This window comes from Halococcus sediminicola, assembly GCF_000755245.1.
GTDB lineage: Archaea > Halobacteriota > Halobacteria > Halobacteriales > Halococcaceae > Halococcus > Halococcus sediminicola.
Window position 1 is genome coordinate 224,780 of the sequence record NZ_BBMP01000006.1, and the last position, 50,820, is coordinate 275,599.

The 50,820-nt window shown below is 65.6% G+C and carries 42 protein-coding genes (1 of these 42 running past the window's edge); 24 read left to right on the top strand and 18 right to left on the bottom strand.

What is annotated here, in order from left to right:
• On the bottom strand, positions 1-310 hold the start of the coding sequence (locus ACP97_RS04030; protein ID WP_049996547.1) for an LEA type 2 family protein. Its footprint begins 677 nt before the window's first position; only the first 310 of its 987 coding nucleotides appear in the window; it begins with the start codon at positions 308-310; the stop codon falls past the left edge of the window.
• An 89-nt stretch (positions 311-399) separates the two neighbouring features.
• Here ACP97_RS04030 and ACP97_RS04035 point away from each other — a divergent pair, with 89 nt between their 5' ends.
• From ACP97_RS04035 to ACP97_RS04055, 5 genes are all read left to right on the top strand, one after another.
• Positions 400-588, top strand: coding sequence for a DUF7525 family protein (locus ACP97_RS04035; RefSeq protein WP_049996548.1), 189 nt, complete (start codon positions 400-402; stop codon positions 586-588).
• A gap of 49 nt (positions 589-637) precedes the next feature.
• A complete protein-coding gene (locus ACP97_RS04040; protein ID WP_049996549.1) occupies positions 638-862 on the top strand; it encodes a DUF7123 family protein in 225 nt (74 codons plus the stop codon).
• A gap of 48 nt (positions 863-910) precedes the next feature.
• A complete protein-coding gene (locus tag ACP97_RS04045) occupies positions 911-1,339 on the top strand; it encodes a CoxG family protein (RefSeq protein WP_049996550.1) in 429 nt (142 codons plus the stop codon).
• The gene (locus ACP97_RS04050) at positions 1,340-2,143 is read left to right on the top strand and encodes a carbon-nitrogen family hydrolase (RefSeq protein ID WP_049996551.1); all 804 of its coding nucleotides are present in this window, start codon (positions 1,340-1,342) and stop codon (positions 2,141-2,143) included.
• A 288-nt stretch (positions 2,144-2,431) separates the two neighbouring features.
• Positions 2,432-3,445 carry a lipid II:glycine glycyltransferase FemX gene (locus ACP97_RS04055; protein ID WP_049996552.1) on the top strand — a complete coding sequence of 338 codons (1,014 nt, stop codon included), beginning with the start codon at positions 2,432-2,434 and terminating at the stop codon, positions 3,443-3,445.
• Here ACP97_RS04055 and ACP97_RS04060 read toward each other — a convergent pair.
• Entirely contained in the window at positions 3,442-4,548 is a 1,107-nt protein-coding gene (locus tag ACP97_RS04060) for a DUF354 domain-containing protein (protein WP_049996553.1), read from the bottom strand. The two genes, ACP97_RS04055 and ACP97_RS04060, sit on opposite strands and share 4 nt — an antisense overlap.
• Before the next feature lie 240 nt (positions 4,549-4,788).
• Here ACP97_RS04060 and ACP97_RS04065 point away from each other — a divergent pair, with 240 nt between their 5' ends.
• The 11 genes from ACP97_RS04065 (at position 4,789) to ACP97_RS04115 (ending at position 19,039) form a co-directional block, all read left to right on the top strand.
• Positions 4,789-6,234, top strand: coding sequence for a PGF-CTERM sorting domain-containing protein (locus ACP97_RS04065; RefSeq protein ID WP_336884751.1), 1,446 nt, complete (start codon positions 4,789-4,791; stop codon positions 6,232-6,234).
• Positions 6,235-6,496: 262 nt separating this feature from the next.
• Complete coding sequence (locus tag ACP97_RS04070) at positions 6,497-7,870, top strand: PGF-CTERM sorting domain-containing protein (protein WP_049996601.1); 1,374 nt, start codon at positions 6,497-6,499, stop codon at positions 7,868-7,870.
• A 58-nt stretch (positions 7,871-7,928) separates the two neighbouring features.
• Entirely contained in the window at positions 7,929-9,131 is a 1,203-nt protein-coding gene (locus tag ACP97_RS04075) for a prenyltransferase/squalene oxidase repeat-containing protein (protein ID WP_049996555.1), read from the top strand.
• A gap of 222 nt (positions 9,132-9,353) precedes the next feature.
• On the top strand, positions 9,354-10,472 hold the full coding sequence (wecB, locus tag ACP97_RS04080) for a non-hydrolyzing UDP-N-acetylglucosamine 2-epimerase (protein WP_049996556.1): 1,119 nt from the start codon (positions 9,354-9,356) through the stop codon (positions 10,470-10,472).
• Positions 10,469-11,740: a nucleotide sugar dehydrogenase gene (locus tag ACP97_RS04085; protein WP_049996557.1), complete on the top strand. Its 1,272-nt coding sequence runs from the start codon at positions 10,469-10,471 to the stop codon at positions 11,738-11,740. The genes wecB and ACP97_RS04085 overlap by 4 nt, the downstream gene beginning before the upstream one ends.
• A complete protein-coding gene (locus tag ACP97_RS04090; protein ID WP_049996558.1) occupies positions 11,737-12,834 on the top strand; it encodes a DUF354 domain-containing protein in 1,098 nt (365 codons plus the stop codon). The genes ACP97_RS04085 and ACP97_RS04090 overlap by 4 nt, the downstream gene beginning before the upstream one ends.
• Positions 12,831-14,024, top strand: a complete 1,194-nt coding sequence (locus tag ACP97_RS04095; RefSeq protein ID WP_049996559.1) for a prenyltransferase/squalene oxidase repeat-containing protein — start codon at positions 12,831-12,833, stop codon at positions 14,022-14,024. The genes ACP97_RS04090 and ACP97_RS04095 overlap by 4 nt, the downstream gene beginning before the upstream one ends.
• Positions 14,025-14,075: 51 nt before the next feature.
• Complete coding sequence (locus tag ACP97_RS04100) at positions 14,076-15,851, top strand: asparagine synthase-related protein (RefSeq protein ID WP_049996560.1); 1,776 nt, start codon at positions 14,076-14,078, stop codon at positions 15,849-15,851.
• Between the two features lie 52 nt (positions 15,852-15,903).
• Positions 15,904-16,974 (top strand): glycosyltransferase family 4 protein, encoded by a 1,071-nt coding sequence (locus ACP97_RS04105; RefSeq protein WP_049996561.1) that lies wholly within the window; start codon positions 15,904-15,906, stop codon positions 16,972-16,974.
• 38 nt (positions 16,975-17,012) lie between these two features.
• A complete protein-coding gene (locus ACP97_RS04110; RefSeq protein ID WP_049996562.1) occupies positions 17,013-18,164 on the top strand; it encodes a WD40/YVTN/BNR-like repeat-containing protein in 1,152 nt (383 codons plus the stop codon).
• Positions 18,161-19,039 (top strand): methionyl-tRNA formyltransferase-like protein, encoded by an 879-nt coding sequence (locus ACP97_RS04115; RefSeq protein ID WP_049996563.1) that lies wholly within the window; start codon positions 18,161-18,163, stop codon positions 19,037-19,039. The genes ACP97_RS04110 and ACP97_RS04115 overlap by 4 nt, the downstream gene beginning before the upstream one ends.
• A gap of 46 nt (positions 19,040-19,085) precedes the next feature.
• On the opposite strand, the gene ACP97_RS04120 is transcribed toward ACP97_RS04115, so the two are convergent.
• From ACP97_RS04120 to ACP97_RS04135, 4 genes are all read right to left on the bottom strand, one after another.
• On the bottom strand, positions 19,086-20,027 hold the full coding sequence (locus tag ACP97_RS04120) for an alkaline phosphatase family protein (protein ID WP_049996564.1): 942 nt from the start codon (positions 20,025-20,027) through the stop codon (positions 19,086-19,088).
• Between the two features lie 54 nt (positions 20,028-20,081).
• On the bottom strand, positions 20,082-21,248 hold the full coding sequence (locus tag ACP97_RS04125; protein ID WP_049996565.1) for a sugar-transfer associated ATP-grasp domain-containing protein: 1,167 nt from the start codon (positions 21,246-21,248) through the stop codon (positions 20,082-20,084).
• A 40-nt stretch (positions 21,249-21,288) separates the two neighbouring features.
• A complete protein-coding gene (locus ACP97_RS04130; RefSeq protein ID WP_049996566.1) occupies positions 21,289-22,833 on the bottom strand; it encodes an oligosaccharide flippase family protein in 1,545 nt (514 codons plus the stop codon).
• A 126-nt stretch (positions 22,834-22,959) separates the two neighbouring features.
• Positions 22,960-24,099, bottom strand: coding sequence for a sugar-transfer associated ATP-grasp domain-containing protein (locus tag ACP97_RS04135; RefSeq protein WP_049996567.1), 1,140 nt, complete (start codon positions 24,097-24,099; stop codon positions 22,960-22,962).
• A 105-nt stretch (positions 24,100-24,204) separates the two neighbouring features.
• On the opposite strand from ACP97_RS04135, the gene ACP97_RS04140 reads away from it, so the two are divergent.
• Positions 24,205-25,362: a sugar-transfer associated ATP-grasp domain-containing protein gene (locus ACP97_RS04140; protein ID WP_049996568.1), complete on the top strand. Its 1,158-nt coding sequence runs from the start codon at positions 24,205-24,207 to the stop codon at positions 25,360-25,362.
• A 6-nt stretch (positions 25,363-25,368) separates the two neighbouring features.
• Here ACP97_RS04140 and ACP97_RS04145 read toward each other — a convergent pair whose 3' ends face one another.
• A complete protein-coding gene (locus tag ACP97_RS04145; RefSeq protein WP_049996569.1) occupies positions 25,369-26,778 on the bottom strand; it encodes a sulfatase in 1,410 nt (469 codons plus the stop codon).
• 182 nt (positions 26,779-26,960) lie between these two features.
• Here ACP97_RS04145 and ACP97_RS04150 point away from each other — a divergent pair, with 182 nt between their 5' ends.
• The 4 genes from ACP97_RS04150 to ACP97_RS04165 all read left to right on the top strand — a co-directional run bounded on the left by ACP97_RS04150 (position 26,961) and on the right by ACP97_RS04165 (position 33,144).
• Entirely contained in the window at positions 26,961-29,042 is a 2,082-nt protein-coding gene (locus tag ACP97_RS04150; protein WP_049996602.1) for a hypothetical protein, read from the top strand.
• Positions 29,043-29,139: 97 nt separating this feature from the next.
• A complete protein-coding gene (locus ACP97_RS04155; RefSeq protein ID WP_049996570.1) occupies positions 29,140-30,729 on the top strand; it encodes an alkaline phosphatase family protein in 1,590 nt (529 codons plus the stop codon).
• Entirely contained in the window at positions 30,729-31,796 is a 1,068-nt protein-coding gene (locus ACP97_RS04160; protein ID WP_049996571.1) for a glycosyltransferase family 4 protein, read from the top strand. The genes ACP97_RS04155 and ACP97_RS04160 overlap by 1 nt, the downstream gene beginning before the upstream one ends.
• A gap of 64 nt (positions 31,797-31,860) precedes the next feature.
• Positions 31,861-33,144, top strand: coding sequence for a glycosyltransferase (locus tag ACP97_RS04165; protein ID WP_237561086.1), 1,284 nt, complete (start codon positions 31,861-31,863; stop codon positions 33,142-33,144).
• Here the strand turns inward: ACP97_RS04165 and ACP97_RS04170 are convergent.
• Complete coding sequence (locus ACP97_RS04170; RefSeq protein ID WP_049996573.1) at positions 33,119-34,921, bottom strand: class I SAM-dependent methyltransferase; 1,803 nt, start codon at positions 34,919-34,921, stop codon at positions 33,119-33,121. The two genes, ACP97_RS04165 and ACP97_RS04170, sit on opposite strands and share 26 nt — an antisense overlap.
• 27 nt (positions 34,922-34,948) lie before the next feature.
• Here ACP97_RS04170 and ACP97_RS04175 point away from each other — a divergent pair, with 27 nt between their 5' ends.
• Entirely contained in the window at positions 34,949-35,839 is an 891-nt protein-coding gene (locus ACP97_RS04175) for a glycosyltransferase family 2 protein (protein WP_049996574.1), read from the top strand.
• Between the two features lie 3 nt (positions 35,840-35,842).
• Here the strand turns inward: ACP97_RS04175 and ACP97_RS04180 are convergent, their stop codons facing one another.
• On the bottom strand, positions 35,843-36,772 hold the full coding sequence (locus ACP97_RS04180) for a glycosyltransferase family 2 protein (RefSeq protein WP_049996575.1): 930 nt from the start codon (positions 36,770-36,772) through the stop codon (positions 35,843-35,845).
• Positions 36,773-36,886: 114 nt separating this feature from the next.
• Between ACP97_RS04180 and ACP97_RS04185 the strand changes: the two genes are divergently transcribed.
• Positions 36,887-38,128, top strand: a complete 1,242-nt coding sequence (locus ACP97_RS04185; protein ID WP_049996576.1) for a glycosyltransferase family 4 protein — start codon at positions 36,887-36,889, stop codon at positions 38,126-38,128.
• Positions 38,129-38,168: 40 nt separating this feature from the next.
• The gene (gfo6, locus tag ACP97_RS04190; RefSeq protein WP_049996577.1) at positions 38,169-39,248 is read left to right on the top strand and encodes a D-xylose 1-dehydrogenase Gfo6; all 1,080 of its coding nucleotides are present in this window, start codon (positions 38,169-38,171) and stop codon (positions 39,246-39,248) included.
• A 27-nt stretch (positions 39,249-39,275) separates the two neighbouring features.
• Here the strand turns inward: gfo6 and dgoD are convergent, their stop codons facing one another.
• The 9 genes from dgoD to ACP97_RS04235 all read right to left on the bottom strand — a co-directional run bounded on the left by dgoD (position 39,276) and on the right by ACP97_RS04235 (position 50,266).
• Complete coding sequence (gene dgoD / locus ACP97_RS04195; RefSeq protein ID WP_049996578.1) at positions 39,276-40,427, bottom strand: galactonate dehydratase; 1,152 nt, start codon at positions 40,425-40,427, stop codon at positions 39,276-39,278.
• Between the two features lie 41 nt (positions 40,428-40,468).
• Positions 40,469-41,632, bottom strand: coding sequence for an ABC transporter ATP-binding protein (locus tag ACP97_RS04200; RefSeq protein ID WP_049996579.1), 1,164 nt, complete (start codon positions 41,630-41,632; stop codon positions 40,469-40,471).
• A 44-nt stretch (positions 41,633-41,676) separates the two neighbouring features.
• Positions 41,677-42,621, bottom strand: a complete 945-nt coding sequence (locus ACP97_RS04205; RefSeq protein ID WP_049996580.1) for a carbohydrate ABC transporter permease — start codon at positions 42,619-42,621, stop codon at positions 41,677-41,679.
• The gene (locus ACP97_RS04210) at positions 42,618-43,661 is read right to left on the bottom strand and encodes a carbohydrate ABC transporter permease (RefSeq protein WP_202593553.1); all 1,044 of its coding nucleotides are present in this window, start codon (positions 43,659-43,661) and stop codon (positions 42,618-42,620) included. Before ACP97_RS04210 ends, ACP97_RS04205 begins: the two co-directional genes overlap by 4 nt.
• Positions 43,639-45,006, bottom strand: coding sequence for an ABC transporter substrate-binding protein (locus tag ACP97_RS04215; RefSeq protein ID WP_049996582.1), 1,368 nt, complete (start codon positions 45,004-45,006; stop codon positions 43,639-43,641). Before ACP97_RS04215 ends, ACP97_RS04210 begins: the two co-directional genes overlap by 23 nt.
• A 237-nt stretch (positions 45,007-45,243) precedes the next feature.
• A complete protein-coding gene (locus ACP97_RS04220) occupies positions 45,244-46,482 on the bottom strand; it encodes a mandelate racemase/muconate lactonizing enzyme family protein (protein WP_049996583.1) in 1,239 nt (412 codons plus the stop codon).
• Between the two features lie 65 nt (positions 46,483-46,547).
• Positions 46,548-47,936: a GntP family permease gene (locus tag ACP97_RS04225; RefSeq protein WP_049996584.1), complete on the bottom strand. Its 1,389-nt coding sequence runs from the start codon at positions 47,934-47,936 to the stop codon at positions 46,548-46,550.
• A 132-nt stretch (positions 47,937-48,068) separates the two neighbouring features.
• A complete protein-coding gene (locus ACP97_RS04230) occupies positions 48,069-49,304 on the bottom strand; it encodes an HAD family hydrolase (RefSeq protein WP_049996585.1) in 1,236 nt (411 codons plus the stop codon).
• 53 nt (positions 49,305-49,357) lie between these two features.
• Positions 49,358-50,266 (bottom strand): dihydrodipicolinate synthase family protein, encoded by a 909-nt coding sequence (locus tag ACP97_RS04235; protein WP_049996586.1) that lies wholly within the window; start codon positions 50,264-50,266, stop codon positions 49,358-49,360.
• Between the last annotated feature and the right edge of the window lie 554 nt (positions 50,267-50,820).

Consider the following 50,820-nt stretch of genomic DNA (forward strand, 5'->3'; position numbering starts at 1 on the left):
TGTCGATGGCGGTCGTGAAGTTCACGGATGTCTCGCCGGCGGCGATACGAAACCCCTCCCGGCTTCCGTTCCCCATCACGATGCCGTTCATCCGCACCGAGTGATCGACCGTCGCGTTCCCGAGGCTGACCCCGACCGGGTTCGGGTTCGCCACGGCGAGTTCGGTCGTGACGAGCGTCGTCGAGTCGTTCACGCCGGAAAACCGGCTTTCGGTCCCCTCGACCGTCGGGCGCTCGACGGCGAGGACGGCCACACCGCCGACCGCTGCGAGGACGACGAGAGCGAGCACGGCGGCACGCGTGCGATTCATTGGCTGCACTGTTCGTCGAGAGGAGAAATAGGCTGTCGGTTGCTCGCCGTGATGGAACGAACTAAGTCCCCGCCGGTGATAGCGCCGCTATGTCCACATCCGTCGGGACCGACCGCGGCGTCGGCTTCGCCGTGCTGTTCGTGATGCTCGCGCTCGCCGGCGCGCTCGTCGCGCTCGTCGCCGGATTGCTCGAAACCCAACTCACCGCCGCGTGGGGCTTCGCCGCGGCGTCGCTCGCCGGTGCGATCGCCATCGCCGCGATCCATCTGTCGGGCTGACCTCGGCCCGCCACAAAGCGTTAAGAACGTCACGACCGTAGTCTTCGTAATGACCGACTTCACCGACGAGGACCGGCGGATTCTCGCGTACCTCCACGACAGCGTTTCCCGTGGGGAGCGCTACTTCCGCTCGAAGAACATCGCCGACCAGCTCGGGCTGACCGCCAAACAGGTCGGCGTCCGGCTGCCACGGCTGGCCGAACAGTCCGAGGACATCGACATCGAGAAGTGGAGCCGCGCGAAGTCGACCACGTGGCGCATCACGCCCGGCTGAAAGCGAGCGCTTCGGCGGATTTTTACCGACTGACTTCCTAACCGAGTCATGACTGTCCGGGTCGAACGCACCTTCGAACTCGACGCCTCGCCCGACGAAGTCTGGGAGTTCATCGCCGACCCGGGCAAGCGCGCCCAGCCCATCAGCGTCGTCGAATCGTTCGACATTCACGACGAAACCCACGCCACGTGGCACATTTCACTCCCCATTCCGTTCGTCAACCGCACCATCGCCGTCGAGACCGAGGACACCGAACGCGACCCACCGACCCACATCGAGTTCGTCGGGCGCTCGCGGGTACTCCGGGTCGTCGGCGAACACGACCTCGAAGCCGTCGACGGCGGGACGCGCCTGCGAAACCGCTTCACCGTCGAGGGGAAGATGCCCGGCGTCGAGCAGTTCTTCAAACGCAACCTCGACGACGAACTCGACAACCTCGAAACCGCCATCCGCGAGGACGCGGCGATCGAGAACTGAATGCGCCTCGCCTGCTGTCAACACGCCGTTGACGCCACGCCCGACGAGAACGTCGAGTGCGCGCTCGCGGCTATCGCCGAGGCTGCCGACGCGGGTGCGGACCTCGTTTGCCTGCCCGAGATCTTCAACGTGGGGTATTTCGCGTTCGATGCCTACGAGCAAGAAGCCGAGTCGCTCGCCGGGCCGACGCTCGCACGAGTCGCCGACGCGGCGCGCGAACACGACGTTGGCGTGCTCGCCGGCTCCATCGTCGAGGACCTCGCGGCGAGCGCGCGCGACGGGTTCGACACCCCGAGCGAGGCGGGACTGGCGAACACGTCGGTGTTCTTCGACCGCGCGGGCGAGCGCCGGGCGGTCTATCGCAAACACCACCTCTTCGGCTACGAATCGAAAGAGGCCGAGTTGCTCGTGCCGGGCGAGTCGCTCGGACTGACCGAGTTCGAGGGCTTCACCGTGGGGATGACGACCTGCTACGACCTGCGCTTTCCCGAACTCTACCGGGAACTCGTGGACGCGGGTGCGACCCTGATTCTCGTCCCGAGTGCGTGGCCGTACCCGCGCGTCGACCACTGGCGGCTGCTTCCCAGAGCGCGCGCCGTCGAAAATCAACTATTTGTGGCGACCTGCAACGGCTCCGGGCGCTTCGGTGAGACGGAGCTCTGTGGGCGCTCGGCGGTATACGACCCGTGGGGCGAGGTGCTCGCAGAGACCGATGAAGGGCCAGCCGTCGTCACTGCCGACGTCGACCCCGAGCGCGTGAGCGAGGTGCGCGAGGAGTTCCCGGCGTTGGGCGACCGGCGATAGTCGCGACCGAGGAGAGAAACGAGGGACTTATCAGGCGTGCGTGTCTTCGTTCATCTGCCGGTACGTGACGCTTTTCTCGTCGCAGCCGGCAACACAGCGCCCGTCGCGCCGCGCACCCCCACTCGAATCCGGATTCGCCCCTCGCGGTCCCACTCCGTCTCTCACGAGCGCCACTTCGTTAGTCGCGACTGTGTGAGGGCTCCGACGGTCGAAAGGACAACCCCTTTATCCGGCTGCCGGGGTGTGATACGTATCGATGATGAACGCCAGCGCACGCCCGCTCGACCAATGAGAGTCGAGCGGCTCGATTTCGAGACGTGGGAGGAGGGACTCCCCGAGCGTGGCTTCGAGGTCTTTCACACCTCCGAGGCGCTGTCGGTGCTCGACCGACACGCGCCCGGCGAGTGCTACCTTCTCGGGGGGTATCGCGGCGAGCAACTGGTGGCGATGGTACCGCTGTTCGTCCGGCACACGGGCGGGCTGCGCATCGTCTCCTCGCCGCCGCCCGGCATGGCCGTCCCCAACCTCGGCCCGCTCGTCATGCCGACCAGCCCGAAACAGCGCAAACGGGAGAAGGTGAACCGTGAGTTCACCGAGGAGCTTCTGGGGGTGCTCGACGCCGACGCGCCGCGGACGCTCGTTCGCCTCCTCTGTCCGCCCGACTACGCCGACCCGCGTCCCTATCGCTGGAACGGGCTGTCGGTCGAGCCAGCGTTCACCTACCGCCTCGCAGTCGACACCGACCCCGACGACCTCATGGACTCGTTCAGCCGCAGCCTCCGCCGGGAGATCCGTTCGGGGATGGATCTCGACATCGACATCGAGACGAGTGGTGTCGGGGGCGGCGAGACGGTCTTCCGTGAGACCGCCGAGCGCTACGCCGAGCAGTCGGAGGCGTTCGGCCCGACGTGGCCCTACGTTCGGGACGTCATCGAGGAGCTGGGCGAGCGCAGTCGGGTGTATGTCGCCCGCGCCGACGGCGAGTATCTGGGTGGGGTGATCGTGCTGTTCTCGAACGACGCGGCGTACTACTGGCTCGGCGGTGCGCGCGCGACCCACGAGAACGTCAGCATCAACAGCCTGCTCCACTGGCGGATCATCAACGACATCGCAGAGAACCCGCCCATCGATTCCGTGAACCAGTACGACCTCGTGGGCGCGAACACCGAACAGCTCTGTCGGTACAAATCGAAATTTGGTGGGGAGCTGACTCCGTACTACACCGTCGAATCGGGTGGAGTGGCGATGGACGCCGCGAAAGGTGCCTACGGGCTGGTCAACCGGGTCACGGAACGGCTCTAGCGCTCCGGCGTCGGCGGGTCGGGGCGTCGCGGTGGATCCTCGTGCGAGAGGCCCGCCACCGCATCGGCCCCGTCGGGGCTGGTGGCGAGTTCGACGATGACGTCGGTGAGGTTCACCTTGTCGGCCATGAACGCGTCGCGCTTTTCGGACCATTTCTCGGCGAGATCGTCGTCGGCGAGCAGCGATTCGGCGCGCTCGATAGCCTGCTCGAAGGAGGCGATGTTGAATATCAGTCCCTCGTCTTCGAGTTCGATGAAGTTGCCCATGTCCGCCTCGCCCACGAAGGAGTTCGACCGGATGGCGGGCGTCCCCAGGAGGGCGGCCTCGGTGACCATCGTCTGCGTGTCGGCCACGAGGAGGTGGGCCTCACTGAGTGCGTCGTGTAACAGTCCTGGGTGGAGGTCGAACGGGCGCGCGTCGATCCCCTCGAAATCCATACTGTGGCTCTCGTCGGAGATGAACACGGTCGCGTCGTCGGCGAGACGTTCGATGAGTTCGCGCCGCTCGGCCGGCCCGATGCCCGAGTGGCTGACGTCGTGATGCGAGCCGAAGGCGTTGAACCGACAGATGACGTATTTTTCGTCCGGCGCGACGCCGAGCTGGTCGCGGATGTCCTCGCGGGCGGTGAACACGTCGGGGTGGAGGTACGCACACTCCTTGAACCCGCGAAAGCGGTAGTGATTCGGTCCCAGATCCTTGCCGAAGGCGGCCGGCGTGAGGATGGTGTCGGCGAACGGCCGCGAGACGGCGTGGTCGAGCGACGTCGGCTCCGAGTCGAGAATCAGCGTCACCGGCGTGCGCGAGAGCGCGCCCGCGTGGGCCGCGTACGCACCCATTCCGAAGATGCGGTCGGGCGAGTACCGCCGCGTCTGCCTGAGTATCGAGAGGTAGTGGCGAGGGAGCTGATACAGGAGCGAACGTTTTTCGGTCGCTAGCCGACCGTACAACCGGTACGGGAGGTCGTGGTAGTCGAGTAGTTCTTTCGTGCAGCCGTAATCCCGAGCGAGAATCAGCACCTCGTGACCGCGCTCGTCGAGAGCTGCGACGGCGTGTTTGTAGAGGTGGACGTGCGCAGGAGTGTTCGTAAAGAACAGATAGTTCATTCCGTCGTACTGGTAGCGACGAACTCGACGCTCCTAAACACGTCGGTCCACTCACCGTATCGTGTCGTTCGTTCCGTGGCACTTGCGCCGTCCTCGTCCGACGAGCCATCCGTGAGCGGTGTGTGACGCGGATTTCGGTGCGCTCACTCGTCCGTGGTTCGCTCGGGCGAAGCCGTTAGTCATATACGACCGGCCTGCGCCACTTGAAGCGATACGCTCACACGCTGTCGAACGAAACCCATGACACGAACGATTCGAACCGCAGGGATGGTACTGGTTGTATTGCTTTCGGCGGCCGTCGGCGGCGTCGCCCTCGGCGGAACGGCGGCCGCGCTCGACGAGGGCGCGGGCGCGACGTACCCGTTGACGCCCGGCTCGAACACGCTCGGCACGTTCGTCTACGTCGCCAGACCCGGCGATGCCGTGGCCGAAAACGGCATCAAGGAGATAACGCTCGACGTGAGCGAGGGCGCAAGCGTCGCCAACGTGACCGACGACGACGTGTTCATCGCGGTGCGTGGCGGCAAGCGCATCGAGATCGCCGAGAACAACAGCGATATCGTCGAGGTCTCGAACATCAGCGTCTCCTCGAATCAAGCCGGTGACGAACTCACCATCACGCTTCCGCGGCCGGTTCGCCCACGGTTCGCCTCGGACAGCCCGAACACCGGGGCCGAAATCGCCGTCAAGGTGGGGAACTTCACGACACCGAGCCAGCCGGGCACCTACCCGATAAACGGCACGCTCACCGACCCCTCGGGAACGACCGACGGACCGGCGACGGTCACATACTCGGTGAGTTCACCGCAGATATCGATGGAAAATCAGGACCTCTCACAGTTCAGCGACCAGCAGACGCTCAACGTCTCGGCGGCGGTCCCGGGTGGCGGCTACGTCGGCGTGTTCACGAAAGCGCCGAACGGCTCACCCGGGAAACTCGTCGGTGCGACGAACGTCTCCACCACGCCGGCCGCACAGAACTACACCATCGACGTGGGCGGCAACGTCTCCGAGAGCCAGCAGCTCATGGCGGTCGCCTACACCGAGTCGTCGGGACGCTCCGCGGGCACCCGTGCGGGCGAATCATTCGACCCGAGCGCAGACCAGCCCCTCAGGGTCAACGGGACGCTCGTGAACGCGACGGCGAACGTCTCGACGCTCGACGTGGACGGAAAGGTCGAATCCGGTGGCGAGTACCCACAGGGTGCGCGGCTGTACTTCCCACAGGCCGAGTCGGGCACGAGCTATCAGGTCCGGTCGGTCGACGGAGGTGAACTCGGCTCCGCCGCGACACAGTTCCAGACGGGCGCGAACGGGACGACGGTCCTCGACACGAGCGACCTCTCGGAGGGACAGTACGCCATCACGCGTATCGACGACGACTCGCTCGTGAGCCTCGACAACGACAGCACGACCGGTCCACAGGACGACAGCATCTTCATCACCGGCCAGCAACAGACCACGCAGGCCACCACTCAGGCGAGCGGTACGGACGCCGCGACCGATGGCCAATCCGGTGGCGACGAAACGGCGGCTGGCGACGGGACGGACGCCGCAGCCGGCAACGACTCCGGGAACGGCAGCGGCTCGGACGACAGCAGTTCGTCCGGTCCCGGCTTCGGCATCGCCGTGGCCGTCGTCGCGTTGCTCGGCGCGGCGCTGCTCGCAACGCGGCGCGACCGCTGAATCGGCCGCTGTCGTCGTCACGAACGTCCGATTTTTCGCCGTTCCGACATCCGGGAACGGAGCCCGTAGTGGCTTGCGCTACCACGACACATGGATGCGAACCGATAGAAATGAGTACGATGCGGCTGACAGCTACACCTACGAGGGAGCCATCCCGTGATCCGAGCGGCCGAAATCGGCCGTTGTATCCGTCACGAGCGGCTCTCGGAGACCACACAATGAGGGATCTACAGCCATGACGACGGCACGGCGCAGCGTATTCATGATTACCGTAGTGCTCGTTTCGGCACTCGTCGGCGGCATCGCCTTCACAGGATCGGCGGCAGCGCTCAACTCTGATACCGCGGCACCGTACCCGCACTCGCCCGGAACGAACGCGGCCGAGTTTCCCGTCTCGGTCGTCGCCCAGTCGAGCGACGCCATCACGCAAAACGGCATGAAGTCGATGACGCTCGACTTCGGTGCGAGCAGCGGGTTCGACGGGAGCGTCGGCAACGTCAGCGCGAGTTCGGCCTCGGTCATCGTCGCCAGCTCGGACGGGCAGCGGACGGTCGATCCCGCGAACGTCTCGACGACGCAGAACGGACAGATCACGCTCACCTTCCAGCAGCCGGTGTCGGTCGGTGCCGGCGACCGCATCGTCGCCGACGTCCCGAACGTGACGACACCCTCGGCCGACGGGAGCTACACGATCGGCGTCTCGGCGACGACGCCCTCGGGCACGACCGACGGTCCGGTGACCGACGACTACCGGGTCGCGAGCGCGTCGCTTTCGTTCCCGAACCAGAGCGCCTCGCAGTTCAGCGCGAACCAGTCGGTGAACGTCTCGGGCGTCATTCCGAACGCAGGCTACATCGGCGTGTTCACCGTCGCCGACAACGGCTCGCGCGGGGAGCTGGTCGGCAGCACCGAGCCCATCATCGCGCTGTACAACCAGCGCAACTACACCGTCAATCTCAACGGGAACGTCGACGAGAGCCAGCAGCTGATGGCCGTCGCCTACTACGAGACCAGCGGCGATACGCAGTCCGACCGGCTGAACGGCACGTTCGATCCGAACGAGGACGCCGTCGTGACGAACAACGGCCAGCCGGCGAACACGACCGGCTTCGTCACCACCGTCGACGCCGACGGGCGCGTCGAATCCGGCAGCGAGTACGACCAGGGGGCACGGCTCTACTTCGGACAGGGCGAGCCGAGCACGGGCTATCAGCTCCAGACGGTCGAGAACGGCAGCGCCGGCCGCACCGTGACACAGTTCGAGACCGCCGCGAACGGCTCGGCCACGCTCGATACCGGCGAACTGGAGCAGGGTCAGTACGTCGTCACGCGCATCGACGACGGCTCGGTGGTCAGCCTCGACAACGACAGCACGACCAGCCCACAGGACGACAGCATCTACATCACCGGCCAGCAGTTCACCGAGGCGACCGCCACGACCGGCAGTAGCGGCGGTGGCTCGAACGCCTCCGGTGACTCGAACGCGAGCGCCGGCAACGAAAGCGGCGCTGGCGACAACGGCTCCGGAAACGGCAGCGGTTCGGGCGACAGCAGTTCGTCCGGTCCCGGCTTCGGCATCGCCGTGGCCGTCGTCGCGCTGCTCGGCGCGGCGCTGCTCGCAACGCGGCGCGAGTAATCGACCTGTCGCTTCGATTCCGACGAACGGATTTGTCTCGACCGAGTTCTTCCATCCGATGACAGCATCGCAACTCCGACCGACGGGACTCACGGGCGAACTACTCGGGAAGACGCTCGGCTACGCCCGCGAGCGCGACTACACCGGCTGGGACTACGGCGACGGGATGAGCAGCCGGCTGTTGCAGGCGCTGCCCGTCGAGAACAAGTGGGTGAACCTCGCGGTCCAGGAGACCATCAAGCGCGCGCCGGTCAACGTGCGCCCGCTCTTTCTCGTCGAGCAGCGGCGCAACTACAAGGGCACGGCTCTATTCACGATGGCGAACCTCACGGCCCACAGGCTGGGTCTCGGCGAGAAGGGCGGCGTCGACTACGAACGGGAGGCGCGCGCCCTCGCCGATTGGCTGATCGCGGAGCGCACGCCGGGCTACGCGGGCTTCTGTGGCGCACACCGCCACGAGATCCAGCATCTCGACATCAAGGGCCTGCCCTCCTACCCCGACATGGTCTCGACGTCGTACGCGGTGCGGGCGCTGCTCGCGGCCCACGACGCCGATCTCGATACTGGCGACGTCGACTACGCCGAGGTCGTGCGCTCGGTCGCCGACTTCATCGACGAGGACCTCGAATACGAGGAGATCGACGAGGGCGCGCGGATGAAGTACGTCCCGGCGTGGTCGTCGGACCACTATACCCTCAATGCGGTCGCGCTCGGCGGCGTGACGCTGCTCGAACTCGGCGCGCGTTTCGGCGAACCACACCGCGAGCGCGGCGAGAAACTCCTCGACTACGTGGTCTCGCGCCAGCGGCCGGAGGGCGGGTGGATGTACCGCGACCCGCCCTCGGCGTCGCATCTGTCGATGGACAGCCACCACAACGGGTTCGTCATCGAGTCGCTGCTGCGCCATCGCGAACTCACCGGCTCCGACAGGTACTCCGAGGTGCTCGACGACGCACTCGCGTTCTATCGGGAGGACCTCTTCGAGGACGACGGCGCGCCCAACTGGGACGAGTCCAACAGATATCCACGGGACATTCACGCGGCCGCACAGGGCATCATCGTCTTCAGCCGCGCCGGCGAGTTCGCGGCCGCCGAGCGCGTCATCGACTGGGTGCTCGGGACGCTGTACGTCGGCGACGGGAAGTTCCGCTACCGGCGCGAGCGGTTCTTCACCAAGCGGGTCACGCTGATGCGGTGGTGCGAGGCGTGGATGGCGTACGCGCTGGCGACCTATCTCGACCAGCGCGCCGCGAGCGAGTGATGCGAGTTTCCCAACCGGTGAGATAGTTTCGTCGCCGCTCACCGCGAACAGCGCCGATCGCTTTCGACAGATTTGATAAGCCTGCTGGCGAAGGTGGGGTAATGATGCCGCCGCTTTATATACGGGATCGGTTACACAGAGGGGCGGTGCTGTGAGCGACGCCTCGACGACCGACGGTTCGTCGGTCCCGGAACCCGGCGAGCCGAAACGGAGAGCGAGCCGATGACCGACGGGACGACCGTGACCATCGTGCTCGGCACGCGCCCGGAGATCATCAAGCTCGCGCCCGTCATCGACGCCTGCGAAGAACGAGGGATCGCCTACAGCGTCGTCCACACCGGCCAGCACTACTCCGAGGAGCTGGATACGGTCTTTTTCGACCAGCTCGAACTGCCGACGCCCGACCACAACCTCGGCGTCGGCTCCGGTTCCCAGAGCGAGCAGACCGGCGCGATGATCCCCGCCATTGAAGCTGTCCTGCTCGACGAGCAGCCCGAGCTCGTCCTCGTCCAGGGCGACACGAACTCCGTGCTCGCGGGGGCCATCGCCGCGAGCAAGCTCGAGTGCGAAGTGGGCCACGTCGAGGCCGGCCTGCGCAGTTTCGACAGAAGCATGCCCGAAGAAGTCAATCGCGTGCTCGCCGATCACGCCGCCGACTACCTCTTCGCGCCGACCGAACAGGCCGCAAACTATCTCCACGAGGAGGGTATCCCCGACGAGCGCGTCCATATCACTGGCAACACCATCGTCGACTCGGTGATGGGCTACCGCGACCTCGCGGCCGAGAAGAGCGCTGTCCTCGACGAACTCGGTCTCGACGCCGGCGAGTTCTGTCTCCTGACTGCCCACCGCGCCGAGAACGTCGACGACCGTGAGCGCTTCGAGAGCCTGCTCGACGGCGTGGCACGCTTCGCCCGTGAATCGGATCTCGACGTCGTCTATCCGGTCCATCCGCGCGCTGCGGAGCGCCTCGCTGCGTTCGACATCGGGATGCCAGCGGAGATCACGCCCATCGACTCGCAGGACTTCCTCGATTTCCTCCGGCTCGAAAGCACGGCCACGCTGGTCCTCACCGACTCCGGGGGTGTCCAGGAGGAGACCTGCATCCTCGGTACGCCCTGTGTCACCCTTCGGGACAACACCGAGCGGCCCGAGACGGTCGATGTCGGTGCGAACCGCGTCATCGGCATCGGTCCCGAGAGCATCGTCGCCGGGGCGCGCGAAGCGCTCGACAGCCCGAACGATTGGGAGAACCCCTTCGGCGACGGGCGGAGCGCCGAGCGGATCCTCGACATCGCGAATCTCGGGCCGACCACGTCGGTCGAGGAGGTGTGCGGATGAGTTCGGTCTGTGTTCACGGGCTGGGCTACATCGGTCTACCGACGGCGGCGATGCTCGCCAACAGTGGCCACGATGTCACCGGCTACGACGTCGATGCGGACCTGCTCGACCGGCTCGACAGCGGCGACGTTCCCGTCGACGAACCGGGTCTCGGCGAGTTCGTCACCGACGCGCTCGCGGGGAGTCTGTCGGTCTCGGACGAGGTGCCACCCGCCGACTACCACCTCGTCTGTGTGCCGACGCCGCTCGACGGCGACCGTGCAGATCTCGCCTTCGTCGAGAGCGCCGCCGAGGCGGTCGCCGAGGTGCTCCGGGCGAACGACACGGTGATCCTCGAGTCCACAGTGCCGCCGGGGACCACGGTCGAGACGGTCGCACCGATTCTCGAAACCTCGGGGCTGTCGGTCGGCGAGTTCTCGCTCGCGTATTCGCCCGAGACGGTGCTTCCGGGGAGCGTCATCGCTGAACTGCGCGCGAACGACCGCGCGGTCGGCGGCATCGACGAGCGGTCGGTCGAGCGCGCGGCGGCACTTTATGATTCCTTCGTCGAGGGCACACTCAGGAAGACGGCGAACCCGACGCTCGCGGAGTTCGTCAAACTCATCCAGAACACCTACCGCGACGTGAACATCGCGCTCGCCAACGAGCTGGCGATGATCGCCGCCGACTACGACCTCGACTCGCGCGAGGCAATCGCGCTGGCGAACCACCACCCCCGGGTAAACCTCCACCAGCCGGGACCCGGTGTGGGCGGTCACTGCATCCCCATCGACCCGCTGTTTTTGGGGCAAGACTCCCAAAAAATTGACCTCATCGAGCGCGCCCGCGCGATCAACGACGGGATGGCCGAGTACGTCACCGACCTGCTGGAGAGCCATCTCGATTCGCTCGCCGACTCCTCGGTAGCGGTCCTCGGCGTCGCCTACAAGGGCAACGTCGCCGACGCGCGCGAGAGTCCGGGCCTGCGCCTCGCGGAAGTGCTCCAGACCCGGACGCAGGTGGCGGGAGCCACCGGAACGAGCGAGGCGGGCGTCGACGTGCGCCTCACCGATCCACACGTGGCCGACCAGCGGTTCGCGCTCGCGCCCCTCGACGAGGCGCTTTCGGGGGCGGACGCGATCGTCATCGCCACCGACCACGACGAATACACCGAACTGGACCCTGTCGAAATCGCAGCGCAACTCGACGGAGATGTCGTCATCGATGCGAAAGGACTGCTCGACGCCGCCGCGTGGGAGGCGGCCGGACTGCAGGTCGTCCGGCTATGAGCGGTCACGGGGAGCACGCCGCGAGCACGCCCGCCGCACGAACGCGGCCGGTGCGGGCGTGGATCGACCTCGTGAGTCCGTCCCACCCCTTCTTTTTCGCGGCACTCGCCAAACGGCTCGACGGGGTTGCGGTGGCGACCACGGTCAGAGAGAAAACCGAGACCGTCTCGCTCGCCCGCGAGGTGGGGTTCACCCACCGCGTCGTCGGCCGGGATTTCGACAACTCGTTGGTCAGAAAGGTCGGTATTCCGCTCCGAACCGCACAGCTGGCCATCGAGGCGCCCGACTGCGACGTGTCGCTGTCTTCGCGCAACGCGATGTGCGTGCTTGCCTCCAAGGTTCGAGGGATTCCCTCGATACACTTCACGGACAACGACATCACCGCTCACATCGACGGTCTCTGGGTCGAAGAACTGTATAATCGCTTCGAGGCCGCCGCGACCCACAACGTCGTGCCGCGGGCGTTCGCGACCGAGGAACTCACGCGGTGGGGCGCGGATGCCGATTCGATACACACCTACGACGGCTACAAAGAGGACGTCTACGTCGCCAACTTCGAGCCGGATTCGACCTTTCCCGACCAGCTCCCGTTCGCGAGCGGCGAGTACATCGTCGTGCGCCCGGAGGCGCTGACGGCGGCGTACGTCGACGCCGATTCCATCGTACCCGACCTGCTCGCGGCGGCCACGGAGCGCGACATCGGCGTCGTCTATCTCCCGCGCGGGCGCGGCGACGAAACGCACGCCCACGACTACCCGGAGAGCGCGGTGTACGTTCCGGATGGGGCGGTCAACGGGTTGCAACTGGCGTGGCACGCCCGCTGTGTGCTCACCGGTTCGGGAACGATGTCTCGCGAGGCAGCCTGCATGGAGAAGCCCGCGGTATCGTTCTTCCCGAACACCCTCTTATCGGTCGATCAGGAACTCGTCGCCGACGGGCGCATCTTCCACTCGCGAGATCCCGTGAAGATAATCGAACACATCGCCGCGCTCGACGAAAGCGACGTCGCGCCTGACCGTGAGCGCGCGCGTGCGGTGCGCGACGAGGTCGTCGAACTCACGGGTGAACTGATTCGGTTGTGTGGGGAGCGATGAGCGACGACAACCCCTTCGCGCCGGCGAACGTGCTGGAGCGCGGCCTGACGTGGGCACGGGAGCGCGGCTACGCCGGCTGGGACCCTTACGACGGGTTGAACAGCCCGTACGCGAAACCGTTCAAGAAGCACTGGTTCACCCGGCTCGCGTGGATGCACGCGGTGAACCGCTCGCCGATAGAGCTACGGGAGATGCTGTCGATCCCCAAACAGCGCAACCCGAAGGGCATCGCGCTGTTCGCGCTCTCGTACCTCTATCGCTACGAGGCGACGGGCAACGAGGAGGACCTGGCCGAGGCCGAGCGGTTGCTCGCGTGGCTCCGCGAGCATCCGTCGCCGTCGTTCGACTACCCCTGCTGGGGGTACAACTTCGACTGGCAGAACGCGAGAAAGTTCTACCTGCCGGCGTACGGCCCGTCGGTGGTCGTGACGGTCTTCTGTGCGCAGGCGTTCGTCCATCACCACCGTCTCACGGGCGACGAGGACTCCCTCTCCACCGCCGAGGGGGCCTGCGAGTTCATCCGCAACGAGATCAACACCCGCGGGGTCGTGGGCTACGACGCCTACACCTACACCACCGACGACGAGTTCGTCGTCATCAACGTCAACGCACTCGCCGCGCGATTGTTCGCGCTGGTCGCCGCCGAAAACGGCGACGAGAGTTTGATGAAACGGGCCGACGGTCTCGTGGAGTTCGTCCTCACCGCACAGGAAGAGAGCGGCGCGTGGCACTACTCGATGCCGGCCGACCGCTCGCACATCAGCCACGACAACTTCCATACGGGGTTCGTGCTCGAATCACTCAGAGAGTACCTCGATGCGGGCGGCGACGTCCCGGGGACCGAGGCGGCCTATCGGCGCGGCCTCGACTTCTACCGAGAGAACCTCTTCGAGGACGACGGTGCGCCGAAGCTCGAACACGACCAGACCTACCCTCACGACGCCCACGCCGCCGCTCAGTCGATCCGCACGTTCGTCCGCGATGGGGGATCCGAAAGCCTCGAAATGGCCGAACAGATCATCGACTGGAGCATCGACGAACTGTTCGATCGAGCGGGCTACTTCTACCGTCGGCGCGGGCGATACGTCGACGACGAAACCCCCTACATCCGCTGGAGCCAGGCGTGGATGTGCTTCGCGCTCGCCTCGGCGGTGCGCCAGCGTACCGAAAGCGAGCGGAGAGCACGATAGCATCGACGACAACACAAAACCCACATATTCGACGGGCGGGTTTTCAGGACAATGACCGGTGTTCTCGGCGGGACGGTCACTGGCGAACCGTTCCGGGCGATGACGGAGGCGATACAGTTCGAGCCGTGGTACGAGACCGAGCGCTTCGAGGAGGGCGAGTCGAGTCTCGGTCTCGTTCACCACGGCGAGCGCGACCCGCTCGGCAGCGCCGCGTGGGAGGGCGAGAGTCGCGCGGGCGTCGTCCACGGCGCGCTCGTCGGCCGCGAACACACCAATACAGAAAATCTCGTCGAGCGCGTTCTCGATTCCCCCCACGAGACGCTCCGCGAAGTGGACGGCCCGTTCGCGCTTGCGTGTGTGGATTTCGACGCCGAACGGTTCGTGTTGGCGACGGATAAACTCGGCACGCGGCCGTGTTATTACACGCTCGAAAACGGACTGGCGTTCGGCTCGTCGGTGGCCGCGCTGCTCACCGGTCTCGACGACCCGCAACTGGACGAACAGGGCGTGAGCGACCTGCTCATGATGAGCGGTCTCTGGGGCGAGCGGACGCTCGTCGAGGGCGTGCGCGCGCTCGCACCCGCGTCGGTCCTCGAATACGAAGATGGTGAGGCCTCGATCGAGCGCTACTGGAAACCCGACTACGAGAGCGCGCCGACCGACGGCTACATCGACGACCTCGTCGACGTCTTCGGGGCGGCGATGGCCGATGCGGCGACCACGATGGACGGCGACGTGGGCGTGTGGCTCTCCGGTGGACTCGACAGCCGAACGCTGGCGGCCGAACTCGCCGGCCATAGCGACGAGTTCGACTCCTTTCGCGCCTACACCTACGACGCGAACCCCCGCGGCGGCGGCAACCCCGAACTCGCCGCCGACATCGCCGACCGCCTCGACATGGGCTTTTCGGAGGTCGAGATCTCACCCGACCGGTTCGTGCCGATCCTCGACGACGCCATCGACCGGACCGACGGAATGGTCGGCTGGGCAACGCTGTTGCCGCTGTCGGCGACCTACAACCTGCCCGAGGCCAACGCCGACGTGATGCTCGAAGGCGCTGGCCAAGGTGGACTGATGGGCCATCACGTCCGGCGTCGCCACATCGAGCGGTGCGATTCGGCGGTCGATTCGCTATACCGGAGCGAAGCCGGTGCGAGCCGCGAGCGCGTGCGCTCGCTCATGACGACCGATGTCGATCCGCTCGATTCGTTCCGAGAGACCGTCGCGGGGAGCGACGAGACACAGCGAAAGAAGGTGATCCTCGACGCCCACTTCGCCAACCACTACGGGCGCGGCGAGTACGCGAGCACGCGCCTCGCACAGACGAAGACCGGCGTGCGCGCGCCCATCGTCCACGGCGACCTCATCCAGCACGCCGCCCGCCTCCCCACCACCTACCGAATGGGCACAATCCCGCTGACGAACGGCTACGTCCCGCACGGGGTGACGAAACCGAAACTCGCGCTGACGCGGGCAGCGGGAAAGGGGATGGGCGACGTGCGCTACGAGCGCACCGGCGTCGCGCCCAAGCACTCCTATCCGGTCCACGTCGGCGGGTTCGTGGCGACGACCTCGCTGGGACGCCTGCGCTCGTCGACCACCTACGGTGGCCAGCGCCTGCCCGACATCTGGTATCGACGCCACGACAGCCTGCGCGATCGCCTCGACGACTTGCTCGCCGGCGCGTGCGAGCGATCCTTTCTCAATGGCGACGAGATACGACGCCTGCGGCGCGAGCACCTCGCGGGCGAGGCAAACCACATGTCGGGCGTGCTCTCGCCGGTCACGACGCTCGAATCGTGGCTTCGGCGACATCTCGACCCCTGACGAGTTCCGGTTACCAGAAGACACTTATTGGCGACACGGCTCTCTTCGAGTAGTGGCAGCGTCGTACCTCGCCATCAGTGACTTTTCGGGCGGCGTCAGCGAGACCGGACGGATGACCGAACACCTCGGTCCGCTCGGCGAGCGCGCCGAGACGACCGTCGTTTGCTTGGTTCCCGACGAGAGCGCCGAACACCTCACCTATCGGCGAGCGCCGATGACCGGGATTCGAGCGCTCGACCTGTTCTCGCTGTTCGTCGTTGCACTCCTCGAGGGAGCGTGCAACGACTACGACGGCGTCGTCTCCATCTCGCTGGTTCCCTACGGCTGCTTCGCCCTCGCCGTGGGCCGGCTCTGCGGGCTGCCGGCCCATCTCGCCATCATCGGCGCGGACCTCGACGTACACGCCCGTGCTCGCTACGGCGCACTCACCGCCGCGCTCTTTCGCCGGTTCGACGCCATCACCGTGCCGGGAACCGCCCACCGCGACCAGCTCGAACGTCTCGGCGTCCCCGGAGAGCGCATCGAGATCCTGGCCAACGGGGTCGACCCGGAGACCTACAGCCCGTCCGAGACTCCGATCGAGTACGATTACATCTGGGTGGGGCGCTTCTCGGGCGAGAAGGACCCGCTGCTGTTCGTGCGAACGATGGCCGAACTGGTCGCCCGCGGTGAGACCCCCCGTGCGGTAATGCTCGGCTCCGGCCCGCTCGACCGCGAGGTCCGAACGGCCATCGACGAGTTGGATCTCGACGGGCGCATCGAACTGCCCGGCTGGGTTGACGATCCGGTGGACTACTACCATCGTGCGCGAACGTTCGTGTTGACCTCCGAGCGTGACGCGCTGCCGCTGACGCTGCTCGAAGCGATGGCGTGCGGGCTGGTACCCGTGGTTCCCGACGTCGGCAACGTCCGCGACGCCGTGATCGACGGCGAGAGCGGCGTCGTCCTCGACGAGCGCGACCCCGAGGCGTTTGCGAGTGTGCTCCAGCGCCTCACTGACGACGAACTGTACGATCGGCTTTCGGCCGCTGCGCCGATGGTCGCCACACGCTTTTCGACCGAGCGCGCCGCCGAGGACTGGGCGGCAGTATTGCGAACGCTTCGGGCGGCCCGCGGCGTGTGAGACGTGAGATATATGCTATCGACACCGCTTTGAGGGATATGAAACTCGGCGGAGTCCGCGACGGCACGGTGTACGTCACGCGCGGACTCGACATCGGAACGTGGAGTGCGGAGGAGGGATTTCTGACCGTTGGCTCGTTGCCGAACCCGGAATCCGGCAGCGATGGACTCCGCTTCGATGCGATGAACCGATGGCTACCCAAACGACTGCTTCGGCCGATAACCGGGCTGTACACGACCGCGAACGTCTGGCCGCTCGGCGACGACTGCCTGCTGGCGACGGTCTCGCGGTGGCTGTTTCGCTCGGCGGATGGGGGGCGCTCGTGGACGCTCGTCCGCGAACTCCCCGACTCGTCGGGACCGATGGGCGTGCTCCCGACGGCGGTCCGCGAACACCGCGGCCGCGTCTATCTCGCCGAATACCCGCTCGGCGACGACCCGGCCCGCGTGCTCGTGAGTGACGACCGCGGGCGCACGTGGTCGCCGTTCGTCGAACGACCCGACGTGCGTCACTTCCACGGGCTGTTCGTCGACCCCTACACCGACCGGCTCTGGGCCACAACGGGCGACACGAACGACGAGAGTGCAATCGGCGTCCTCTCCGAGGAGGGGTTCGCGCCGATCGGGCGCGGCAGCCAGCGCTGGCGGGCCGTGGGGCTTGCCTTCGGATCGGAGGCCGTCTTCTGGGGCAAGGATTCCTCGTACACCGAACGAGCCGAAGTCCTGCGCCTATCGCGCGAATCCCTCGACGACCCCGACCCCACACCGGAGACGATCGCGACGACCGCCTGTCCCATTTATTATGCCGAAACACTCGACAGGCCCGACGAACACTGGCTCGTCGTCTCGACGACCTCCACGGGGAGAATCGACAGCACCGCTCCCGACGGACAGAAACGAAACACCTGCGATGGGGTCGCCAGAGTGCTCGCGGCCTCCTCGGCCTCGGGGTACGAGACGTGGTACGAACTCTACGCAACCGAGCGCCGTGACGCGGTCGGCGAGCGTGTCGACGCGATACCGGCCTCGAACGGCTATCTGTTTCTGGCGACCGACCCAGAGCACGGACTGCTCATCAATCCCTACAACACAACCGACGACAACGGCGACATCGTCGCGATCACACCCGCTGCATTCGACGAGGCGGACTTCGCCAGCTATACCGATTCGCGCACGGAGGTACGCCCATGAGCGAACGCATGCGCGTCGGCGTACTGGCGAACCCGATGCTCACGCGCTTCGAGGAGCAGGCACTCGAAAACGTCGCCGCGCTCGATAGAGTGAGTATCGAAGAAGTCGTCGTCGACGGCTCGGTCGCGGAGGGATCGGCGCTCGCGGCGGGAGCCGATGCCGTCAATCAGGGTACCAGTATCTCGCCGAGCGACCTCAAACTGTTCGTCGAGGTCGTCCGCGAGAGCGGGCTGAAGGCGTTCATCCACGGCGACGAGAAACTCGGCTGGCTACTCGGCGAGACCGAACAGATGGAGTGGCTCCAGTCGGGACCGGTCACCGAGGTCGACTGTCTCGACGGGGCGACGGTTCGGGAGTGCGAACCGGTGTCGGCGGGTGGGCCGTGGAACACGCTGCCCGAGGATACGACGACGGACCTCGGCGAGTCCTGTGACGTGGTGATCCGATTTGGGTTCGGTCTACTCAAAGGGCCGATTCTCGACGCGCCGGAACACGGCGTTCTCAGTGTGCATACGAGCGACATCCGCGAGTATCGCGGGATGGGTCACAAGATCTCGTTCATGAACGACGACTCATCCGTATCGATCACGCTCCAGCAGCTCTCCGAGGAGATCGACGGCGGGCGCATCGTCGCGGTCATGTCACGTGACCTGCCTTCGGAGCCGACCCTCGACGACGTGTGGGATGGGGTGTATGCGCTCCAGACCGAGATCTTCGCCGACGGCATCGAGCGGCTTCAGGATGGATTCGAGCCGTTCCAGCCCGAGGAATTGGGACCGTACTACCCACACAGCCTCCAGCAGCACAATCCGCGCTTCGTCGCCCGGCTACTGGCGAAGAACAACTGGCGACGGCTGCGAAAGCGGCTGTCGTGAACGCCAGAAAGGATGGTTACAGCGGCGTTCGCACCCACCGAAACGTTCAGCCGAGATAGCCGAGGTCTTCGAGGCGGTCGGTGACGACGCTTTCCTCGACGGCCATGTCCTGGGGCCCGGTCTCGTCGCCACGCACACAGGTCTCGGGTTCCTCGGCGACGACCTTCCGGCGCGGACCGTTGGTGTAGGTGAGCCACGGCACCGAGAGGAGTTCGTCGGTGTAGATGCCCGGCGGGTGACCGTACTCGCGGAGGGGGATGGGAAACGAGCGCTCGCCGAGCATCTGGCCGTGGTCGGCGGTGACGACCGTCTTGCCTTCGATACTTTCCATGAGGTCCCGGACGTGGGGCAACACCGCGTCGAGGTTCTCGACGAACGCCTTGCGATAGACGCTGTCGGGGAGGTCGAGGTCGTTGCTGTCGATGGCGTCCCACACCCGGAGACTGTTGAGTTCGGGGTATTCGTGGCCGGTCGGGCCGATAGCCGGGAAGTGTGGCTGGACGAAGTGGACGAGCAATCGCTTGTCGGGATACTGCTCGGCGGCCGCCTTGGCGCGTTCGACCATCGTTTCCGGGCGAACAGTGTGAAACTCGTCGTCCCAGCCCTCGTCCTGCCAGACGTTGATCTCGGCGTGGAAGGTCGCGTCGACGTCGCCGCGGTTGCGATTCCAGTAGAACATCGGGGTCGCCGTGACATAGACCGTGTCGTGCATCTCGCGGCCGTCGAAGTTCGCCTTCAGGAACTCGGCGGTCATCGACCCGCGCGAGCGCCGCCGTTCGAGGGTTCCGGGCAGGTCCGAACGCGCCGCGAAGGCGTCGTACCGGCAGGCATCCAGAATCACCAACGTGTCCCAGTCTTCGGCGACGATGTCGACGCCGTCGGGGTTGTACGCGCGCCGGTTCAGTCGGGTGTGATAGAGCCGGTTCAGCTCGCGGACGAGCAGTCGCGGTTGGTCGAGAGCGCGCCGCAACTGGCGGAGATCGTACATGGTTCGACAATCGCTCAAACGAGGCAAAAGCCCTCCGAACCCGCTCCACGTAACTCACTCGCCCGGAACGATACCGTGGCGCTCGTAAAAGCGCCTGACTCGGCGGTCGTCGAGCAGCGGGCCGTGGACCTGAAAGAACCGGATGTTCGGTGCGTTGTTCCCCTCGATGACGGTGAACTCGCCCTCCTCGGTCACCACGAGATCCCAGCCGATGTAGGGGGTATGCGAGAAGGTCGCGGCCATTTCGAGGAGTTGCTCCCGAATCGCCGGCCAGCCCGGAACTGTCGTGCCCGTGATCCGCGCGCCCGTATCGGGATGAGTCTCGTGCCAGTCGAGGCTTCCCGAGAAGGGGAACTGGAAGCCGGCGGTCAGGCGGCCGGTTTCGGGGTCGACGCCCGCTGCGAGACCGCCGTTCGTGAAGTTGTCCACCGGGGCCGACCGACGAGTGCCGATCCGATGGGCGGCCGCTGCGATAAACGGCTCGCCCCGCTGGTCGTCGTACATCGTGAGCACCCGGAGCGTGTTCGCCGCGTCGGGGAACAGCTCGGCGGCGTAGGCGGCCTGTTCGACGACTTCGGAGACGAGATAGCCGTCGAGACCGTCGACGACCGATTCGAAGTCGTCTCTGGGACGCTCCTCGCCGTCGATGCGATACTGGCCGTCGGCGTACGAACAGCGCGTGACGCCCATGCCGCCGCTGCCCCGCCACGGCTTCAGCATGAGCGCCCCCTCTTCGCGCAGGCGCTCGGTGATCCACGTGGCCGCGTCGGTGGTTCCGTGTTCGCCCGTCATCACCACGTCGCCGCCGTCCGCTTCGAGCGAGCGGAGGTCGTGAAAGCGCCCGCGTTTGAGCACCCCATAAGTTTCGACACGCTGGTCGGCGAACGGCTCCAGCATCCAGTGGAAGAACAGTTTGTTGTTGAGCGCCTCCCGCTGTTCGTCGTTGATCCAGTAGGCGCGTTCGCGCTGGAAATCCGAGAAATACTGGTGATAGTTGGTCTCGTCGACGTTGTAGAACACGTCGGCCTGACTCAGAAAGCCGTGTCGCCAGAGCCAGAGCCGCCGGCGGATGGGCATCGACAGCCACGCCTTCTCCCACGTCAGCACCTCCTTTTCGGCGAAACGCCTGTATTCGGTCAGTACCCGCCGCGCGCCGCGCCGGGTTCTATCCAACAGCCGATGCGAGCCACGGAGCAGACCGACGAGTCGCTCGGAATTCACGCTTTCAGTACGCCGGTAGCCCGATTAACGGTTGTGAATCTCACTCTTCGGGGATGTATCGGCGGATGTAGGGCACTCGAACCCCGAGCCGGCCTTCGATGAGTTCGAGAGGAATCTCGTCTTCGGGCTGGAAACAGCCTGTCGCCGCACAGACCACGAGCGTGGCGAGGCCCGCGACGATGGCGAACACCGGAATCGTGAGCAGGTTCAACGAGATGACCGACGACAGCGCGAACGCCGGCGGGAACAGCAACAGGGGCAACAGGACGTACATCTTGACGGTATAGCGCGAAAACGGCGAGATGCGGGCGACGTAATAGAGGAAGGCGAACGCGACCCAGTTGAGCGTCGCGAACGACAGCGCCGAGGCCGCCGCCGCGCCGACGATGCCGTAGGTCGGAATCAGGAGGACGTTGAGGGCGATGTTGGCGACCGCTGCGATGACGTTCACGGCGAGAATCGAGCGCGTATAGCCGAGTCCGGCCAGCGCGTTCTGACAGTAGCCCGCCATCCCGCTGACGAAGAAGCCGGTCGAGAGGAAGGCGAGCGTGATGCCGATGCCCTGACCGATGTAGTTGCCACCGAAGACCGCGCCCACGACGTCCGTCGGGAACGCCGCAAACGTCAAGAAGACCGGAAAACCGATGATGACGGTCCACTTGGCGGTGAGTTTGTGGACACGATTGAGCTCCGCGCGCCGCCCGCTCGCGTCGAACCGCGAAGTCAGCGGGAGGTAGATGAATCCGAACGACGAAAAGATGACGCCGAGTCCGAGCGCGAGCGGGTAGGCGACGTTGTAGATGCCGACGCTCGCGTTGGAGAGATAGGCACCGAGCATGACCGTATCGATCTGTGAGAGCAGTTTCGTCACCGCCGCCGAGAACAACAGTGGCAGCGAGAACCACAGCAGCTGTCGACCGTGTGTCCGCACCGGGCCGCGCAGCGACATCAGCCGATTCAGGAAGTAGTGGATGGTGAGGAAACCGACTGCACCGGCGATGACGTAGGCGTAGCCCGCCGCGAACACGCCGAGACCCGCGACGAGAAAGACCACGAGCAAGCCGAGGCGCAACCCGTTGTAGAGCAGGTCACGCGCGTACGTCCGATAGATGGTGTTCTCGAAGCCACGAACACCGCCGACGCCGAGGGCTTGCCCGACCAACACCGGGATGGCGAGAACGAACAGCGCGACCAGTTTCGGCGAGGCATCCTTGTCGAAGAGCGTGTCGATGACCCATTCGAGACGTGTGAGTAGTAGTGCCATGACGACGAGCGTGACGAGACTCGCGAGAACGAGCCCGGTGAGCCACGTCCCCCGCTTGTCGCGTTCGTCATCGAATCGCGACATGAATCGCGGAATCCCCTGGTCGAAGCCGGCGATGGCGAACGTGAGACCGAGGCTCATCACGGCGATGCCGAGGCTGACCTTCCCGTAGGAGCCGGGCGGCAGCAATCGTGCGATGATGACCTGTTCGACGAGTTTCGACGAAGATCCCAATAGACTGCCGACGAGCACGAGGCTCGCGCTGGAAACCACTCCCGAGAGACCGGTCGGGTCGTCGGCCACGTCCTCGCTGGTCGTCATGTGTGAATGATCACCGTTCCGTCGCCATCGGGCCTTCCGCGGCGCGTCGGCCGGATGAAGCGTCGTCACTACGCCCTGAATGACGGTCGGCGGATTAACGCACCGATTCGGTATCGTGTGCGACACTCACAGCGCGTCGTAGTGCTGGTAAAAGCGCCGCACGCGAGAATCGTCGAGCAGGGGGCGGTGGACCTGGAAGACGCGCACGCCCGAGCAGTTGTTCCCCTCGATGACCTTGAACTCGCCCTCACCAGTGACCACGAGGTCCCACCCGACATAGGGAATCTGCGAACAGTTCGCCGCGATGTCGAGGATGCCCTCCTGAATCGCCGGCCAACCCGGTATCGCCGTGCCCGCAATCTGCGCGCCCGTGTCGGGATGACTGGTGTGGCGCTCACGGTGACCGTCGTAGGGATACTGGACGGCCTCGCCGAGTTCGCCGGTTTCGGGGTCGATATCCGCGGAGAGACCACCACGCGACCAGTTGTCGAGCGGGGCCGACCGATGGGTACCGATGCGGTGGGCGGCGGCCGCGACGAACGGCTCCCCGGAATCGGGGTCGATCATGGTGAGCACGCGCAGTGTGTTCGGCGCGTCCGGATAGAGGGCGGTCGCGTAGGCGGCCTGTTCGACGAATTCGGACACGAGATAGTCGTCGAGGTCTGGAATCCGCGCGGCGAATTCCTCCCTCGAACGGTGCTCGCCGTTGATGCGATAGCCGTCCGCGACGCGCTCGCAGATCAGGATGCGCTTGCCGATGGTCCCGTAGGTCGGTTTCAAGACGAGCGTTCGGTATTCGTCGAGCAGTGCCAGCACGCGGTCGGCGGCGTCGGCACCGCTCGTGGCCGTTTCTTCCGTATCGACGGGCGTGTAGCGGCCGTCCATCAGGTGGGCGTGAATCGTCGGACGGCGTTCGGGAAAGTCATCGAGCAGGTGATGGAAGAGGAGTTTGTTTTCGAGCGCCTCGCCCCAGCGGCCGTTGATCCGCTGGGTCAGGTCGCGCTGATACGAGGAGAGATATCGGTGGTGGTTGTCCTCGGTGATGCCGCTCTCGCCGTAGAGCACGTCGGCTTGACTCAAAAAGCCGTGTCGCCAGAGCCAGAGTCGCCGGCGGAGCGGCATGCGAAAGCGCATGATTGCAGGGGCTTCCTCGTGGACGAACAATCGCAGGGCAGCACCGGGACCGCGATCGACGAGCCACCGGGAGGCACCGTACGTGCCCCAGTAGAGATCGGACAGCGCGTCGTAGAGGCGACTTTTGAGCATCCTTCGAAAGGAACACGGCCGAGGATTAAGGCCGTTCGTTCCCACTGCGAACGACTGACCGACCCGCTTCGTGGCGGTTATCACGGCGCGTCATATAGCCAATCCATGAACGGCGATCGGGCCTACGGGCTGGCGAAGGCGGCGTATCGAGGCGTCACGGGCGAGTACGCGACCCGTGCGTCGCGGCTGGCCACGCGGCTCAAACGCTTCGCCAAGAGCGAGGTCTCGACGTGGCGCTCGCCGGTCTCGATGCCCATCCGTCGGCGGCTCTGGCTCTGGCGGCATGGATTCTTGAGTTCGGCGGACGTGCTGTACGACCTCGACGACGACAACTACCGGCGCTATCTCTCCTCCTATCAGCGCGAACGCGCGGCGTGGCTCAACGGCAAGCGCAGCGTCGCCTTCGACAACAAACTCCTCTTTCACTGGATGACCGAACCGTTCGACGACCAGCGCGTCGAAACCGACGGATTGCTCAGGGACGGCCGCTTTCACGATCTTCGCTCGCTGCGGTCGGACGACGAATCCGACCGCACGCCCGGCACCGCCGACGCCGCCGCGTGGGTCGTCGAACGGCTACGTGAGGATGGGTCGCTGGTCCTCAAGCCCGTCACCGGCGGCGGTGGCAAGGACGTCCGGCTCTGTTCGTATTCCAATGGGAGCTATCGCGTCAACGGCGAGGCGTACACCGAGACCGAATTTCGGGAACTGGTCACGGGTCTCGACGAGTATCTCGTCACCGAGCGGGTCGAGCAGGCCGCCTACGCGGACACCCTCTACCCCGACGCGGCCAACACCCTCCGGGTGCTGACCATCTACGACGACGAAGCCGACGAGCCGTATCTCGCCGGCGTCGTCCACCGAATTGGTACTGAACGCTCCGCGCCGCTCGACAACCTCGTCCGCGGTGGGCTGGTCGCCGACGTCGACCGTGATACTGGCGAACTCGGAGAGGCCGTCCGCTACCTCGGTGCCGAACAGCTCGTCCGCTATGAGACTCATCCCGACACGGGCGCGCAGATTGCGGGCACCACAGTACCGCACTGGCCGGCCGTCCGCGAGCAACTCCTCGAAATGGCCGCGGCCTTCTCACACGCCCCGTATATCGGTTGGGACGTCATCGTTACCAAGGATGGCGAGTTCACCGTCATCGAGGGGAACAACTGCTCGGGCGTGCGCGTCTTCCAGGTCCACCGCCCGCTGCTCGACGATCCTCGCGTGCGGCGCTTTTACGAGCGCCACGGCGTCGTTCCGGCCGAATAGGTACCGTCAGTCGACCAGATAGCCCAGATCGGCGAGCTGTTCCTTCATCGCATCGGTAAACTGTCCCTCGCGGCCCTCGGTCGAGACGGGCTGGCCGTCGGTTTCGAGGATGGCGGCGAGTTCGTCGTCGAGGCGCTCGGCGATCGATGGGTGTTCTCCGGACACGTCGCTCGTCTCGTCGGGCAGGGCGAACAGTTCGGCGCGCTCGTCGCTTTGCAGATACTTGAACTCGTCAGTACGCAGGGCGTGCAGCGTCGCTTCGTGATAGCGCGTCCGGTCGAACTCGGAGTTGAGCTCCTCGAATCGCTCCAAGTTCTTCAGCGTGCGCTTCGCGCCCCGCTGGGTGAGGGTCTGCTCGCGTTCGTCCTCGCGCAGGTCGAGACCCTGCATGCCCGTCGTGTCCGCACCGGCGGATTCGAGCAGCGTGGTCATCAGATCGGCGTGCTGGACGGTCTCGCCGTTGTAGTCGGCGAGCGCGTCCGCGCCGTGGACCACACAGGGGACATGGGTCACGGCGTCGTCGGCGACCACCAGATGGGCGAGCATGCCCTGCTCGCCGAACAGTTCGCCGTGGTCGGCGGTGACGACGAACACGGTATTATCGAGGTCGAGCGTTCTGATGTGGGCGAAGAGGTCGCCGACCAGTTCGTCGGTGTGGGCGACCTCGGCGTCGTAGAGCGCGTGGAGGACGTCCCACTCGTCGTCGGTGAACGGGCAGCCGTCGGCGATGAGCTGGTGGAAATTTGCGTGGTGATACTGGCCGAACTCCAGCGCTTCGTCCACGTCCATCTCGAAGTCGTCGGCGTACGGTTCGAGGAAGCGCCGCGGCGGGTGGTAGGGGTGGTGGGGGTCGCCGTAGTGGGCGTAGAGGAAGAACGGCTCGTCGTTCCCGGCGTACGAGCCGATGCGGCGCTTTGCGATCTCGTTCATGACGTACCCCGTGCCGTGCTTTCTGGTGTCGGTGGTGAGGCCGGGACCGTGGCGGCGGCAGTTGCGCAGGTACTTCAGGAGGATGCGCGGGCCGGCCTCCCTGGCGAGCGTGTCGGCGCTCAGCCACGTGAACTCGTCGAACCCCCTGTCGAGATCGGTGCCCGAACTCAGATGCGAGTTCGGCGAGAGGCAGGTGGTTCGGTAGCCCGCCTCCTGAAGGCGCTCTGGCACCGTGTCGAGTTCGTCGGGGATGGCGTCGTTTTGCATACCCGCACCGTGGTGTGTCGGCACGGTGCCGGTGAGGATCGACGCGCTGGAGGCGAGCGTCCAGATGGCGTGGGTGTGACAGTTGCCGAACGCCCTCCCGCGCTCCGCGTCGGCGATGCGGTCGAGGTTGGGCGTCGTGTCGCGTGCGTAGCCGCCCATCGTGGTGTGGTCGGCGCGGGTGCTTTCGAGGGTTATCCAGACGACGTTTGGCGTTCGCATTCTTCCGGAAGGGTTCGGCGCTCGATGGCTTATGCACCACGGTATGGGTTAGGGGATGTGGTACCGAAATGGCGAACACAGTGCCGACACGCCACACGGCGAGCGAGAACGGCAGACGTTTAAGACGGCGCTTCGAGGTGCGAGTACGTTTCGGGACGCCGCGAACGCCAGAGATCGATACGATGAGTACGCTCACGACGAACACGCCGAACAACCGCGCACAGAAACTCGCGCTCGTCGTCGGCTATCTCGCCCTCGCTGGCGGCGTGTTGTTCGCCTACGGAAAACCCAGTACGAGCTACGAGATCGACATCTACGCCGCGACGCCGGTCGGGTTCTGGCTCGGCATCGCCATCGCGCTGTTGATCGCGGTGGTCGTCACGCTGTACGCGCCGAAGGGCTACGTCAGCCTCGCCGGACTCTGCCTCGGCGGTGGCGCGATAACGTCGGTTGCGGGGCTCCCACTGTTGCGAAGCTACTACTACTACGGCTCCGGCGACGGGCTGACGCACCTCGGCTGGGTGCGGGACCTCCTCGATGGCTCGCTGAGTGCGTTCGGTCTGTTCTACCCCGGCGTTCACACCTCGTCGCTGTTCGTCCGCGGCGTCGCCGGTACGACGGTGCCGCGCGCGCTCCTACTCGTCGTGCTCGCGTACGTCCTCGCCTATCTCGTGTTCATCCCGCTGTGTGTCCGCTCGATGACGTCCCATCGGGGCGCGATGTTGCTGAGCGGTCTCGTCGGTCTCTTGCTCCTCCCGATCAACCACCTCGGGGTGAACTACATGACGCCACACCCGATCTCCGATTCCATCCTCATCACGCCGATCATCGTCTATCTGCTCATCAACTACCTCACGGGACCGACCGACGTCTTCGACTCCCGGCTCCCGGTTTCGGCGGTGGCTGCGGCGTTCGCGCTCGCACTCGGCGGTATCGTGCTCTTTCACCCACAGCAAGCCGCGAATCTCATCATCCTGTTCGTCACGCTCTCGGGGGTGCAGCTTCTCTATCGGTCGGTGTGGCCGGACAGCGCCATCGCCGACCACCGGACGATGTACGGTCCGACGGTGTTTCTCATCGGCACGTTCATGCTCTGGTCGGTCGGCCGGGGTCGCTACGAGAGTTCGGTCGATGCGGTCATCCGTGAACTGCTGAGTTTCCTCACTGGGGGAGCGAGCCTCGGGACTTCGACGGCCAGCCAGGGTGCGTCGCTCGCGGCCATCGGCGGCTCCATCGTCGAACTGTTCCTCAAGCTGTTCGGCGTGAGCCTCGTGATCGCGGCTCTCGCGGGTCTCCTGATGCTCACGAGCATCTTCGGCCGACTGCGCGACGCCCCGGACACGCGGGCGCTGGTCAAGTACTTCACCATCGGACTAGTCGTACTGATTCCGTACTCGCTGGTCTTCTACATCGGCAGCGTCTCCGAACTGTTCTTCCGTAACGCCGGTCTCATCATGCTGTTTTCGACGATCCTCGGCTCGATTGCGCTCTATCGCTACGTCTCGGGCCTCTCGGAGATCGTTCCGGTCGGCGGCGTCCGGGCGCTGCTCTCGGTCGTCATCGTCGTGATGCTCGCGCTCTCGGTCGTGGTCGTCTTCCCCTCGCCGTACGTCTTCCTCCCGAACGATCAGGTGACCGAGACCCAGATGTCGGGCTACGGGTTCGCCTTCGAGCACGGCGAGAGCGAGGTCCCGGTGTACGGACTGCGCGACGGACCGTGGCGGTACAAACACGGCGTCCTCGGCGTCGAGGGCACGCCCGTCTCGCAGGGCGGCCGGGGGATTCCAGGCGAGAACCTCAGCGCGCTCGCGGGACGGACGTCGAACGACCGGTATCTGGCGGTGACCGAAGCCGCCCGCGAGCGCGAGGTCGAGGTGTATCGTAGCCTGCGCTACAGCCGCGAGAACGTCAGCGCGCTCGACCGCCAACAGGGGGTAAGCCTCGTCCAGACCAACGGCGAGTTCGACCTCTATCTCGTCGCCGGGAGCAACCCCCGAGACAGGGGTGCGAGCGCCACCGTTCCGAACGAAACCCGCACCGCCGGCACAAACGCCACGACACCGGCGGCAACGCCATCGTCGAACGGCTCGGTGTTCGGCAACGCCTCGACACCACGGACGCGGACCCCGACGGCGACAGCGACCGCGACATCCACCGCCACGGCGACCGGTACGCCGAGTGCGACCCCAATGCGATCGACGACCACCGACTCGGGGTCGATATTCGGGAACGCGAGCCGACGGGGCGGGCTCGGCGGTCGATAGCAGCGTCCGGTCGAGTCCGGTGAACCGCGCCCGAGGCGGCACGAATGGAAACGGTAATGGGCGTCACGGGAGGAATCCCAGCCAGCATGCATCAACCATGAGCGAGGGGGACGCTACACGCCGAGCGTTCGTCCTCGGTCTCGACGGCGTTCCGTGGGAGCGCCTGCGCGCGTGGGCGGCGGCGGGCGAACTGCCGAACGTCGCCGCGCTCGTCGAGGGGGGCGCTGCGGGACCACTCGAAAGCACGAAACCCGCCAACACCGCGCTCGCGTGGCCCTCCATCGCCACCGGCGTCCGACCGGACAAACACGGTATCTACGCCTTCTACAAGCTCGGCACGAACTACCGCCACCGCGTGAACACCGGCGAGGATCTCTCTCACCCTGCGCTCTGGGAACTGGTCTCGCCCTCGACGGTCGTCAACATGCCGATGACGTATCCGGCGACGGCCATCGACGGGAAGATGGTCACTGGAATGATGACACCCGACGAGGACGAAGGGTTCACCCACCCGCCGGACCTCGCCGCGACCATCGCGGACCGATTCCCCGACTACGAGATCGGTCTCGACTGGAACGAATACCGCGAGCGACCCGACGAGTTCCCCGCCGCACTCGAATCGCTGGTCGCCGCCCGTCGGGAACTGATGAACGACTTCCTCGACGACGACTGGCGGCTCTTCTTCTTCGTCTACACCGCCCCGGACCGCCTCCAGCACCTCCTCTGGGACGAGGACGTTCTCCTAGAGCACTACAAACAGCTCGATGCCGTCATCGGCGACGCACGCGAGGCGGCTGCCGACCACGACGCGAACCTCTTCGTCGTCTCGGACCACGGGTTCGGTCCCATCGCAAAGAACGTCCACCCCAACCGCGTGCTCGCCGATGCTGGCTATCTCACGCCGAAATCCGATACGGGAACGCGCAGTACCCTCTCTCGCATTGGTCTCACCAAAGAGCGCGTGCTCGGGGCGCTCGGGAGTATCGGCCTCGACACGAACGACCTCGCAAAGCGCCTCCCGCGCGCGCTCGTCGACCGCCTCGCCGCCGAGATCCCCGGCGATAACGTGCGCTACGACGTCGACTACGGGAAAACGACGGCGTTCGTCCACGCACAGGGTACGCTGTACGTCAACGACACCGAGCGCTTCGAGCAGGGAATCGTCCGTCCGAACCGGGTCGCCGACCTGAAGGAAGAACTCACGCGAACGCTCACGCGGGTACGCGACCCCGACACCGGCGAGCGCGTCCTCGACGTCCACGACGGCGACGACCTCTTTCCGACCGACGACGCCTCGCCGGACCTCGTCGTCGAACCCCACGAGGGCTACTACGTCAAACCCTCGCTGTCCGAGACGGTGTTTTCGGACCCCGGTGCGCACGCCGCCGACCACCGACCGGAGGGGATCTTTCTCGCCGAGGGACCGGACATCGAGACGGGCGCGACGCCGACCGACGCGAGCGTGTTCGACGTCGCGCCGACGGTGCTCCATAGCATGGGTGAGCCGGTTCCCGCGACCGCCGACGGGCGCGTGCTCGACGAACTGTTCGCGCCCGACTCGCCGCCCACCGAGCGAGCGGTCGACACCGCCGACGTCGCCCGTTCGGGCGAAGCGGCGAGTACCGCCGGCGAGGGGGACTTCGGCGACGTCGAGGAACGACTCCGCGGGCTGGGGTACGTCGAGTGATGCGCGACACCGAACTCCTCATCGTCGGCCGGCAGGGACCGGGCGGCATCGGCCAGTACATCAGCGAACAGCGCCGCCACCTCGACGACCGGCTCCACGTCACGGCCCACCGGAGCGGCGCGTTCGATACCGACGGCGTCCTCGCGTTCGTTCGCTCGCTGCTTGTCATCCTCCGGAACATGCTCACGTACACGATGCGCTCGCCGCCGGACATCGTCCACGTCCACTCTTCACACCGGTTTTCCTTCTATCGGGCGGGCTACTACGTGCTCTTCAGCAAGTACGTCTGGCGACGGCCCGTGATATTCCACGTGCACGGCTCCTCGTTCGACGTGTTCGTCTCGACCGAATCGCGACTCGTCAGGTGGTATCAGTCGCTCGTCTTCGACGCCGTCGACGAGATCGTCGTTCTCTCTAAGTACTGGAAGGACACGCTCTCGAAACACACCGGCGAGACGCGACTGACCGTGATCCCGAACGCGGTCGACGCCGCCGACTACACGCCGGACTTCGACGGCGGCGTTCCGCACGTGGTGGCGGTTTCGAACCAACTCCCGCGCAAGGGCGTCGTCGAGTTCGCCGCGGCCGTCGAGACCCTCGTCGAGCGCGACCTCGACTTTCGGGTGACGATCGCGGGCAAGGGACCGCTCTCGAAACACTCCGAACGGCTGGCCGCGACCTACGACGACGTGGAGTATCTCGGCTACGTCTCGGAGGGGAAAAAGCACGAACTGCTCGGCGCGGGATCGATCTTCGTCCTCCCCTCCCACGCCGAGGGGCTGCCGATAGCGATGCTCGAGGCGATGGCCGCGGGCAACGCCATCGTCTCGACGACCGTGGGCGCGATCCCGGAGGTCATCGACGACGAGCGCGGACTGCTCGTCGCGCCCCGGGACGCCGACGCGCTCACCGACGCGCTCGCCGAACTCATCGCCGACCCCGAGCGCGTGGCCGCGATGGGCGCGGCCAATCGACAGGCAGCGACCGACGAATACGCCTGGGAGACCGTCGCCGAGGAACTACTCGCGACCTACGACCGTAATCTCGCCGCCGAGGCGCTCCGGTAGCGCCGAAGCGCCGACACGATTCGACCCCGACGACCACAAGAGCGAAACCCGACCGGCGAGAGTGATGAGCTATGACCGACACTCGACGGTGTGGGGGCGCTCGATAATGCACGTCTGTATGCTCACTGCGGGCGTGTTCCCGCCGGACGAGCGCATCGAGCAGGCCGGAGCGGCGCTGCGAGCCGACGGCCACGCGGTGACGGTGTGTGCGCGCGGCACGGGCAGTCCCGACCACGACATCGCCGATGGGGTCGACGTCCGCCGACTGCCCGACGACGAACTGTATTCGGGTCTCAAGGGCGTCCTCGACGGCGCGCGCTACGCGCTAGGGTTCACCCAGCCCGCGTGGCTGCGCGCCGCGAGCGACGTCGACGACGAACTGGCGATCGATGTCTGCTGTGTGACCGACCTTACCCTATTGAAGACGGGGCTAAAAATCGGCACCGACCTCGACGTTCCGGTCGTCTGTGACTTCCCGAGCGCGGCGGCTGCCGTGGCGTCCGACGAGAGCGCACGCGGCGGCCGCGTGCGGCAATACGCCCGCCGCGTGTTCCACTCGTCGTGGCGACGCAACCGCCTGCTCGAAACCCATCTCCCCGACGCGGACCGACTGGTGACGACCTGCGAGGAAGCGCGTGCGGCGTACGTCCGCGAGCGAGATATCGACCCCGAGCGCGTCGCGGTCGTCCGCGAGACCGCCAACGCCGACCTCGCCGCGACGACCGAACCGATCCGTGGGCTCGGCTTCGATGCCGAGAGGGCGTTCGTCGTCACCGTTCTCGCCGAGGAGGTTTCCCAAGAATCGCTCGAAACGCTCGTCGCGGCCGCGGCGCGGGCGGCCGACGCCGCCGCCGACCTTCGACTGATGCTCGTCGGCGACATCGACGAGGCGGCGCTCGACGACCTCGAACGATCGGCTCGGCGACGGCTGGCCGGCGGGCGAGTCACGTTCCGCACCGAAGTCGAGAACCCGGCCAGCTACCTCGCCGCGAGCGACGTCTGCGTGCTGCCTGGGCGCTCGCGCGCCCCCGAAACGACCGTCCCGAGGGAGTTATTCACCGCGCTGGCACTCGGCGTTCCGGTGCTCGCGGGCGAGACGCCGCCGCTGAAGCGGCTGCTCGGACTGACCGGGGCGGGGCTGTGCGTGCGGTGCGACGAACACGCGCTCACCGAAGCGCTGGTGGACCTCTCGGACGCCGAGCGCAGGGCGGAACTGGGAGCGAACGGCCGGGCGGCGGTCGACGGCGCGCTCAACCGCGCACACGACGCCGAGCGGTTGCGCGAACTGTTCGAGTCGCTGCTCTCGACGCCGGACCCCGACGTCACGATTCCGCGAGCAGGTTCGTGAGCGCCATCAGGTACGACCCGATCTCGTAGGACCCCTTGTACATCTGATCGGCAACGTCGAGGCGGTCGTCGATGGTGAGAAAGCGCATCGGGACGCCGAGCCCGCTCAGCTCGACGAGGTTTCCACGACTGCTATCGCCGTAGATCCAGGCCATCGCACGGCTCACCTCGGGACCGAAGTCGCGCTCGCCGCCCGCCGCCCGGTAGTGGGCGACCGCGTTGACGAAGAACGTCTGATGGCACTCGTAGAGGAAATCCCAGTAGGGCGGTCGGAAGCCGAGGCGTTTCGTCGCGCCGCGTCGTGCGCGCTGGACCGATGACACCTCGTCGTCCCAGACGAACGCGCCGTCGTCGCGCATGCGCTCGTCGACGGTCCGTTCGAGCACACGCTCGACGTTTTCGAGATAGCCGGTCTGGCCCGTCACCTCGATCGCGCGGGCGAACCCCCAGCAGGCGTACATCTGATTCTGATGCCGGCGGGTGGTGTGGTTGTCGAAGACGAACAGTCCGTCCGGCGTGAGCCGATCGTTCATCAGCGCCAACGCCTCCGAGAGCGCCTCTCGCACGACCGATCCGGACTCGCGCTCGGCGAGATACGACCAGCCGTAGGCCACTAAACTGTGCTCGGCGTGGGTGAAATCGAACCGTTCGTGTGAGTGCTCGAACAGCGTCCACGCGACGCGCTCGTGGGTGGCGTCGAACACCTCGGCCGCGAGCGAGAACGCACAGACGAGGGGGCCGATGCCGTAGCTCGGCATCGCCGGGAGGGCTCCGTTCTCGATCTCTTCGGTGAAGTAATCGAGCGCGCGCAGAAGCTTGTCATCGTAGCGATCGGTGCCGAGCGCGGAGGCGCGCCACTGCAACGCGCCCATCAGCCCGAACGGCGCGTAGCGCCACAGCTCGCGGTCGTCGGGCGTCCATTCGAGTTCGAGGTTCCCACCATCGCCATCGCCGACGATCTCGTAATCGAGTGCGCGCAGGATCTTTCCGTCCTCCGTGTCCCAGAACCCGTTTTCCTCGACCGGGCGGAACAGGCAATCGAGCGCGTCGTCGAGATAGTCCTGATAGTCGAGCGGTTCGGCCGCGAGCACGAGATACGAGGCGTCGTCCCAGCGCCCGCGGGCGGTGAGTTCGTCGCTCGCGCGCTCGGCAGCGCCGACGAACGGTTTCTGGAGACTCGCCGGAAGCATGTTGAGCGCCATGTGGACGTAGTAGGGGTACTGGAAGACGAGATCGGCGTCGAGCAGCCGCCAATCGGGCGCGAGCAGCGAGAGCGCCTCGCGCGGCTCGTAGTAGTGGTTGTCGGGCCAGCCGTTCGCGGCGTAGGGCGAGCGCGGTGTCGGCACCGAGAAGACGAACTTCCCGTCGCTATCGAGCACCCTTCCCACCTCTGCGGTGAGCGATTCGACGTCGAGAAATTTCCAGTCGTAGGGACCGATCGAGACGGCGGCGTCGAACGCGTCGTCGGCGAAGGGAAGGGTTGGCTGTTCGGGATCGGTACTCCGGTACTCGTCGACGGTGTCGCCGATGGTCTCGCTCGCGTAGGTACTCACATCATCGGAAAAGTCGACGCGGGCGAGCGAGTCGGCCGCGACGCCGCGGGTGACGTTCGCTTCGGAGGCGAGATCGAGCACGCGCCCGCCGTCGAGTGTGGCGAGCGCACGCCGGCGTTCCTCGTCGCGGAGCTGCTGGATGAGCGGGGTAGTCGGGGGCTGGCGCACCCACTTCCGGAGGATCGCGTCGCGGGTCACTGTCGGCAACGCGCTCTCGGCACACATTTAGCTATTCCTTCGCTCGTCTCCATCATGGTCGATCCGCTCGTCTCGGTCGTGATCCCGACCTACTACCGCAACGATCGCCTCCGCGAGGCCATCGAGAGCGTCGTCTCACAGACGCAGCCGACGGAGCTCGTCGTTGTCGACGACTCCGGCGAAGGCCACGCCAAACCCGTCGTCGACGAGTACGATCTCACATACGTTGCGCTCAATAGTAATGTGGGGTCGAACCCCGCCCGCAGCGTTGGTGCCGAGCGCGCCTCGGGCGAATACGTCCAGTTTCTCGACGACGACGACCGACTGCTGCCAACGAAACTCGCCGACCAGGTCGCACTGCTCGAACGCACGGGTGCGAGCGTGGTCTACTGCGGGATGACCTACGAAGACGGCACGACGATCCTCCCGGATCCGGCCGCCCGAGGCGACGTGCTCGCCCGCGCGCTCGAATTCTCGCTGTCGCCGTGTGTCACCTCGACGATGCTCGTCGCGCGCGACGCGCTTTCGAGAGTCCTGCCGCTACCCGACCGCCCCGGCGGCGACGATCTCGGATTGATGATCGATCTCGCGCGTGAGCACGAGTTCGAATACGTCGACGAGGCGCTGGTCGATCGCGCCGTCATCGAGGACTCGCGCGGTAAATCGCCGGGGCTTATCCGTGGACGCAAGGAGATCATCCATGAGTACGACGATCTCTACGACGACTTTCCGCCGAGAGTGCGGGCGAACGCGCTGGCGAACACCGACAAACTGGAGGCCAGGATGGCGCTGCGCGAGCAGCGGTGGTCGCTTCGGGCCGTGCGCTCGTTCGCGCTCGCGTGCTATCACGCGCCCTCGCTCCGGACCGCGATCCCCTTGTTCGCCTCCCTGTTCGGACAGGTGGGCATGAACGCGATGCAGCGTGGCTACTCGCTGGTTCGATAGCGGCTATTCGTCGTGCGATGCCCGCCAGTTCATCGCGGCGTCGCGCGCGCGGCGAGCAGCGCCGAGTGCTCGCCGGCCGAGCACGGCGAACAGCACGATGAACGCGCTCTCGGCGGTGCGCTCGTAGCCCATCGCGCGGCGTGCGTAGGCGAACGCGCGCCGGCGCTGGCCGCGTTCGAGCGCGACCCGCGCGTGCGCTCGACACTGCTTCTCGCGGAGGCGACGCTCGATGTCGGGGTATCTCTCGATCTCTTCGCGGTACTTCTCCCAGACCATCCGATTGACCTCGACACCGTGGGTGAGCTGCTGTGAGATGTTGTTCGTGTGGAAGATGCGCTCGACGAGGCGCTCGTCGACGTACTCGAACTCGTACTCCCTAGCGAGGCGGATACAGTGGTCCCAGTCCACCCCGCGGGGAAAGTCGGGGTCGAACCCACCCAGCTCGAAACACTCGGCGCGCAGCATGTGGCTCGAATGAGGATGGAGGCCAAAGCGAGCGATGACCTCGGGGTAGATGTCGCCGCGGCGCTCGGGCCGATAGACCCGCACGACTCGCTCGCCCTGTTTGACCACTCCGCCGGTGTAGACGATCCCGACCTCGTCGTTCGCGCGCTCGAAGGCCGCGAGCTGTTTTTCAACCTTTGCCTCGTGCCAGCGATCGTCGTCGTTGAGAACACAGATAAATTCGCCGTCGGCGAGGTCCGCTGCACGATTCATGCTCGCCGAGATTCCGCGGTTTTCATCGTTGTGGCGGACGCGCACGCGGTCGTCGTCCTCGTAGGCCGCGAGTCGTTCCGTCGTGTCGTCGGTCGAGCCGTCGTCGACGACAACGACCTCGGTCTCGTCGTGGCTCTGTTCGAGTACCGTTTCGATGGCCCCGGAAACGTAGTCGGCGCGGTTGTACGTCGGCAGGATAGCGCTGACGAGAGTCATAGGCCGGGTTCGACCCATCGCGGTGAAAACCCCTCGTGTCCGTTGTGGTGGGGGTTCCCGACCGGGCCGTGCCGTGAACCCACGCTTAAGTCCCTGACCATATTCGGGGTAGGCATGCACGTCTGTATGCTCCTCCCCGAGCGCTTCCCGCCGGACATCCGCGTCCGGAAGGAGGCGTCGGCGCTCCGGGCGGCCGGCCACTCCATCACGCTGCTCTGTCGCGGCGGTCCCGACGAGCGGAGTTTCGAGCGCATCGACGGCATCGACGTCGAGCGCCTGCCCGCCGGCGAACTGTTCGCCGGTCTCTCCGGACTAGCCGACGGACTCCGGTACGTGACGTCAGCCGTCCATCCGGCGTGGCGGCGCGCGGTCGTGGAACTCGACAGACAACAACCGATCGACGCCCTCCACGTCCACGATCTGCCGCTGGTGCAAACGGGGATCGCCATCGGCGAGGACCTCGAAATTCCTGTGATCGCCGACCTCCACGAGAACTACCCGGAAGCGGCCCGGCAGATACAGCGGATGCGCGGCTGGGGCGAGATCGCCCGTGACCCCGAGGCGCTCGTCCAGCGCGTCGCATTCGCACCGTGGCGGCTCAAGCGCCTCGAACGCACAGGGGTCCAACGGGCCGACCGCACTATCACCGTCTGTGAGGAGGCGCGCGCCCACTACCTCCGCGACTGCGGTGGCGAACCCAAAAAGGTGAAAGTCGTGGCGAACACCGTCGACCGCGAAGCCTTCGACACCGATGTCGGCCCGCCGGACACGCTCTCGTTCGGTCCCGAAGCGTTCGTAGTCTCGTACATCGGCAACTTCACGCGCCACCGTGGTCTCGACACGCTCATCGAGGGGTTCGCGGAACTCACCGAGAACACCCCGGAGGCACGGCTGTTGCTCGTCGGGAAGGGCAACGACAGCTACGTCGCGGGACTCGAAGCACTGGCTCGCTCGCTCGGCATCCGCGAGCAGGTGCAGTTCACTGGCTGGGTCGCCTTCGACGACGTGCCCAGATATCTGGCCGCGAGCGACGTCGCGGCCGTGCCACACGCCGCGACGCCACATACCGAAACCACCGTTCCGCACAAACTCTATCAGGCGATGGCGATGGGGATTCCGGTGGTCGTGACCGACGTCGCGCCGCTCGCACGCATCGTCGGCCACACCGAGAGCGGTCTCGTCGTGCCGGCCGGCGACGGCGCTGCGCTCGGCACGGCGCTCGCCGAACTCACCGACGATGAGCGTGCGGCCGAGTGCGGGGAAAAGGGGAAGCGGGCGGTCGACCGCGAGTACAACTGGGAACGCGACGGACGGCGACTGCGCGACCTCTACGACGGGCTGCGCGTCGAGGGGTAGCACCGACACACTCACCTCGACGGACCGACAACCGTCGGCGATGAGCATGGCCGACCTCCCCGAATTCTTCGACGAGTTCACCGAGCGCGATTGGCGGAGCGACGCGGACGGCACAGTCAGGATCGCGATGATCGGTCTCGGTTGGTGGACGCTCGAAAAGGCGCTCCCGGCCGTCGAGCGTTCTGAATTATGCGAGACGACGGTGCTCATCAGCAGCGACGCGGAGCGTGCGACGGCGACCGCCGAGCGCCACGAGACGATCCAGAAAGGCATTTCCTACGAGGCGTTCCACGAAGGGGCGGCCAGCGAGGCGTACGACGCCGTCTACATCGCCACGCCGAACGCCGTCCATCTGCAGTACGCCGAGACGGCCGCCGAGCTCGACAAGGCGATCCTCTGTGAGAAACCGATGGAGGCGAGCGTCGAGCGCGCCAAGAAACTGGTCGAAGCGTGCGAGTCGGTGCCGCTGATGGTCGCCTATCGGATGCAGACCGAACCGGCCGTCCGGCGGGCGCGCGAACTCGTTCGGGATGGGTTCGTCGGCGACTCCGTGGCGATCCACGGCGCGATGACCCAGCGCCTCTTGGAGATGAACCCCGACACCGACCAGTGGCGACTCGATCCGGATCTCGCGGGCTACGGTGCGAGCGTGATGGATCTGGGCATCTACCCGCTCAACACCGCTCGATTCGTCCTCGATGCCGACCCGCAGTCGGTGCAGGCGTCGATGAACTCGACTCACGACGCCTTCTCGAAGGTGCCCGACGAGCGCGCGAGCTTCGGCGTCGACTTCCCCGACGACGTTACGGCTACCTGCACGGCGAGTCAGAACGCCGCCCAGTCGAGCCATCTCCGGATCACGGGCACAGAGGGCGAACTCGAACTCGACCCCGTGTTCTTCCCCGACGAACCGCGGAAGCTCCGGGTACGGCGCGGTGACGTCGATGCAACCCTCGATTTCGACCAGCGCAGCCAGATGACCGAGGAGTTCGATTACTTCGCCGACTGCGTGCTCTCGGAAACCGAACCACATCCGAACGGCGAGCACGGACTCGTCGACATGCGCGCACTCGAAGCCATCTACGAGGCCGGAGAGACCGATTCGTCGGTTTCGCTCTGAAACCGGTTCCTCACGGCACCGGTACCCCTACCACTCGGCGACGGAACCGTCGTCGTGACGCCAGACCGGGTTGTGCCAGTCGATCTCGCCGGCCTGTTCGCGGACGTACTCTTCATCGATCTCGATACCGAGCCCCGGCCCGTCGGGGATCTCGACGAACCCGTCCTCGTAGTCGAACACCGACGGATCGGCGAGATAGTCGAGCACGTCGCTTCCCCGATTGTAGTGGATCCCGAGACTCTGTTCCTGGATGTGCGCGTTGTGCGCGCAGGCATCGACTTGGAGACACGAGGCGAGCGCGATCGGGCCGAGCGGGCAGTGCGGCGCGAGCGCGACGTCGTGGGCTTCGGCCATGCTCGCGATCTTGTGGACCTCGGTGATGCCGCCGGCGTGTGAGAGGTCGGGTTGGATCACGTCGACGCCGCCGCTTTCGAGCAGGGGTGCGAAATCCGTCCGCGAGTAGTGGCGTTCGCCGGTCGCGATCGGTGTCGTCGTGTGGGTGGCAACCTCGGGGAGGAGGTCGTCGTGCTCAGGCAGGACGGGTTCCTCGATGAACATCGGATCGTGCGGTTCGAGCACCCCCGCGAGACGTTTGGCCATCGGTTTCGCGACCCGCCCATGAAAGTCGACGCCGATTCCGACCTCGGGACCGACCGCCTCGCGCACCGTTGCGAGCCGCTCGCCGACGGCCTCGATCGCGGCCGGCGATTCGACGCGTCGGAATTCGGCGGTCGCGTTCATCTTCAGCGCGTCGAACCCCGCGGCGACGCGCTCGCTGGCCGCCTCGGCGACGTCGCTCGGCCGGTCGCCGCCGACCCAGCTGTACACCTGCATCCGGTCCCTGACCGGGCCACCGAGCAGTTCGTGGACGGGCGCGTCGAACCCCTTCCCCTTGAGATCCCAGAGCGCCTGGTCGACGCCCGCGATGGCGCTCATCAGCACCGGTCCGCCACGATAAAAGCCGCCGCGGTACATCGCCTGCCAGTGGTCCTCGATCGGGTCGGGATCCGCGCCGAGAAGGTGGCTCTCGAACAGTTCCTCGACGGCCGCTCTGACCGTGTGTGCCCGCCCCTCGACGACGGGTTCGCCCCAGCCGACGCGCCCGTCGCTCGTCTCGACGCGGAGAAACAGCCAGCGCGGCGGGACGGCGAACAGTTCGTAGTCGGTGATCTCGCTCATGGGATGGATGGTGGCGACCGGCTGAAAAGCACACCGAGTCGCTACAGCTGCGGCTCGACGGTTTCGGCGTCGAGATTGCGGTTGTGCAGCGCCTCGCCGGTTTCGGCGTCGAACAGGTGGATCGCGTCCTCGGGAAGCCGTGCGATCACCGGTTGGCCCGCCTCGATGCGGCGTAGCCCGCCGATGGTCGCCACGAACGTCCGTGATTCGTCCATGTCCAGTTCCGCGGCGCTCTCGTCGCCCTCGAAGGCGAGATAGACGTTGTTGTCGCTGCCGACCGGTTCGACCACGTCGACCACCGTGCGGAAATCGTGCTCATCCTCGACTGCGTCGACGAGTTCGATATCCTCGGGACGGACGCCGAGGGTCACGTCGATCGCGTCACCGAGATCCGCACGAATCTCCTCCGAAAGCGAATACTCGAAGTTCTCGCCGACGAGTCGTCCGTTCTCGACTTCCATCTCGAAGAAGTTCATCGACGGCTCGCCGATGAAGCCCGCGACGAACCGGTTTGCGGGTTCGTGGTAGGCCTCCAATGGTGTGGCGACCTGCTGGAGTCGCCCGTCGTCGAGGATGGCGATGCGGTCGCCCATCGTCATCGCCTCGGTCTGGTCGTGGGTCACGTAGACCGTCGTCACGCCGAGATCCTCCTGCATCCGCTGGAGTTCGGTCCGCATCTGCGAGCGCAGTTTCGCATCCAGGTTCGACAGCGGTTCGTCCATCAGGAACACCGACGGACTGCGGACGATCGCACGCCCGAGCGCGACGCGCTGTTGCTGGCCACCCGATAACTCGCCGGGTTTGCGGTCGAGTAATCCTCCGATCCCCATCATCTCGGCGGTGGATTCGACCTGTGTCCGAATCTCGTCGTCGGGCATGTCCGTGCTCTCTTCGAGCCCGAAACTCATGTTCTCGCGCACGGTCATGTGGGGATAGAGCGCGTAGCTCTGGAACACCATTGCAATGTCGCGGTCTGCGGGCTGGCGGTCGTTGATCACTTGGTCGTCGAGACTGATGGTGCCCGACGAGACGGATTCGAGACCCGCGATCATCCGCAGCGTCGTGCTCTTCCCACAGCCGGACGGTCCGACGAGGACGATGAACTCGCCGTCGTCGATGTCGAACGAGGCGTCGTCGACGGCGACGATGTCGTTCCCGCCGTCGTCGAAGCGTTTGGTGACGCCGTCGAGTCTCAGTTCGGCCATTCGGTACCTCCGGTCGTTCGAGATGTGTTTTCGGTCATTGGTATCTACGTCCGTCCGGCGACACCACGCGCGAACTGGTCGCCGAAGATGATGAAGACGAGCAGCGTCGGCAGCGCAGTCAGGAACGCGCCGGCCATCCGCAGCCCGAAATCGACGCCTTCGAGGCTCGCACCCAGTCCCACGAGCGAGAGGGTCACCGGGGCCGACGGTCCCGTGCCCCCGACGAGGATCAGCGCGAACAGCAGTTCGTTCCAGATCTGCGTGAACTGGTAGATCAGCACCACCGCGAACATCGGTCCCGACAGCGGCAGAATGATGCGTCGATAGATCTCGAAGACGCCCGCGCCGTCGAGGCGCGCCGCCTCGACCATCTCCTCGGAGAGGCCCATGTAGTAGCCCCTGAACAGCACCGTCGAGATGGGGATGCCGTAGGCGGTGTGCGTGACGATCAACTCGATGAGATCCGCGTGATACGGCTCGAACAGCGGCAGTGCCCACAGCGGCGACAGCATCTCCTCGAGCGGTATCATCGACCAGAACTGCGACAGCGGTACCAGCACGGCCTGATACGGGATGAACACGCCGGCGACGAACAACGCGAAGATCGGTACCTGCCCCTTCCAACTGATCTGTGTCAGACCGTAGGCCGCGAGGCTGCCGAACAGCGCACCGAGCACCGTCGCCGGAATCGTCATCACGAGGCTGTTGACCAACCCCGACGAGAGCGTGTCGAACGCCGCCATCCAGTTTTCGAGGGTGAACCCACCCGGTCCAGGCGGGAGATACGGCGCGGTGCCGACGACCGCCTCGTCGGTCTTGAACGACGTGACGAGACCCGCCTCGATGGGAATCAGGAAGTAGACGGCGATGACCGCGAGCAGCGCGTACAGGAGGATGCGTCCCCTGCCGATGGCCGCGCGGAGGTCGCCCGTCGACGAGCGGGGACTCGTCGACGATCCGCCGTCGGTCGCGGCGGTTTCCTGACTCATAGCGCACCCCGGCGGTGCTGGCTGTAGAGATACGGGATGACGACGAGCAGCGCGAGGACGTAGAGCACGATGGCAATCGCCGAGCCGTACGCCCAGTTCTGGTTCGAGTACGCCTCACGAACCATCAGCGTCGCGAGGATGTCGGCCCCCGCAGCGGGCCGGTACTGGCCGAACAGCGCGTAGAGGAAGTCGAACGCTTTGAGCGCGGCGATCATCAGCACCACGAGTGCGCTGATGACCGACCCCCTGAGCTGGGGGATGATGACCCGCCAATACATCCTGATCGTGCTCGCGCCGTCGATGCGCGCCGCCTCGAAGTGCTCGTCGGGAATCGCCTGCAACCCGGCGAGAAAGACCACCATCGCGTAGCCGCTGAATTGCCAGACCAGCGCGAAGATGACCGCCCCGAGCACGAGCTGTGGATTGCCGATCCAGTCCGGGCGCAGTCCGACGACGCCCACGACGGAGTTGACGATGCCGTTATCGATGTCGTACATCCACGCCCAGAGCTGGGCGGTCACGACGAACGAGAGACTGAACGGTAGCAGGTACAGCGTCCGGAACGTGTTCTGGAATCGCAGCGTCCGGTCGAGCAGGATCGCGAGCACCAGCCCGACCACGAGACAGAGGATCGTGAACGCGACCAACAGGACGAACGTGTTGCGCGCGGCGTTGATGAACGCCTCGCTCCCGAGGAGGTCGACGTACTGCTGGAAGTCGAGCGCGGAGTAGTCCGGACTGCCGAACCCCTCCATGTCCGTCAGCGAGATGAGGAAGTTCCAGCCGATGGCCCCGTAGACGAACAGCCCCATCAGCAAGAACGGCGGCAGCCAGAACGGGAGCGAGCCGACGAACCGGCTGTTGCGCAGCGAGCGCAGCCGACTCGACGATCCCGTGTCGGCCGAGCCACGGCTCACGGTCGCCCCGCCATCGGTACGAACCGCGGTCTCGGCGTCGGAGTCGCCCGTGAACCGGGCGCGGAGATCGCCGAGCCGCGAGCGGACCGACCGTCGCACGCTAGTTCGATCCGGAGACGGCATCGAGCATCCCCTTGGTTGCGGAATCGAGGTTCCCCGAGCCGAGGAACTCGTTGGTGATCACGCCGTCGATGTCCGAGTGGACGTCGGGCAACACCGCGAGTCCGTGGGCGATGGTCGGCGGCTTGTGCGAGACGCTGTTGTAATCCTTGATGGTCTGGGTGAGATACGGGTCGAACTTGTCGGTCGGGGCGTCGGTGCGCGGCGGGATCGACCCCTTGTACTGGTTGAACGCGACCTGCGCCTCGGTCGTACCCACGTACGAGAGGAACGTCTTCGCGGCCTCCGGTGCCGGTCCGTCGGCGGGGAACGGGAACGAATCGAGGTGCATCCCGTACATGTCGTCGGTGCCCGGGAAGGAGACGTTGTTCCAGTCCTTCTCGTACTCGAAATTCTTCTGGTTGCGGTAGGAGCCGGCGACCCAGTTGCCGTTGTGCATGAACGCCGCCTCGCCGTTCATGAGCTTCTGGTTGGCCTGCGTGAAGCCGATGCTCGAAGCGTCGTCGTTGATGTGGTCGAAGTAGTTCTGAACCGTTTTGAACGCCTTCCGAACGGCCTTCTCGTCGCCCTTGCCGTTGACGTAGTCCATGAAGCCCTGATAGCCGGCCTGGCCCTGCATGACGACTTCCCAGAGCTGGAGCGTCGTGAACGGTGCTTCGAGGCCCTGTGCCATGCCGACGGCGTCGGTGTTCTGCTCGACCGTCTTGAGTGCGGCCGTCAGATCGCTCGGTTTCGAGAAGCTCGACGGGTCGACACCGGCTTCCTCGACGACCGAGACGTTGTAAAAGAGATCGTTCATCCGGTGAGAGCCGATCGGTACTGCCACATATGGTCCGGAGCCGACGGATTTCGAGCTCTCGCCGACCTGCGAGTAGGTCTTTGCCTCCTTCGAGTAGTTCTGCTTGAGGTCCTTGGTCCAGACGTCGTTGCTGACGTCGCCGAGAAGCCCGGCGCTGGTGAACTGGACGAGGTTGTTGCCGGGCCAGTCGGCCCACGAACTGGGGAGGTTGCCGTTCTGTGCGCGGTTCGAGATGGTCGTATCGAGATTTGTATTGCCGCCACCACCGATGGCCTGGAAGTCGGTGTTGACGTCGGAGTGGGCTTTCTCGAACTTCTTGATGAGGTTGTTGATGGCCTTCTTGCCGTCGCCGCCGGTCCAGCCGTGAAGGACCTGTAGCTCGCCACCACCCGACGAGCCGCCACCGCTGCTGTTGTTCCCGCCGCTGCCGTTCCCGCCGCCACCGCTACCACCGACACAGCCAGCCAGACCGGCCATGGCGGCGGCGCTCGTTGCCGCTGTGCCCTTCAGATACCTGCGCCGCGAGTAGCTCGATTCGGAGTCGGACATCGTTCCCTTCGAAAACCGAAACGAACTATGATATAGCTTTCGACGGGCGAAGGAGCCTTGCCGGCTATCGGTTTTGTGGCTCGGTTTCGGGACGAAACGAACCTTCGACGAGTCGGACGATGGTACCGTGGCTTGGATGCTACGCTCGCGCAAATAGTGGAGATCGGCGATTTGCTGGCTCGATTTCGCTTCGCTCAGTCGAACGCCGTGGAACGGTGTTCCACGAGCTCGATGCGGCTACGCCGCATCGAACAGTTCCTCGCCCTCGACCATATGCTCGGAAACGGTATTCATATCGAGTGTCAGTCCCAGCCCCGGTTGCTCGGGGATCTCGATCGCGCCCTCGCTGATGACCGACTCCTCGACGAGGTCCGCCCACCAGCCGAGCTGATAGGAGTGATATTCGACGGCCAGCGAGTTCGGGATGGCCGCACCGACCTGTGCGCTCGCCATCGTTCCCACCGGGGAGGCGACGTTGTGCATCGCCACCGGCACGTAGTAGCTGTCGGCCATGTCCGCGACCTTTCTCGTCTCGCGCATCCCGCCCATCTTCGGGAGATCCGGCGCGACGACGTCGACGGCCTGCTCTTCGAGGAGGCGGCGGTAGCCGTGCTTGCGGTAGACGTTCTCGCCGGCGGCGATCGGGGTGGTCGTACTGGCCGTGATCTCGCGCTGGACGTCGTGGTTCTCCGGCGGAACGGGGTCTTCGAGCCACCACACGTCGAGGTCTTCGATGGCCCGCGCGATGCGTTTGGCGCTGCCACCAGTGAAGGCCCAGTGACAGTCGAAGGCGGCGTCGGCCCGCCCATCCAACCGTTCCGTGACGGTCCGAACGATGTCGACCTTGTGCTCGATTTCGGGGTTTCGGAGGTGGCGATTCGCTTTGTCTTTCTCGTGGCCCGACGGCACGTCGAGGTCGAACTTGAGCGCGTCGTAGCCCAACTCCTCGACGACGCGCTCTGCCTCGTCGGCGTTCGACTCGGGATCCGCCTCCTCGCCGGCGTGACAGTCACAGTAGACGCGCACCGAATCGCGGTACTTTCCACCGAGGAGTTGATAGGCCGGTAGTTCGAGGATCTTGCCCGCGAGGTCGTGCAGCGCGATCTCGATGCCCGAGATGGCGGTCACGACGGTGCCCCCGATCGACCCCTCGCCGGACATCTTCTGGACCAGATGTTCGAACAGACGGTCGATGTCGAGGGGGTTCTCGCCCATCACGAAGGGTTTCATCCGGGCGATGATTTCCGGCACGCCAGCGCCCCAGTAGGCCTCGCCCGTGCCGACGATGCCCGCGTCGGTGTACACTCGCACCAAAGTCCACGGGAAGTTGCCGTCGACCATCGTCGTCTGCACGTCGGTAATCTCGACGTCGCGCCCGCCGCCGCGTTTCGCTCTGACGCCCATCGTCCCCGACGAGAGGTCGCGCATCGTGTACTCGGCGTTCGGATCGTGTAGGTCGGCGTAATCAATGCCCATACGTGGAAATTCACTCGCGTGCTAATAAAACGGCGACACTCCGGTCGGTGGTAGCGGTGGCCGTGTCAGGCCGGGAACAACGTCGAGAGAACGAGCACCGAAAGCAGGCCCATGACCGAGATGATCGTCGTGAGCACGGTCCACGTTTTGAGGGTTTCTGCCTGTGTCAGCCCGCCGATTTCCTTGACGATCCAGAAGCCGCTGTCGTTGTACCACGAGAAGATGAGTCCGCCGGCACCGATCGCCGCCGCGACGTACACCGGGCGCGCGCTCGCTTGCTGGAGAAGCGGCGCGACGATGCCGGCGGTCGTCAGGAGTGCAACGGTGGTCGATCCCTGCACGATTCGCACGGCGGCGGCGATAACCCACGATGTGACGATGAGTCCGAGACCGACGCCCGAGAGGATGCCGGCGATGTATCCCCCGACGCCGGCTGCGGCCAACATCGCGCCGAACGCGCCGCCGGCGGCAGTGATGGCCGCGATGTTCCCGCCGGTTCTGAGCGCGCCGGTGAGCTCCTCGGACCATTCGTCCCTATCGACGCTGGTGAGTCGATAGTAGGTTATCGCTGCGGCGAGCGCGGCGACGGTCAGCGCGACGTTCGAATCGCCGATGAACGACGTGACCGCGTTGAGCGTCTCGTTCCCCCCGAAGAACGTACTGGAGATCGTCTGCGCGCCGATGAGCACCACGGCGAGCGCGATCGGCAGCGACGCCTCGAACAGGCCCGGCAACTCGTCTCTCGAACGGGTCGCGAGTTCGGTGAGTTCCTCGCCCGAGGTGTCGATCGAATCACGCAACGGGATGTCGAGCCGGCGGTTGATCCAGTGTCCGTAGAGGATACCGCCGACGATGGACGACGGGATCCCGATGGTGATGCCGACGACGATGAGCAATCCGAGATTGATGCCGAGTTCGCTCGCTACCGCGAGCGGTCCCGGTGTCGGCGGGACGAACGCGTGCGTGGTCGCGGCGCTCGCGCCGATGGCGACGATAAAGAGGGTGTAATTTTTCCCAACGCGGGCACGCATCGACCGCGCGAGCGGCGCGAGGAGGTAGAACACGTTGTCGAAGAACACAGGAATGGAGAGCACGAACCCGCTGCCGAACAGCGCGAGATACGACGAGTCCTCGTCGGTAAAGCGCTCGAACCCGCGAACGATCCTGACCGCCGCGCCGCTTTCCATCATCGTCTTGCCGATGACTGCGGCCATCAAGATCGGGATGCCGATGCCGGTCATCCCCTCACCGAAGGCGGTCGCGACCCGCGAGGCGACCTCTCCCAACGGGATTTCGGCTGTGACGACGCCGACGGTGAACGCGGCGATGACGAGTCCGATGAACGGGGGCACGTCGAACTGGACGAGCAGGAGGACCACAACCACGAGTCCGACGAGAAACGCTACCGCGGGGTCGTACTGGCCGAACAGGAGTGGTATGGAGTGATACGACACACCACTAGTAGATCCACATCCGAGGTAATAATCTTTCCATATATTGGAATAATAACCGTGGATACTACCAAACGTACCGGTGGTGAAACGGAGCAAGAACACGCCTTCAGTGACGGTACTGACTCACAGATATCAGTCGAGCGCAGTCAGCCGGTTGAGTGCGTAGATGATGCGCAGGATCGCGGCGGCCTCGCCGCGGTCGAAGACGAGTTCATCAGTTCGAATAACGTGGTCGAGCACCGCCCGCGAGGCGTGGTCGGGCGCGGCGGCGATCCCTTTTCCATCGGCGGCCCACTCCATCACGCGCAGGTCGGACTTCGAATCGCCCATCACGAGCGCGAACGGGTCGTCCACTCCAAGGACCTCGAAGGCCGCCTCGACGCCGACGACTTTGTTCAACTCTAGACTGCCGACCTCGGCGGCGTCGGCCTCGTAGTAGGCGACGTCGATGCGCTCGAAGACCTCGGTGAGCGCCGCCGGCAGTTCCGCCGAATCGCGTTTCGGGAGTTCGCCGCGACGTTCGAGCACGCCACGGATTTCGGGGTCGACTGCGGCGTAGAAGGTCCGCGCCCACTCGCTGCCGTCCTCAACGTCAGTTTCTTCCGCAACGACCGTGCCGAGCAGGTCAACGAGATAGCAGAGCGCCCGGTCGATGATGTCCCTCGCCTCCCGACTCCCGGTCTCGGCGTTCGGCTTCAGGGTGACGTTGAACTCGTTGCCTTGCAGGTGACAGCCCGCCCGAATCCCGTCGGGAGCCTCGGGCAGTACGCGCGAACGCAACCCGTAGAAGACGTTCTGCATCCCCTCGTCGAGGCGCTCGTAGAGCAACTTTTTGGTGTCCGTGCCGTGACCGGGCGTGAACGCGCCGGTGCCGGCCTCGTAGACGATGCTGAGAGTTCCCGAGTGAACGAGTTCACTGCCGAGACCCTGAATGGCGAATCCTTTCACGTTTTCGAGGGTTTGGCCGGTACAGATGACGATCGGCACTCCCTCCTCGTGGAGTTCGGTCAGGTAATGGAGCGTCTCGCGAGGGATCTCGTTGTCCGTGCCGCCAGCAGAACGGAGGGTCTCGTCGACGTCGAGCACGAGGACGTTCACCCCGCGACCGTGTTTCGTCAGGAGGTCGAGCGCCGTAAAGGCCTCCTCGCGGGTCGCGTGGGCGGCGACCTCACAGAGGGTTTCGCCGTGATCGAAGGCGTCTCGAATCTCCCCCTTTCGCCTATCGAGTTCGGTGTCGATCGCCTGGTACTGTTCGAGCGCGACGCGCGAATCGACGGGTGGAAAGACGTCGACGAACCGCTGATGGTCGCGCAAACCATCGGTGTCGAACGACTCGTAGAGGTCGTAGAGCAGGTCGTAGCGGTCCATGCGTGCGGACGGAGCCGCGCGCATAAGCGTGTGCCGGCGGCTTGGTTGGAGAGTTAGAGCAATCCTTCGGCACGAAGCGTGGCTTCGAGCTGTGACTGCTCCCCGTCGTCCATCCCCTGTAGCGGACTCCGCAGCGTGCCGGCGTCGAACCCGCGCAGCGAGAGCGCGGCCTTCACGCCGGCCATGTACGGCCCGCCCTTGAACGCCTCGCGCACGCGATAGAGGCTGCTCTGGCACTCGCGGGCGTGCTCGATATCGCCCGCCGCGTAGGACTCGTGGAGGTCGACCAGCAGTTCGGGGAAGGCGTTCGCCACCGCGCTCACGCCGCCGGTACAGCCGACGAGACGACCCGGCAACTGGAGCGAGTCCGACCCGGCCAGAAAGGCGAGGTCGGAATGTTCGTCGATGGCGCGGCTGAGCCACGGTACGTCCTTGCTCGAATCCTTCAACCCTGCGATGGCGTCGATGTCGGCGAGCGCGTCGAGCGTCGCGTGGCCGAGCGCGTTGCCCGTTCTGGAGGGGATGTGGTAGATGTAGAGCGGGCAGTCCACGGCGTCGGCGACGTGGCGGTAGTGTTCGACCGTTCCCGTCTCGTCGAGCGGGTAGTAGTAGGGCGTGACGACCACGATGCCGTCCACGCCGGCGTCAGCGGCGCGTTCGGCGCGCGCGACGGTGTGGCGGGTGCTCGGCGCGCCGACGCCCGCGATGACGGGCACTTCGCCGCCGACTTCGTCGACGACCGCCTCGACGACACCGATCTGTTCGTCGGCGTCGAGCAGGGCGAACTCGCCGTTCGTCCCGAGCGGGAAGACGCCGTGGACGCCCCGGTCGACGACGAAGCGCGCGTGGGCGGCCGTACTCTCGTAATCGACCGATTCGTCGTCGGCGAAGACGGTCACCGTCGGCGGGATGACGCCCCCGAGATCGAGCGGGTCCGCGCTGGCGGTCGCGTCGTAACTCATGGCTCCCCGTTCTCGGCGGGCGGGTATAAACGGTCCGGGGACGGATTCCACAACGACTACAACCCCACTCGCGTAGGTCGAGCCATGACTGACGTGCTCGCGCTCGGCGAGACAATGGTGCTATTCGGCCCCGAGGAGTCGGGTCCAATGAAACACCAGCAGACATACAAAAAGAGCCTCGGCGGGGCCGAGAGCAACGTCGCCATCGCCCTCTCGCGGCTCGGTAACGATGTGGCCTGGCACAGCAAGCTCGGTGCGGACCCACATGGCGAGTACGTCAACTCCTTCGTCCGCGGCGAGGGCGTCGATACCTCGACTGTGAAATTCACCGAGGACGCCCCGACGGGCCTCATGTTCAAGGAGCGCCGCGCGCTCGGCGAGAGTTCGGTGTACTACTATCGGCACGGCTCGGCCGCGAGCACGATGACGCCCGCCGATCCTGTCCCTTATACACATCTGACGCTGCCGACGATATGCAGTGTTTAGATCTCGGTGGTCCGCGTATCACTAAAAAAAAAATAAGTCTAGAACAACCAGATACCAGTTGTATCTTA

Bases quoted from the DNA above. Each gene is read 5' to 3' on its own strand.
- ACP97_RS04035 (WP_049996548.1), top strand. From the start codon at position 400: ATGTCCACATCCGTCGGGACCGACCGCGGCGTCGGCTTCGCCGTGCTG.
- ACP97_RS04040 (WP_049996549.1), top strand. From the start codon at position 638: ATGACCGACTTCACCGACGAGGACCGGCGGATTCTCGCGTACCTCCAC.
- ACP97_RS04045 (WP_049996550.1), top strand. From the start codon at position 911: ATGACTGTCCGGGTCGAACGCACCTTCGAACTCGACGCCTCGCCCGAC.
- ACP97_RS04050 (WP_049996551.1), top strand. From the start codon at position 1,340: ATGCGCCTCGCCTGCTGTCAACACGCCGTTGACGCCACGCCCGACGAG.
- ACP97_RS04055 (WP_049996552.1), top strand. From the start codon at position 2,432: ATGAGAGTCGAGCGGCTCGATTTCGAGACGTGGGAGGAGGGACTCCCC.
- ACP97_RS04060 (WP_049996553.1), bottom strand. From the start codon at position 4,548: ATGAACTATCTGTTCTTTACGAACACTCCTGCGCACGTCCACCTCTAC.
- ACP97_RS04065 (WP_336884751.1), top strand. From the start codon at position 4,789: ATGACACGAACGATTCGAACCGCAGGGATGGTACTGGTTGTATTGCTT.
- ACP97_RS04070 (WP_049996601.1), top strand. From the start codon at position 6,497: ATGATTACCGTAGTGCTCGTTTCGGCACTCGTCGGCGGCATCGCCTTC.
- ACP97_RS04075 (WP_049996555.1), top strand. From the start codon at position 7,929: ATGACAGCATCGCAACTCCGACCGACGGGACTCACGGGCGAACTACTC.
- wecB (WP_049996556.1), top strand. From the start codon at position 9,354: ATGACCGACGGGACGACCGTGACCATCGTGCTCGGCACGCGCCCGGAG.
- ACP97_RS04085 (WP_049996557.1), top strand. From the start codon at position 10,469: ATGAGTTCGGTCTGTGTTCACGGGCTGGGCTACATCGGTCTACCGACG.
- ACP97_RS04090 (WP_049996558.1), top strand. From the start codon at position 11,737: ATGAGCGGTCACGGGGAGCACGCCGCGAGCACGCCCGCCGCACGAACG.
- ACP97_RS04095 (WP_049996559.1), top strand. From the start codon at position 12,831: ATGAGCGACGACAACCCCTTCGCGCCGGCGAACGTGCTGGAGCGCGGC.
- ACP97_RS04100 (WP_049996560.1), top strand. From the start codon at position 14,076: ATGACCGGTGTTCTCGGCGGGACGGTCACTGGCGAACCGTTCCGGGCG.
- ACP97_RS04110 (WP_049996562.1), top strand. From the start codon at position 17,013: ATGAAACTCGGCGGAGTCCGCGACGGCACGGTGTACGTCACGCGCGGA.
- ACP97_RS04115 (WP_049996563.1), top strand. From the start codon at position 18,161: ATGAGCGAACGCATGCGCGTCGGCGTACTGGCGAACCCGATGCTCACG.
- ACP97_RS04120 (WP_049996564.1), bottom strand. From the start codon at position 20,027: ATGTACGATCTCCGCCAGTTGCGGCGCGCTCTCGACCAACCGCGACTG.
- ACP97_RS04130 (WP_049996566.1), bottom strand. From the start codon at position 22,833: ATGACGACCAGCGAGGACGTGGCCGACGACCCGACCGGTCTCTCGGGA.
- ACP97_RS04135 (WP_049996567.1), bottom strand. From the start codon at position 24,099: ATGCTCAAAAGTCGCCTCTACGACGCGCTGTCCGATCTCTACTGGGGC.
- ACP97_RS04140 (WP_049996568.1), top strand. From the start codon at position 24,205: ATGAACGGCGATCGGGCCTACGGGCTGGCGAAGGCGGCGTATCGAGGC.
- ACP97_RS04145 (WP_049996569.1), bottom strand. From the start codon at position 26,778: ATGCGAACGCCAAACGTCGTCTGGATAACCCTCGAAAGCACCCGCGCC.
- ACP97_RS04150 (WP_049996602.1), top strand. From the start codon at position 26,961: ATGAGTACGCTCACGACGAACACGCCGAACAACCGCGCACAGAAACTC.
- ACP97_RS04155 (WP_049996570.1), top strand. From the start codon at position 29,140: ATGAGCGAGGGGGACGCTACACGCCGAGCGTTCGTCCTCGGTCTCGAC.
- ACP97_RS04160 (WP_049996571.1), top strand. From the start codon at position 30,729: ATGCGCGACACCGAACTCCTCATCGTCGGCCGGCAGGGACCGGGCGGC.
- ACP97_RS04165 (WP_237561086.1), top strand. From the start codon at position 31,861: ATGAGCTATGACCGACACTCGACGGTGTGGGGGCGCTCGATAATGCAC.
- ACP97_RS04170 (WP_049996573.1), bottom strand. From the start codon at position 34,921: ATGTGTGCCGAGAGCGCGTTGCCGACAGTGACCCGCGACGCGATCCTC.
- ACP97_RS04175 (WP_049996574.1), top strand. From the start codon at position 34,949: ATGGTCGATCCGCTCGTCTCGGTCGTGATCCCGACCTACTACCGCAAC.
- ACP97_RS04180 (WP_049996575.1), bottom strand. From the start codon at position 36,772: ATGACTCTCGTCAGCGCTATCCTGCCGACGTACAACCGCGCCGACTAC.
- ACP97_RS04185 (WP_049996576.1), top strand. From the start codon at position 36,887: ATGCACGTCTGTATGCTCCTCCCCGAGCGCTTCCCGCCGGACATCCGC.
- gfo6 (WP_049996577.1), top strand. From the start codon at position 38,169: ATGAGCATGGCCGACCTCCCCGAATTCTTCGACGAGTTCACCGAGCGC.
- dgoD (WP_049996578.1), bottom strand. From the start codon at position 40,427: ATGAGCGAGATCACCGACTACGAACTGTTCGCCGTCCCGCCGCGCTGG.
- ACP97_RS04200 (WP_049996579.1), bottom strand. From the start codon at position 41,632: ATGGCCGAACTGAGACTCGACGGCGTCACCAAACGCTTCGACGACGGC.
- ACP97_RS04205 (WP_049996580.1), bottom strand. From the start codon at position 42,621: ATGAGTCAGGAAACCGCCGCGACCGACGGCGGATCGTCGACGAGTCCC.
- ACP97_RS04210 (WP_202593553.1), bottom strand. From the start codon at position 43,661: ATGCCGTCTCCGGATCGAACTAGCGTGCGACGGTCGGTCCGCTCGCGG.
- ACP97_RS04215 (WP_049996582.1), bottom strand. From the start codon at position 45,006: ATGTCCGACTCCGAATCGAGCTACTCGCGGCGCAGGTATCTGAAGGGC.
- ACP97_RS04220 (WP_049996583.1), bottom strand. From the start codon at position 46,482: ATGGGCATTGATTACGCCGACCTACACGATCCGAACGCCGAGTACACG.
- ACP97_RS04230 (WP_049996585.1), bottom strand. From the start codon at position 49,304: ATGGACCGCTACGACCTGCTCTACGACCTCTACGAGTCGTTCGACACC.
- ACP97_RS04235 (WP_049996586.1), bottom strand. From the start codon at position 50,266: ATGAGTTACGACGCGACCGCCAGCGCGGACCCGCTCGATCTCGGGGGC.